At 68.0% G+C, this 55,500-nt stretch carries 51 protein-coding genes and 2 pseudogenes (1 of these 53 only partly in view); 26 read left to right on the forward strand and 27 right to left on the reverse strand.

Features of this window, described 5'->3' with window-relative positions:
* Nucleotides 1-741: 741 nt before the first annotated feature.
* Nucleotides 742-1,008: a DUF3040 domain-containing protein gene (locus tag ACWCO2_RS27995; protein ID WP_450130766.1), complete on the reverse strand. Its 267-nt coding sequence runs from the start codon at nucleotides 1,006-1,008 to the stop codon at nucleotides 742-744.
* 164 nt (nucleotides 1,009-1,172) lie between these two features.
* Here ACWCO2_RS27995 and ACWCO2_RS28000 point away from each other — a divergent pair, with 164 nt between their 5' ends.
* Nucleotides 1,173-1,529 carry an arsenate reductase family protein gene (locus ACWCO2_RS28000; RefSeq protein WP_450130767.1) on the forward strand — a complete coding sequence of 119 codons (357 nt, stop codon included), beginning with the start codon at nucleotides 1,173-1,175 and terminating at the stop codon, nucleotides 1,527-1,529.
* Between the two features lie 81 nt (nucleotides 1,530-1,610).
* On the opposite strand, the gene ACWCO2_RS28005 is transcribed toward ACWCO2_RS28000, so the two are convergent.
* A complete protein-coding gene (locus ACWCO2_RS28005; protein ID WP_450130768.1) occupies nucleotides 1,611-4,094 on the reverse strand; it encodes an ATP-dependent Clp protease ATP-binding subunit in 2,484 nt (827 codons plus the stop codon).
* A 213-nt stretch (nucleotides 4,095-4,307) separates the two neighbouring features.
* On the opposite strand from ACWCO2_RS28005, the gene ACWCO2_RS28010 reads away from it, so the two are divergent.
* The 3 genes from ACWCO2_RS28010 to ACWCO2_RS28020 all read left to right on the forward strand — a co-directional run bounded on the left by ACWCO2_RS28010 (nucleotide 4,308) and on the right by ACWCO2_RS28020 (nucleotide 6,346).
* Entirely contained in the window at nucleotides 4,308-4,937 is a 630-nt protein-coding gene (locus ACWCO2_RS28010) for a class I SAM-dependent methyltransferase (protein WP_450130769.1), read from the forward strand.
* A gap of 58 nt (nucleotides 4,938-4,995) precedes the next feature.
* A complete protein-coding gene (locus tag ACWCO2_RS28015; protein ID WP_450130770.1) occupies nucleotides 4,996-5,499 on the forward strand; it encodes an XdhC family protein in 504 nt (167 codons plus the stop codon).
* A gap of 160 nt (nucleotides 5,500-5,659) precedes the next feature.
* Nucleotides 5,660-6,346: a DUF445 domain-containing protein gene (locus tag ACWCO2_RS28020; RefSeq protein ID WP_450130771.1), complete on the forward strand. Its 687-nt coding sequence runs from the start codon at nucleotides 5,660-5,662 to the stop codon at nucleotides 6,344-6,346.
* Here ACWCO2_RS28020 and recQ read toward each other — a convergent pair whose 3' ends face one another.
* Nucleotides 6,347-8,188 (reverse strand): DNA helicase RecQ, encoded by a 1,842-nt coding sequence (gene recQ, locus ACWCO2_RS28025; protein ID WP_450130772.1) that lies wholly within the window; start codon nucleotides 8,186-8,188, stop codon nucleotides 6,347-6,349.
* A 199-nt stretch (nucleotides 8,189-8,387) separates the two neighbouring features.
* Here recQ and ACWCO2_RS28030 point away from each other — a divergent pair, with 199 nt between their 5' ends.
* From ACWCO2_RS28030 to ACWCO2_RS28045, 4 genes are all read left to right on the forward strand, one after another.
* Nucleotides 8,388-9,485, forward strand: coding sequence for an LLM class flavin-dependent oxidoreductase (locus ACWCO2_RS28030; protein WP_450130773.1), 1,098 nt, complete (start codon nucleotides 8,388-8,390; stop codon nucleotides 9,483-9,485).
* Nucleotides 9,482-10,087: an FMN reductase gene (locus ACWCO2_RS28035; RefSeq protein WP_450130774.1), complete on the forward strand. Its 606-nt coding sequence runs from the start codon at nucleotides 9,482-9,484 to the stop codon at nucleotides 10,085-10,087. The genes ACWCO2_RS28030 and ACWCO2_RS28035 overlap by 4 nt, the downstream gene beginning before the upstream one ends.
* 359 nt (nucleotides 10,088-10,446) lie before the next feature.
* Nucleotides 10,447-10,995, forward strand: coding sequence for a hypothetical protein (locus tag ACWCO2_RS28040; RefSeq protein WP_450130775.1), 549 nt, complete (start codon nucleotides 10,447-10,449; stop codon nucleotides 10,993-10,995).
* 2 nt (nucleotides 10,996-10,997) lie between these two features.
* Nucleotides 10,998-12,656, forward strand: a complete 1,659-nt coding sequence (locus tag ACWCO2_RS28045; protein WP_450130776.1) for a helix-turn-helix domain-containing protein — start codon at nucleotides 10,998-11,000, stop codon at nucleotides 12,654-12,656.
* A gap of 4 nt (nucleotides 12,657-12,660) precedes the next feature.
* Here ACWCO2_RS28045 and ACWCO2_RS28050 read toward each other — a convergent pair whose 3' ends face one another.
* A complete protein-coding gene (locus tag ACWCO2_RS28050; protein WP_450130777.1) occupies nucleotides 12,661-14,070 on the reverse strand; it encodes an amidase in 1,410 nt (469 codons plus the stop codon).
* Between the two features lie 163 nt (nucleotides 14,071-14,233).
* Here ACWCO2_RS28050 and ACWCO2_RS28055 point away from each other — a divergent pair, with 163 nt between their 5' ends.
* The 6 genes from ACWCO2_RS28055 to ACWCO2_RS28080 all read left to right on the forward strand — a co-directional run bounded on the left by ACWCO2_RS28055 (nucleotide 14,234) and on the right by ACWCO2_RS28080 (nucleotide 21,650).
* Nucleotides 14,234-14,836 carry an RNA-guided endonuclease TnpB family protein gene (locus ACWCO2_RS28055; protein ID WP_450130778.1) on the forward strand — a complete coding sequence of 201 codons (603 nt, stop codon included), beginning with the start codon at nucleotides 14,234-14,236 and terminating at the stop codon, nucleotides 14,834-14,836.
* Entirely contained in the window at nucleotides 14,824-16,002 is a 1,179-nt protein-coding gene (locus ACWCO2_RS28060; protein ID WP_450130779.1) for a TetR/AcrR family transcriptional regulator, read from the forward strand. Before ACWCO2_RS28055 ends, ACWCO2_RS28060 begins: the two co-directional genes overlap by 13 nt.
* 209 nt (nucleotides 16,003-16,211) lie before the next feature.
* Nucleotides 16,212-17,849 carry an acyl-CoA carboxylase subunit beta gene (locus ACWCO2_RS28065; protein ID WP_450130780.1) on the forward strand — a complete coding sequence of 546 codons (1,638 nt, stop codon included), beginning with the start codon at nucleotides 16,212-16,214 and terminating at the stop codon, nucleotides 17,847-17,849.
* A gap of 22 nt (nucleotides 17,850-17,871) precedes the next feature.
* The gene (locus ACWCO2_RS28070; RefSeq protein ID WP_450130781.1) at nucleotides 17,872-18,126 is read left to right on the forward strand and encodes an acyl-CoA carboxylase epsilon subunit; all 255 of its coding nucleotides are present in this window, start codon (nucleotides 17,872-17,874) and stop codon (nucleotides 18,124-18,126) included.
* A 284-nt stretch (nucleotides 18,127-18,410) separates the two neighbouring features.
* Nucleotides 18,411-20,174, forward strand: a complete 1,764-nt coding sequence (locus tag ACWCO2_RS28075; protein WP_450130814.1) for an acetyl/propionyl/methylcrotonyl-CoA carboxylase subunit alpha — start codon at nucleotides 18,411-18,413, stop codon at nucleotides 20,172-20,174.
* A gap of 168 nt (nucleotides 20,175-20,342) precedes the next feature.
* Nucleotides 20,343-21,650 carry a family 43 glycosylhydrolase gene (locus ACWCO2_RS28080; RefSeq protein ID WP_450130782.1) on the forward strand — a complete coding sequence of 436 codons (1,308 nt, stop codon included), beginning with the start codon at nucleotides 20,343-20,345 and terminating at the stop codon, nucleotides 21,648-21,650.
* Between the two features lie 24 nt (nucleotides 21,651-21,674).
* On the opposite strand, the gene ACWCO2_RS28085 is transcribed toward ACWCO2_RS28080, so the two are convergent.
* The 4 genes from ACWCO2_RS28085 to ACWCO2_RS28100 are packed head-to-tail and all read right to left on the reverse strand — an operon-like array spanning nucleotide 21,675 to nucleotide 25,630.
* Entirely contained in the window at nucleotides 21,675-22,568 is an 894-nt protein-coding gene (locus tag ACWCO2_RS28085) for a nucleoside hydrolase (RefSeq protein WP_450130783.1), read from the reverse strand.
* A gap of 37 nt (nucleotides 22,569-22,605) precedes the next feature.
* Nucleotides 22,606-23,457 (reverse strand): carbohydrate ABC transporter permease, encoded by an 852-nt coding sequence (locus ACWCO2_RS28090; RefSeq protein WP_450130784.1) that lies wholly within the window; start codon nucleotides 23,455-23,457, stop codon nucleotides 22,606-22,608.
* Nucleotides 23,454-24,341 carry a carbohydrate ABC transporter permease gene (locus ACWCO2_RS28095; RefSeq protein ID WP_450130785.1) on the reverse strand — a complete coding sequence of 296 codons (888 nt, stop codon included), beginning with the start codon at nucleotides 24,339-24,341 and terminating at the stop codon, nucleotides 23,454-23,456. The genes ACWCO2_RS28090 and ACWCO2_RS28095 overlap by 4 nt, the downstream gene beginning before the upstream one ends.
* Nucleotides 24,338-25,630 carry an ABC transporter substrate-binding protein gene (locus tag ACWCO2_RS28100; RefSeq protein WP_450130786.1) on the reverse strand — a complete coding sequence of 431 codons (1,293 nt, stop codon included), beginning with the start codon at nucleotides 25,628-25,630 and terminating at the stop codon, nucleotides 24,338-24,340. Before ACWCO2_RS28100 ends, ACWCO2_RS28095 begins: the two co-directional genes overlap by 4 nt.
* A 140-nt stretch (nucleotides 25,631-25,770) precedes the next feature.
* Here ACWCO2_RS28100 and ACWCO2_RS28105 point away from each other — a divergent pair, with 140 nt between their 5' ends.
* The gene (locus tag ACWCO2_RS28105) at nucleotides 25,771-26,796 is read left to right on the forward strand and encodes a LacI family DNA-binding transcriptional regulator (protein ID WP_450130787.1); all 1,026 of its coding nucleotides are present in this window, start codon (nucleotides 25,771-25,773) and stop codon (nucleotides 26,794-26,796) included.
* A 36-nt stretch (nucleotides 26,797-26,832) separates the two neighbouring features.
* Here ACWCO2_RS28105 and ACWCO2_RS28110 read toward each other — a convergent pair whose 3' ends face one another.
* Nucleotides 26,833-27,480 (reverse strand): TetR/AcrR family transcriptional regulator C-terminal domain-containing protein, encoded by a 648-nt coding sequence (locus tag ACWCO2_RS28110; RefSeq protein WP_450130788.1) that lies wholly within the window; start codon nucleotides 27,478-27,480, stop codon nucleotides 26,833-26,835.
* A gap of 61 nt (nucleotides 27,481-27,541) precedes the next feature.
* Between ACWCO2_RS28110 and ACWCO2_RS28115 the strand changes: the two genes are divergently transcribed.
* Complete coding sequence (locus tag ACWCO2_RS28115; protein WP_450130789.1) at nucleotides 27,542-28,237, forward strand: DUF998 domain-containing protein; 696 nt, start codon at nucleotides 27,542-27,544, stop codon at nucleotides 28,235-28,237.
* 23 nt (nucleotides 28,238-28,260) lie between these two features.
* Here the strand turns inward: ACWCO2_RS28115 and ACWCO2_RS28120 are convergent, their stop codons facing one another.
* Nucleotides 28,261-28,695, reverse strand: a complete 435-nt coding sequence (locus ACWCO2_RS28120; protein ID WP_450130790.1) for an ArsI/CadI family heavy metal resistance metalloenzyme — start codon at nucleotides 28,693-28,695, stop codon at nucleotides 28,261-28,263.
* Between the two features lie 116 nt (nucleotides 28,696-28,811).
* On the opposite strand from ACWCO2_RS28120, the gene ACWCO2_RS28125 reads away from it, so the two are divergent.
* From ACWCO2_RS28125 to ACWCO2_RS28135, 3 genes are read left to right on the forward strand one after another with little or no spacing between them, the layout of a single operon-like run.
* Entirely contained in the window at nucleotides 28,812-29,120 is a 309-nt protein-coding gene (locus ACWCO2_RS28125; protein ID WP_450130791.1) for an ArsR/SmtB family transcription factor, read from the forward strand.
* Nucleotides 29,117-30,181, forward strand: coding sequence for an ACR3 family arsenite efflux transporter (gene arsB / locus ACWCO2_RS28130; protein ID WP_450130792.1), 1,065 nt, complete (start codon nucleotides 29,117-29,119; stop codon nucleotides 30,179-30,181). Before ACWCO2_RS28125 ends, arsB begins: the two co-directional genes overlap by 4 nt.
* Nucleotides 30,182-30,194: 13 nt before the next feature.
* Nucleotides 30,195-30,602, forward strand: a complete 408-nt coding sequence (locus ACWCO2_RS28135) for an arsenate reductase ArsC (RefSeq protein WP_450130793.1) — start codon at nucleotides 30,195-30,197, stop codon at nucleotides 30,600-30,602.
* Nucleotides 30,603-30,619: 17 nt separating this feature from the next.
* On the opposite strand, the gene ACWCO2_RS28140 is transcribed toward ACWCO2_RS28135, so the two are convergent.
* From ACWCO2_RS28140 to ACWCO2_RS28150, 3 genes are all read right to left on the reverse strand, one after another.
* On the reverse strand, nucleotides 30,620-32,413 hold the full coding sequence (locus ACWCO2_RS28140; RefSeq protein WP_450130794.1) for a CocE/NonD family hydrolase: 1,794 nt from the start codon (nucleotides 32,411-32,413) through the stop codon (nucleotides 30,620-30,622).
* Nucleotides 32,414-32,565: 152 nt separating this feature from the next.
* A complete protein-coding gene (locus tag ACWCO2_RS28145; protein ID WP_450130795.1) occupies nucleotides 32,566-32,742 on the reverse strand; it encodes a DUF397 domain-containing protein in 177 nt (58 codons plus the stop codon).
* Nucleotides 32,739-33,575: a helix-turn-helix domain-containing protein gene (locus ACWCO2_RS28150; RefSeq protein ID WP_450130796.1), complete on the reverse strand. Its 837-nt coding sequence runs from the start codon at nucleotides 33,573-33,575 to the stop codon at nucleotides 32,739-32,741. The genes ACWCO2_RS28145 and ACWCO2_RS28150 overlap by 4 nt, the downstream gene beginning before the upstream one ends.
* Before the next feature lie 427 nt (nucleotides 33,576-34,002).
* On the opposite strand from ACWCO2_RS28150, the gene ACWCO2_RS28155 reads away from it, so the two are divergent.
* Nucleotides 34,003-34,197, forward strand: coding sequence for a hypothetical protein (locus ACWCO2_RS28155; RefSeq protein WP_450130816.1), 195 nt, complete (start codon nucleotides 34,003-34,005; stop codon nucleotides 34,195-34,197).
* Between the two features lie 53 nt (nucleotides 34,198-34,250).
* Here the strand turns inward: ACWCO2_RS28155 and ACWCO2_RS28160 are convergent.
* Together ACWCO2_RS28160 and ACWCO2_RS28165 are read right to left on the reverse strand one after the other, a co-directional pair.
* Nucleotides 34,251-34,481 (reverse strand): annotated as a pseudogene (locus tag ACWCO2_RS28160) (class I SAM-dependent methyltransferase); the annotation flags it as partial.
* An 18-nt stretch (nucleotides 34,482-34,499) separates the two neighbouring features.
* On the reverse strand, nucleotides 34,500-35,699 hold the full coding sequence (locus tag ACWCO2_RS28165; RefSeq protein WP_450130797.1) for a hypothetical protein: 1,200 nt from the start codon (nucleotides 35,697-35,699) through the stop codon (nucleotides 34,500-34,502).
* 99 nt (nucleotides 35,700-35,798) lie between these two features.
* Between ACWCO2_RS28165 and ACWCO2_RS28170 the strand changes: the two genes are divergently transcribed.
* Nucleotides 35,799-36,065 (forward strand): hypothetical protein, encoded by a 267-nt coding sequence (locus ACWCO2_RS28170; RefSeq protein WP_450130798.1) that lies wholly within the window; start codon nucleotides 35,799-35,801, stop codon nucleotides 36,063-36,065.
* Nucleotides 36,066-36,131: 66 nt separating this feature from the next.
* Here ACWCO2_RS28170 and ACWCO2_RS28175 read toward each other — a convergent pair whose 3' ends face one another.
* A complete protein-coding gene (locus ACWCO2_RS28175; RefSeq protein WP_450130799.1) occupies nucleotides 36,132-37,385 on the reverse strand; it encodes an amidohydrolase in 1,254 nt (417 codons plus the stop codon).
* A gap of 20 nt (nucleotides 37,386-37,405) precedes the next feature.
* Nucleotides 37,406-38,929, reverse strand: a complete 1,524-nt coding sequence (locus ACWCO2_RS28180) for an AbgT family transporter (RefSeq protein ID WP_450130800.1) — start codon at nucleotides 38,927-38,929, stop codon at nucleotides 37,406-37,408.
* Between the two features lie 113 nt (nucleotides 38,930-39,042).
* Here ACWCO2_RS28180 and ACWCO2_RS28185 point away from each other — a divergent pair, with 113 nt between their 5' ends.
* A complete protein-coding gene (locus tag ACWCO2_RS28185; RefSeq protein WP_450130801.1) occupies nucleotides 39,043-40,074 on the forward strand; it encodes an Lrp/AsnC family transcriptional regulator in 1,032 nt (343 codons plus the stop codon).
* A 34-nt stretch (nucleotides 40,075-40,108) separates the two neighbouring features.
* Here ACWCO2_RS28185 and ACWCO2_RS28190 read toward each other — a convergent pair whose 3' ends face one another.
* Entirely contained in the window at nucleotides 40,109-41,074 is a 966-nt protein-coding gene (locus tag ACWCO2_RS28190; RefSeq protein WP_450130802.1) for a phosphotriesterase family protein, read from the reverse strand.
* Nucleotides 41,075-41,096: 22 nt separating this feature from the next.
* The gene (locus ACWCO2_RS28195; RefSeq protein ID WP_450130803.1) at nucleotides 41,097-42,380 is read right to left on the reverse strand and encodes an MFS transporter; all 1,284 of its coding nucleotides are present in this window, start codon (nucleotides 42,378-42,380) and stop codon (nucleotides 41,097-41,099) included.
* A gap of 247 nt (nucleotides 42,381-42,627) precedes the next feature.
* Between ACWCO2_RS28195 and ACWCO2_RS28200 the strand changes: the two genes are divergently transcribed.
* Complete coding sequence (locus tag ACWCO2_RS28200; RefSeq protein ID WP_450130804.1) at nucleotides 42,628-42,768, forward strand: hypothetical protein; 141 nt, start codon at nucleotides 42,628-42,630, stop codon at nucleotides 42,766-42,768.
* Between the two features lie 6 nt (nucleotides 42,769-42,774).
* On the opposite strand, the gene ACWCO2_RS28205 is transcribed toward ACWCO2_RS28200, so the two are convergent.
* From ACWCO2_RS28205 to ACWCO2_RS28215, 3 genes and pseudogenes are all read right to left on the reverse strand, one after another.
* Nucleotides 42,775-43,899 carry an amidohydrolase family protein gene (locus ACWCO2_RS28205; protein ID WP_450130805.1) on the reverse strand — a complete coding sequence of 375 codons (1,125 nt, stop codon included), beginning with the start codon at nucleotides 43,897-43,899 and terminating at the stop codon, nucleotides 42,775-42,777.
* 71 nt (nucleotides 43,900-43,970) lie between these two features.
* Nucleotides 43,971-44,993, reverse strand: a pseudogene (locus tag ACWCO2_RS28210) (MBL fold metallo-hydrolase).
* Nucleotides 44,994-45,110: 117 nt separating this feature from the next.
* Entirely contained in the window at nucleotides 45,111-46,067 is a 957-nt protein-coding gene (locus tag ACWCO2_RS28215; protein ID WP_450130806.1) for a LysR family transcriptional regulator, read from the reverse strand.
* Between the two features lie 338 nt (nucleotides 46,068-46,405).
* Between ACWCO2_RS28215 and ACWCO2_RS28220 the strand changes: the two genes are divergently transcribed.
* Nucleotides 46,406-48,058, forward strand: coding sequence for a collagenase (locus tag ACWCO2_RS28220; RefSeq protein ID WP_450130807.1), 1,653 nt, complete (start codon nucleotides 46,406-46,408; stop codon nucleotides 48,056-48,058).
* Nucleotides 48,059-48,290: 232 nt separating this feature from the next.
* Nucleotides 48,291-48,569: a DUF3040 domain-containing protein gene (locus ACWCO2_RS28225; RefSeq protein ID WP_450130808.1), complete on the forward strand. Its 279-nt coding sequence runs from the start codon at nucleotides 48,291-48,293 to the stop codon at nucleotides 48,567-48,569.
* 23 nt (nucleotides 48,570-48,592) lie between these two features.
* Here the strand turns inward: ACWCO2_RS28225 and ACWCO2_RS28230 are convergent, their stop codons facing one another.
* The 4 genes from ACWCO2_RS28230 to ACWCO2_RS28245 all read right to left on the reverse strand — a co-directional run bounded on the left by ACWCO2_RS28230 (nucleotide 48,593) and on the right by ACWCO2_RS28245 (nucleotide 53,327).
* Nucleotides 48,593-48,787: a DUF2795 domain-containing protein gene (locus tag ACWCO2_RS28230; protein WP_450130809.1), complete on the reverse strand. Its 195-nt coding sequence runs from the start codon at nucleotides 48,785-48,787 to the stop codon at nucleotides 48,593-48,595.
* A 61-nt stretch (nucleotides 48,788-48,848) separates the two neighbouring features.
* Nucleotides 48,849-50,678, reverse strand: coding sequence for a transketolase (locus ACWCO2_RS28235; RefSeq protein ID WP_450130815.1), 1,830 nt, complete (start codon nucleotides 50,676-50,678; stop codon nucleotides 48,849-48,851).
* Nucleotides 50,679-51,044: 366 nt separating this feature from the next.
* On the reverse strand, nucleotides 51,045-51,557 hold the full coding sequence (locus ACWCO2_RS28240) for an ATP-binding protein (protein ID WP_450130810.1): 513 nt from the start codon (nucleotides 51,555-51,557) through the stop codon (nucleotides 51,045-51,047).
* 507 nt (nucleotides 51,558-52,064) lie between these two features.
* On the reverse strand, nucleotides 52,065-53,327 hold the full coding sequence (locus ACWCO2_RS28245) for an aminotransferase family protein (protein ID WP_450130811.1): 1,263 nt from the start codon (nucleotides 53,325-53,327) through the stop codon (nucleotides 52,065-52,067).
* A 363-nt stretch (nucleotides 53,328-53,690) separates the two neighbouring features.
* Between ACWCO2_RS28245 and ACWCO2_RS28250 the strand changes: the two genes are divergently transcribed.
* The gene (locus ACWCO2_RS28250) at nucleotides 53,691-53,993 is read left to right on the forward strand and encodes an NAD(P)H-dependent oxidoreductase (RefSeq protein WP_450130812.1); all 303 of its coding nucleotides are present in this window, start codon (nucleotides 53,691-53,693) and stop codon (nucleotides 53,991-53,993) included.
* A gap of 113 nt (nucleotides 53,994-54,106) precedes the next feature.
* Here the strand turns inward: ACWCO2_RS28250 and ACWCO2_RS28255 are convergent, their stop codons facing one another.
* A protein-coding gene (locus tag ACWCO2_RS28255; protein ID WP_450130813.1) for an NACHT domain-containing protein crosses the window boundary here: on the reverse strand, nucleotides 54,107-55,500 show its 3' portion. The gene runs 355 nt beyond the window's last position; the window shows 1,394 of its 1,749 coding nt (coding positions 356-1,749); its start codon lies beyond the right edge, outside the window; it ends in the stop codon at nucleotides 54,107-54,109.

A 55,500-nucleotide genomic window follows, 5' to 3' on the forward strand; every position in this document is an offset into this window, starting at 1 on the left:
TTGCACCACAACGACTTCGGCGTGTCATCGTCACCCGCGCCAGCCACAGCAACGACGACTACCCAGAGCCACGGATGCTTACCCGGAAAGGCTCACTCAGCAAGCCCGCTGCCCCGCCCACTGCGAAAGGAACCCGTCGGTGACACTCAACAACCCTCAACCCAACGTCCATCAGTCCCATCCGCCCCGTGTTCGGTCAGCCGAGATTCTCTACTGGCGGTTGTTCCATACCGGGTCATCCCCGTGACATAAAGCCAAAACGGGGCTGGGGTCCGGATGTCAAGCCTGCAAACCCCGAAGGGGCGGCCGCCAGGCCGGGCTTGACCTCCGGACACCGGCCCCCACAATCCACTAACCACGGGGATGACCCCCACCCCGCAGCCCAACGGACACAAGTATCAAGCACCTTGAAAACTCAACAGCGGAAACAAAAACAAGCCAGGAACCACCAAGACCATCCCCAAAAGGTGCTGGCAGATTCGAATAGCCGCGAGTTCCCAAGCAACCAGTGTGCTGGCGAACTCAAAACCTCACGAGATCACCGTCGCTGCTGTGAACCCGTTGGCAAGTTCGGATCCCCTAGGTCTCCAACGAGCCTGGAAGGTCAGATCCGGTTTCGGTGGCGCGGCGCATGGTTGGTGAACCGGACGTTCGACTCGATCTGGAGTTCGACGTCGTCGGGGTGTGCTGTTACGCAACGTGAACCGGATGTCAGGCCTTCCCGGAGATCGGGAACGTCTTTCATTCCACCCGGATCTGCCAGTTCCGGGAGACGAATGCGACCAAGGCCAGTGCTGCGGACAGGAACATGCCGCCGCCCTCGCCGAGGAACAGGCACATGACCGCCAGGGTCGCCGCCACCAGAACCAGCAGCATTCGCGGCGACAACTGGAGCCACAACCGGCGCAGTGCGCTGGTTTCGGTCAGCCTGCGAGCCAGCTTCGGGTCGTCGCCCATGAGCTGGTTCTCGATCTCCTTCAGGCGGCGACGTTCGTCCCTGGGTAGCATGGCGCGCCTCCACGGGTATCCGCCTCCTTGAACAAGTATTGCAACGATCGTGGCGACTGTGAAGGGTCCATCGGCCCGCCCAGTTTTGTGCCTCGTGCGGTAGTCGGGGTTTGCTGCGAGCCTGGCAAGATCGGTGCGTTGGCTTCCGTGTGTGGGGAGTGGGAATGGAGATCTGGGTCAACCCGGCGTGTTCGAAGTGCCGGTCGGCTGTGTCGTTGCTGGACGAGGCAGGGGCGGAGTACACCGTGCGCCGCTACCTGGACGAACCGCCCACCGCAGCGGAGCTGGGTGAGGTGCTCGACCGGCTCGGGTTGGAGCCCTGGGACGTCGTCCGAACGAACGAGGCGGTGGCCAAGGAACTCGAGATGAAGACCTGGCCGAAGGATCCGGAGAACCGGGACCGGTGGATCGAAGCGATGGTCGAGCACCCCAAGCTCATCCAACGTCCGATCATCACCGCCGACGACGGGACCACGGTGGTGGCTCGCACGCCCGAGGCCGTGCGTTCCGTTCTGCCCTGATGGGCCGGTCCGGGTGAGTCTGCCCGGATGAGCAAGAACGGGGCGGGCACGTCACGCGCGCCCGCCCCGCTCGGCTGGTTGTCAGGCAGTGACCGGCTGGTCGACCTGCAGGGTCAGCTCGCCGTCGGCCGCGTAGACCCGCAGCCTGGCACCCTCGGCGAGTTCGCCGTCCAGGATCAGGTCGCTGATCCGGTCGTCGACCTCGCGCTCGATCGCTCGCCGCAGCGGTCGGGCACCGAACTCCGGCTGGTAGCCGCGCTCGGAGATCCAGGCCACCGCCGCCTGGTCGAACTCGACGTCGATGCCCAGCTCGCCCAATCTCCGCACGGTGTGCCCCAGCAGCATCTGGGTGATCGTGTTCAGCTGCTCGCCGTCGAGCCGCTTGAACACGACGATCTCGTTGATGCGGTTGAGGAATTCCGGCCGGAACGCCTCGCGCAGCCGTGGCATGATCCGCTCGTCCAGCGCCGGGGCGGCGTCGGTCGCGGTGAAGCCGATCTTGCCGCCGGGGCTGGAGATGACCTCCGAACCCAGGTTGCTGGTCATGATCAGCACCGTGTTGCTGAAGTCCACGGTGCGTCCCTGGCCGTCGGTCAGCCGACCGTCGTCGAGCACCTGCAACAGCGTGTTGAACACGTCCGGGTGTGCCTTCTCGACCTCGTCGAGCAGCACCACCGAGTACGGGTGCCGCCGCACGGCCTCGGTCAGCTCACCGGCCTCGCCGTGGCCGACATATCCGGGAGGGGCGCCGACCAGCCGGCTAGCGGTGTGCCGTTCCTGGAACTCGCTCATGTCCAGCCGGATCAGCCGTTGCTCGTCGCCGAACAGCGATTCGGCCAGCGCCTTGGCCAGCTCGGTCTTGCCGACCCCGGTCGGTCCGAGAAACAGGAAGCTGCCCACCGGGCGGTTCGGGGCGCCGAGCCCGCTGCGCGAGCGCCGCACCGCGCGGGCCAGCGCCCGCACCGCGTCGTCCTGTCCGACCACACGTTCGTGCAGCTCCTGCTCGAGGCGCTGCAGTCGCTCCTTCTCCGCGGCGGTCAACCGGCTGACCGGAACCCCGGTCGCCCGCGCCACGATCTCGGCGATGTCCTCGGCAGTGACCTCCAGCTCTCCGGTGGTCCCGGCATCGCCGAGTCCGGACCGGGCCTGGTTGATCTCGTCGCGCAGTGCCGATGCTCGCTCGTAGTCCTCCGCGGCGACCGCGTCGTCCTTCTCCTGCTCCAGCCGTTCGATGCGGCTGCGCAGCTCGGCGTCGTCCGGTGCCAGTGCGGCCAGCCGCTTGCGCGCCCCAGCCTGATCGATCAGGTCGATCGCCTTGTCCGGCAGGAACCGGTCGTTGATGTACTGGTCGGACAGCCGGGCCGCGGCCTGCATCGCTTCCTCGGTGAAACGGACCTGGTGGTGAGCCTCGTAGTTCTCGCGCAGGCCCTGCAGGATCAGCACGGTGTCGGACACGCTCGGCTCGGGCACCTGCACCGGCTGGAACCGGCGCTCCAGCGCGGGGTCCTTCTCGATGTGCTTGCGGTACTCGTCCAGCGTGGTCGCACCGATCACGTGCAGTTCGCCGCGAGCCAGACGGGGCTTGAGCATGTTGCCCGCGTCCATCGCGCCCTCTGCGCCACCGGCACCGACCACGGTGTGCAGCTCGTCGACGAAGACGATCACCTCGTCGCGGTGCTCGGAGATCTCGTCGATGACCTTGGTCATCCGTTCCTCGAAGTCACCGCGGTAGCGGGTGCCGGCCAGCATGCCCGACAGGTCCAGTTGCACCACTCGCTTGCCGCTGAGCACCTGCGGCACCTGGTCGGCGACGATGCGCTGGGCCAGGCCTTCGGCGATCGCGGTCTTGCCGACACCGGCCTCGCCGACCAGCACCGGGTTGTTCTTGGTGCGCAGGGACAGGATCTCCACGGTCTGCTCGATCTCGTCGGCGCGGCCGATTACCGGGTCCAGCTCGCCGTCGCGGGCCCGCGCGGTCAGGTCGCGGCCGTACTGGTCGAGGGTGGGAGTGTTGCTGTCCGTGCTCGGCTGTTCCTGCTCGACCTGCGGACGCTGGGCCGCGGCGCGCAGCGCTTCGGGGCCGGCACCTGCAGCGCCGAGAAGCCGCCCGGTCTCCGAGTCGGGGCTCGCCGACATCGCCAGCAGCACGTGCAGCGGGCCGATGTAGGTGGAGCCGAGCGCGCGGGCGACCCGGTGGGCGTCGGCGAGCACCGTGCGCGCCGCCAGGGTCAGCGTCACCGGGCGGTCGCCGACGACATCATCGGCTGCGGGCAGGTGCTCCTCGACCTCCGCCGCGAACGCGTCGGGATCGACGCCGACCTGCTTCAGCTGCGCGCGGGTGGGTTCCTCCTGCGTGGCCGACCACAGCAGGTGCAGCGCGTCCAGGTCGGTCTGCCCGCGGTCCCGCGCGAAGCGGGCGCCGCCGCTGACCAGTTGCTGGGCCTGCTCGGTCATCAGCTGGGTTATGTCGATCCGCCGGGAGCCGGACGAGGCGTCGTCGGCTCCGAAGAAGCGCGCGAAGTACTCGTCGAACGGGCCACCAGCCGGTCCGAAGAACGTCGCCATGCCTAACCTCCTCGCGACGGTGTTGCTGGCTTCCGCCGCCATCTACTTGAGTCGTCTCGTATCAACCAACATAAGCCCCCTCTGGGTAATTCCCACCAGTCACAGGAGTGGCCTGAGTCACTCGGCTCGCTGGCGGGGTGAGAGGTGTTGACTTCGAGCGAAGTGGAAGTTGCACGGTGTGAACAGCAGATGGTTCGTGGAGAGGTTGTGGGCATGGGGACTTCGCTGGGACGTACGGTGTTCGACACCACTTACGAGGAGAACGCGGCTCCCTGGGTGATCGGCGAGCCGCAGCCGGCGATCGTCGAGCTGGAGCGCGTTGGTGGCATCAGCGGGAAGGTGCTCGATCCGGGCTGCGGTGCTGGTGAGCACACGATCCTGCTGACCAAGCTGGGCTACGACGTGCTGGGCGTGGACTTCTCCCGTCCGGCGATCGAGCGGGCTCGGGCCAACGCCGCCGAGCAGCAGGCTGAGGCCCGGTTCGAGATCGCCGATGCGCTGGCGCTGGATGGCGGCCCGTACGACACCGTCGTGGACAGCGCGCTGTTCCACGTCTTCGGGCCGGAGAATCGGGAGAAGTACATGCGCAGCCTGCACGCCGTGTGCCGACCGGGCGCAACCGTCCACGTCTTGGCGCTGGCCGATACGGGACCCGGCTTCGGTCCCCAGATTCCGGAGTTGGTGGTGCGCGAGGCGTTCGGTGCGCCGGGATGGCGGCTGGAGGGGATCAAGGAACGCCGCTACCGAGGCGTTGCGGTGGGGGAGCGCGCCGCTGCGTTGGGCGTTGAGAAGAATGCGCTGGTCGATCTGCCCGCCTGGTTGGCCACCGCCACCCGGCTCTGATGTCCACAGTGGAGTCTGGGGGTGGTTCCGGCCGGTCGCGGCTGGCACACTCGGCGCCATGACCGAGGATGCTGCGTGCGCGGTGGCGCACGGCGAAGTGCCGGTGGATGCGGGTGATCGCGCGCTCGTCGCGGTGTTCGCGTCACCGGTGGCGGAGCACCTGCTGCAATACGGCCGGGACCTCGGCTTCCGGGTCTCGCTGGTCGAACCGGACCCGGAGCGGGCAGCGGCGGCCGGGGGCGAAGCGGTTACCGAGGTGCCGGAGCTGGGGCCGGGCTCGGACGTCGTGGTGACCGACCACCACCGCGAGGAACTCGGGCCGGTGTTGCGGGACGTGCTCAAGCGCGATGTCCGGTGGATCGGTGTCATGGGCAACCCGCGCCACGCAGGCCCGCACGTCGCGGCGCTGCGGGAACTCGGCGTGCCGGATGCTGAGATCGCGCGGGTGCACCGGCCGATCGGCCTGAACATCGGCTCCCGGACCCCGCCTGAGATCGCCATCGCGACGCTCGCCGGGCTGCTGGCCGACCGCAACGGGAAGCCCGGCGGTTTCGAGTTCTGACCCCGTCCGCCAGCGTCAGGATCTGCGAGAGCGGATGGGCGAGCTGCTGTACCGCTCGGCCGAACGGATCGTCGCCGAGGTCGAGGAGCCGCTGCAGCAGACCATCGAGGAGATCGTCCGCGAGGTCGCCTCGTCCTACTAGCCGGGGCTGTGGGACTCGATGCCGCGCGACGTGCAGCGCGCGATGATCAGCAGGGTGCAGGCCGACGCGCCCCGGCTGCTGTCCGAGGTGCTCAACGAGATCAAGTCCGATGTGGACAACATCTTCGACCTCAAGGACATGGTGGTCACCAGCCTGGTCTGGGACAAGGAGCTGCTGAACCGGATCTTCCTGCAGGCCGGCGGCAAGGAGTTCCAGTTCATCCGCCGTTCCGGCGCGGTGCAGATGTCGGCCTGGGTGGTGTTCAAGGTGCCGCTCATCATGCCGCTGTTCGGCCTGTTCACCGGCTGGCTAGCGCTCAAGACGATCTTCCGGTCGCAGCAGCCGAAGCGCTTCGAGTGGCAGGGGCTGTTCCACAAGCGCCGCGACGAGGTGGCAGAGGCCTATTGCGAGCTGATCGCCGCCGAGATCATCACCCCGCGCAACGTCATCGAGGCGGGGATCTCCGAGCTGCTGATGGCCAAGCTGCCGGAAACGATGGGGTACGTCGAGGACTACGCGGCCGACGCGATGGACATCCGCAACACCTTGGTCGGCAAGATGAAGGAGCTCGACGCCTCGGAGTTCGAGGAGCTGCTGCGCCCCGCCTCCCGCGAGGAGGAGCGCACCCTCATCGCCACCGGCGCCGCACTGGGCTTCGTCGTCAGCGAGGCCCAGGTGCTGGTCCTGGAGCACGTCGCCCCGTGATCATTCCTCTGCGACGAGGGCGTCGAGCACGGCTTGGCCGTATTTGTTGAGCTTCTGCTCGCCGATCCCGCTGATGCTGCCGAGCTCGTTCAGGGTGGACGGCTGAGCTGCGGCGATCTGACGCAGCGTCGAGTCGTGGAAGATGATGAACGGGGCCTTGCCCTCCTCGCGCGCGGTGGCCAGGCGCCAGGCACGCAGCTTCTGGAAAACCGGTTCGGCCTCGGCCGGCATCTCCTGCGTGGGTTGCTTCGCCGCCTTCGCCCTGGTCGTCGACGCGACGCGTTTGGCTTCGGTGCGCAGCAGGACCTGGCGGGGGTCTTCCCGACGCAGCACTTCACCGCTGGTCTCGGTGAGAACCAGCGTGCCGTAGTCGCCCTCGACGGAGATCAGGCGTTGAGCCAGCAGCTGGCGGATCACGCCGCGCCACTCGTTGTCGCTCAGGTCGGAGCCGACGCCGAACACGCTCAGCGAGTCGTGCCGGAACTGCTCGACCTTCGGCGTCTTCTTGCCGCGCAGGATGTCGATGATCTGCCCGGCGCCGAACCGCTGGTTGCGCTCGCGATCGAGCCGCACCACGGTCGACAGCAGCTTCTGCGCGGCGACCGTGCCGTCCCAGGACTCCGGAGGGGTCAGGCAGGTGTCGCAGTTCTGGCAGTCCTCCGGATGGTCCTGCCCGAAGTAGGCGAGCAGCTGCGTGCGGCGGCAGCTCACGGTCTCGCACAGCGCCAGCATCGAGTCCAGGTGCCGGGACTGCATGCGGCGGTGCGCCTCGTCGCCGTCGGAGAGGTCGATCAGCTTGCGCTGCTGGACCACGTCCTGCAGGCCGTAGGCCATCCAAGCGGTGGAGGGCAGCCCGTCGCGGCCAGCGCGGCCGGTCTCCTGGTAGTAGCCCTCGACGGATTTGGGCAGGTCGAGGTGTGCGACGAAGCGTACGTCGGGCTTGTCGATGCCCATGCCAAAGGCGATGGTGGCGACCATGACCAGGCCTTCTTCACGCAGGAACCGCGCCTGGTGCTTGGCGCGGACCTGCTTGTCCAGCCCGGCGTGGTAGGGCAGCGCGTCGATGCCGTTGGCGACCAGGAACTCCGCGGTCCGCTCCACCTCGGCGCGGGACAGCCGGTAGATGATCCCGGCGTCCCCTGCGTGTTCGGTGCGCAGGAACTGCAGCAGCTGCTTGCGCGGATCGTTCTTGGGCACGATCCGGTACTGGATGTTGGGCCGGTCGAAGTCGGCGACGAAGTGCCGGGCCTCGGTCAGCTCCAGCCGGGTGGCGATCTCGCTGCGGGTCGCCGGGGTAGCGGTGGCGGTCAGTGCGATGCGCGGCACCGAGGGCCAGCGCTGGTGCAGCACCGACAGGTTCAGGTAGTCGGGGCGGAAGTCGTGGCCCCACTGCGCCACGCAGTGCGCCTCGTCGATGGCGAACAGCGAGACCTCGCCGCGGTCGAGCAGCTCCAGCGTCGAGTCCAGGTTCAGCCGCTCCGGCGCCAGGTAGAGCAGGTCGAGCTCACCGGCGACGAACGCCTGCTCGGTGTCGCGGCGCTGCTCGTAGCTCTGGGTGGAGTTGAGGAACCCGGCTCGCACACCGAGCTCCTTGAGCGCGTCCACCTGGTCCTGCATCAGCGCGATCAGCGGCGAGACGACGATCCCGACACCAGGGCGCACCAGGGCCGGGATCTGGTAGCACAGCGATTTGCCCCCACCGGTGGGCATCAGGACGAGCGCGTCGCCGCCCTCGACCACATGCTCGACGATCTCCTGCTGCTCGCCGCGGAAGGAGTCGTAGCCGAACACCCGCTGCAAGACTTGCTGCGCATCGCTGATCGCCAGGTCCGGGGAAGCCACGGCGCGCATCTTACGCAGCCCCCACGACCGCGAGCCGTTCCGCGGGTGCCGACATGCCCAGGCGCGTCGGGGCATCAGTTGTGACGCGCGTCCTGCCGGTACCGGCTGGCACCGGGAATACCTCTTGGGGAAGAATCGTTCCTGGAAGTAGTTGCATCTCGTACTAAATGAGCGGGATCGGGCCAACGAAGGAGCTGACATGCAGTTCGGGATCTTCACGGTCGGCGACGTCACCGCGGACCCGACCACCGGCCGCACGCCCACCGAGGCGGAGCGGATCAAGGCGATGGTGCGGTTCGCGCTGAAGGCCGAGGAGGTGGGGCTGGACGTCTTCGCCACCGGTGAGCACCACAACCCGCCGTTCGTGCCGTCCTCGCCGACCACCATGCTCGGCTACGTGGCGGCCCGCACCGAGCGGCTGGTCCTGTCCACCTCCACCACGCTGATCACCACGAACGACCCGGTGAAGATCGCCGAGGACTTCGCGATGCTGCAGCACCTGGCCGACGGCCGGATGGACCTGATGATGGGTCGCGGCAACACCGGCCCGGTGTACCCGTGGTTCGGCCAGGACATCCGCCAGGGCATCCCGCTGGCGATCGAGAACTACCACCTGCTGCACCGGTTGTGGCGCGAGGACGTGGTGGACTGGGAGGGCAAGTTCCGCACCCCGCTGCAGGGCTTCACCTCCACGCCGCGCCCGTTGGACGGCGTCGCGCCGTTCGTCTGGCACGGCTCCATCCGCAGCCCGGAGATCGCCGAGCAGGCCGCCTACTACGGCGACGGCTTCTTCCACAACAACATCTTCTGGCCTCAGGAGCACACCCGGCGGATGGTCGATCTGTACCGGCGCCGGTTCGAGCACTACGGCCACGGTTCGGCGGACCAGGCGATCGTCGGTCTGGGCGGCCAGGTGTTCATGCGCAAGAACTCCCAGGACGCGGTGCGCGAGTTCCGGCCGTACTTCGACCACGCGCCGGTTTACGGCGGCGGGCCGTCGCTGGAGGAGTTCAGCACGGAGACGCCGCTGACCGTGGGCAGCCCGCAGGAGGTCATCGACCGGACGCTGAGCTTCCGCGACAACGTCGGCGACTACCAGCGCCAGCTGTTCCTGATGGACCACGCCGGGCTGCCGCTCAAGACCGTGCTCGAGCAGCTGGACCTGCTCGGTGAGGAGGTCGTCCCGGTGCTGCGCAAGGAGTTCGAATCGATGCGGCCCAGCCACGTCCCGGAGGCGCCGACGCACGCCTCGCTGCTGGCCGCGAAGGACGCGAAGAAGACGGAGGCCGCGAAGTGACGGAGCGGAACCTGGTAGTCATCTCGGCGGGCCTGAGCCAGCCGTCGTCGACCCGGCTGCTGGCCGACCGGCTGGCAGCCGCCACCGGGCGGGAACTGCCGGTGCGCACCCGCGTGGTCGAGCTGCGCGATCACGCCAAGGACATCGCGAACAACCTGGTCACCGGATTCCCCGGTACCGAGCTGCGCGAGGTGCTCGACGAGGTTGCTGCGGCCGACGGGCTGATCGCGGTGACACCGATCTTCCAGGCCTCCTACAGCGGCATGTTCAAGTCGTTCTTCGACGTGGTGGACAACGAGGCGCTGGTGGGCAAGCCGGTGCTGATGGGTGCCACCGGCGGTTCCCCGCGCCACTCGCTGGCGCTGGAGCACGCGATGCGCCCGATGTTCAGCTACCTGCGCGCAACGGTGGTGCCGACGGCGGTCTACGCGGCGTCGGAGGACTGGGGCAACGGCGGCGACGGCACGGCCCTGGCCGACCGCATCGACCGCGCGGCGGCCGAGTTCGCGGCCCTGATCGACCGCCGCCCGGCGCCGCGCCGGCCCGATGCCCTCGACGAGCCGGTCCCATTCGAACAACTCCTCGCGCAAACCCAGAACTGAGCCGAGCCGGGCGGGATGGGGTGAATCTGGAGCGAGGGCGCCCTCGGTCGTCAAGGATCTGACTATCCTGCCGACGGCTGAGTGATCTAGCTCGGGAAGTTCTCAGTTCAGAGCGCATTGAGCTGGGGAAGAGCCGATGCGGCGCTGGGGGCGACGCGTGACGAAGGTTGGAGCGCAGCAGCAGCCTGGCGGTCTGGACGGGTTGCTGCATGAAGTGAGACGTCAAGCCTCAGGTGGGGGCGAACCGGACGTCCGGAAGATTCTCGACTGGCTGTGCCGGCAGATCGGCGCCCACGTTGCTGCGCCGCGCGGAGGACGGTAGCCGGGCTTGGCGTGGTTACCAGCGCAAGGCGCGCCAGGTGCGGTTGAGCGTGCTTCATGCGCTGCTGGCGGGTGCGCCGGTGCTGGCCCGCCGGATGACCAGTGGTGCTGTTCCACCGCTGCTGGACGCCGAGCGGTTGCGCGTATACCTGCTGAGCTGCCCATCGGCCGACCGTGACCGGATTCCCCAGATCTACCAGGATCCTTCGGGCTTCCACGGCAGGGATCTGATGGTGCACTGCCCTGTCATCAAGGAAAGTTTGATCTGTCTCGTTGCCGCTGGAGAGGAAGACGGCGACTCGGGCGGGGTGGTGGAGATCTTGCGCCGTCTGGTTCGCGACAATCCTCGCTATGCGCTGGGGGTGAGCGGCGCACACCTGCTCAGCGCGACGGCCGAAGCCTTCGCTCAGGCCACCCACGCTCTGGCCGCCGCCCGCACCGCCCCTGCTCGTTCGGTCTTCTACCACGGCCGGTCCCAGCTGGAAGGAGTCCTTCCCCGCAAGCCAGCTCTGGCCTGGGCACGTGCATTTTGCGGCCGCTGGGTTCGCTCCCGAAGCCCAGCGTCGACATCACTCGTATGTCGATGAACATGCCTCGCTCAGCTGTGGCCCGGATGCTCGGACTCAGCCGCAATACGGTCACCGCGCACATGAGGCGTGCGGAACGGGCTTTCAGCTTGGATCTCACGGATGTCCGTTCCCGCGCCGCCGTGCATCTGGCGCTCGTCCTGACCCGTTCCTGCGACGGCGCTGAAGGAAGCGATCTCCAGCCGCTGCCGACGCTGGAGGAGTTGATCGAATCCGGGCGCCTGGAGCTGAGAACGCGAGAGGTGCTGCCATCGCCCCGGGATCCCGATACCGTCACGGCCATGGGTGCGGAGCGGATTCCCGGGGCTGAGCAGGACGGCTTGGTCGGTACCGTCGCGCGGCTGTGCGGCGAAGGCGTCGAAATGGTCGAGTTGTCCTTTGTGGACAATGCGGGGAACGTGCGGGTCAAGACCGTGCCGCTGGAGCGGTTGGCCGTGGCGGCGCGGTTCGGGGTCGGCGCCTCGCCGTGCTTCGAGACCTTCACCTTCGACGACGTGATGGTGCCCGGCCGCTACTTGGGCGGCCCGGACGGCGACCTGCGGTTGGTGCCGGACGTGGACCGGTTGGTCCGGTTGGCCGCGCTGCCGGGCTGGGCCTGGGCGCCCGCCGACAAGTTCACCCAGGACGGAGACCGGTTCGTCGGATGCCAGCGCGCGTTCGCCGCCCGGCAGGTCCGGGCCGCCGCTGACGTCGGACTGACGGTCTCCGCGGCTTTCGAGCACGAGTGGGCGTTGGGCCGGGACGACACCGAGGACTTCGTCCCGGCCTTCGACGGACCTGCCTACGGCCAGATCCGGCTGGAGGCCACCGCCGACTACGCCCGCGAGCTGGTCGCCGCCCTGCGCGAGCAGGGGCTGGAGGTCCAGCAGTTCCACCCGGAGTACGCGCTCGGCCAGGTCGAGCTCTCGGTGGCAGCGTCCGACCCGGTCGCTGCCGCCGACGACGCGGTGCTGGTCCGGCACACCGTGCGCGCGGTGTCGAGACGGCACGGTTGGCGGGCGAGTTTCGCGCCTTGCCTGGTGCCCGGCGGCGCCGGTTCCGGCGGTCACCTGCACCTGTCTGCGCACGACGAGGACGGCAATCTGTTCGCTGGCGGTTCCGGTCCGCACGGGCTGCGCCCGGCGGGGGAGGCGTTCCTGGCCGGTGTGCTGCGGGAGCTCCCCGCCTTGTTGGCCGTCGGTGCCGGCAACCCGGCGAGCTTCCTGCGGCTGAAGCCGTCCAGCTGGGCCGGGGTGTGGCAGGTGTGGGGCCGCGAGGCGCGCGAGGCGGCTCTGCGACTGATCACCGGCACGATCGGCACCGAGCAGTGGGCCGCGAACGTCGAGGTGAAGTGCTTCGACGCCACCGCGAACCCCTACCTCGCGGTCGGCGCGGTGCTCGCCGCAGGGCTGGCCGGTGTGCGCGAGGAACTGCAGCTTCCCGACGAAGTCACCGGCGACCCAGCGGCGCTCGACGAGCTCGCCCGGGAGTCGGCCGGAATCCGCCGCCTGCCCACGAACTCAGCTGAAGCTGCCGATGCACTGGCGGCGTCAGCACTGCTGGCCGATGCGATGGGCCCTGAAATGCACGACGCGATGCTCACCGTCCGTCGCGCCGAAGCCGAGCACTTCGCCGACACCGACCCGGCCGAAATCGCCGCCGCCACCCGCTGGCGCTGGTGACCGGTCAGTCCGAGGTGTGCTCGAAGGCCCGGGCCAGGCGCAACAGCATTGATTCGGTGTGGTGGGCGCCGACGAGCTGCACGCCCACCGGAAGACCGTCGCTCGTGGTCCCGGCCGGAACGGAGATCGCCGGCAGGCCGATCACGCTGAGTCCGAAGGTGTAGCGGACGAAGGTCGGGAACGGATCGACCGACCGCCCGTTGTGCTGCATCAGACTGGTCTCCGCCAACGGAACCGCCGGAGTCGGCGCAGTGGGCGTGAGCAGAACATCCACATCGGACAGCGCGTTCAGGTATCCACGGCGGATGGCGGGCACGGTCTCGCTGATCGCGTCCAGGTATTCGTGCGCGGGAATGGGCGAGGCGTCCGCTCCGATCTGACTGCGGAACAGGGCCGCGACGTCGGCGCCGAAACCGTCCAGGTGCTCCTCGATCGAACCGAGCCCGCACTCGCAGAACAACTCCGCCACCAGCGCGACTGCTTCCGGAGTAGCGATCAAGAACCCGGTCTCACTGCCGATCTCGGAGCGCTCGACGGTGACCTCGCGCAGTTCGGCTCCCGCGTCGACGCACCGCTGCGCCGCCTCTCGGTACACCTGCTCGACCTCCGGGTGGTTGTCCGCCCAGTAGTCGCCCACCGGAATGCCGATGCGAACACCGCGCAGAGCCGTGGGATTGGTCGGCAACGCCGAAGGAGCCACCGTCTCGCCGCCGGTGAGCACGTGCATCAGCAGCGCGGAGTCCGTGACGTCTTGAGTGATCGGCCCGGGGACGTCGAAGCTGTAGGACACCCGCAGCACACCGTCCAGCGGCAACCGGTCGCGGGTCGGCTTCAGCCCGACCGCGCCGCACACCGCCGCCGGAATGCGGACGGAACCACCGGTGTCGGTGCCCATCGCGGCAGGCACGATGCGCGCAGCGACCGCCGCGCCGGATCCGCCGCTGGAACCGCCTGCGCTGCGCGTCGGGTCGATCGGGTTGCGCACCGGGCCGAAGTGCGGGTTGTCCGAGGTGATGCCGAAGCTGTACTCGTGCATGTTGGTCTTGCCGACGATGACCGCACCAGCATCGGTCAAGCGCTGCACCACCGCGGCGTCGGTGTCCGGAGTCCAGTCCTGCAGCACGCCCATGCCACCGGTGGTCCTGATGCCCGCGGTCCGGTAGTTGTCCTTGACGCTGATGGGAATCCCGTGCAGCGGTCCAACTGGTCCGCGCTCGTCGAGCTGCTGATCGAGCGAGTCGGCGCGTTTGACGGCGTCCTCGGCGAGGGTGATGTGAGCGTTCAGCTCCTCCAGCGCCGCGGCCCGTTCCAGACTGGCCGACACCAGATCGCGGCTGGACAGCGCTCCGCCGCGGAGCCGTGCCGCGAGGCCGGTGAGCCCGGTTCCGATCAGGTCGGCGTTCTCTGGTGACATGCGGCGGCTCCCGGTCATGCGGTGGTGATGCCGAAGTATTACGTGCGACGGACGCGATCGAAAGGTCTGTCGGGTAAGGGGCGTTGACTGTTCCTGATTTTGTGTGTCCGGGGAAATCCAGCGAGAAGCCCCTCCGCCCACGTGCCCAGACTCGCGTGTGGGTATGGACCTCGGAGTGAAATCCCTTGCGGTGCTATCCACAGGTGAGGTGATCGCCAACGCGCGTCGCGATGGTTCGCACAAGCTGTCCACCCGCCTGGTGGGTGAGCATGGTGTGATCGTGATCGAGGACCTTAATGTGTCCGGGATGATGCGAAACCGGTCGTTGGCGCGGCACGTGGCGGGGGTGGGTATGGCCGAGTTGCGTCCTGAGGTCGAGTGCAAAGCCACCTGGTCCGGCGTGCAGGTGCATATCGCTGACCGTTGGTTTCCGAGTTCTAAGACGTGTTCGGGTTGTGGTGTGGTGAAAGCCAAACTGCGCCTGTCCGAGCGCGCCTTCCACTGCCACGCGTGTGGCCTGGTCCTTGACCGGGACCTCAACGCCGCACGCAACCTCGCTGCTCTTGTTGAGCGCGAGACCTCCTCCCCGAGTTGCGGGGCGAGGCTAAACGAGCCCGATGGAAACCTGCGCAAGACGGCCCCATGGGGTGCAGCGGGTACCGCCACGAGAAGATCCGAATCGCAACGTCAGCGCGGCAACGCGCTGACTGGGAGTACAAACATGTACGTTCTCCCAGCGGAAGGAAGGACGCGATGCCCGAGGTGACCAACACGCCCGCCCGCAACACGCGTCCGCGCAACCGGCGCGCGCTGATCATCGCCGCTGCTGCGGACCTGTTCTACCGCCAGGGCTATGCGCGGGTGGGCATGAGCGACATCGCCGAAGCCGTCGGGGTCGGTTCCTCGGCGCTGTACCGGCACTTCGCCGGCAAGCAGCAGCTGCTGACCCGGGTCGTGCTCGACGAGCTGCGGCCGTTCAGCGAGATCACCGCCGAGGTCACCGACCTGGACCAGGTGGTGGACCGGCTCGCCGCGGTCGCGCTGGAGCACCGCCAGCTGGGCGTGCTCTGGCAGCGAGAGGCCCGGCAGCTTCCCGATGAGCAGCGCGACGCGTTGCGTGACGAGCTGCGCGAGGTTGCCAGCGGCCTGGCCGAGGTGGCCCGCGCCTTCCGGCCGGAGCTGACCGGCCAGGACGCCAGGTTCCGCGCCTGGTGCACGTTCAGCGTGCTGACCAGCCCTTCCTATCACCAGGTCGATCTGCCGAGGCGGGAGTTCGAGCAGCTGCTGCGGGCGATGGTGGTGGTCATCGGCAACCAAACCCCGCACCAGTTCGCCGAGCGCCGCGCCGACTTCGATCAGCGGTCGGCGCTGTTCGCCAGCCGCGCCTCCCGGCGCCGACTGCTGCTGGCGGCGGCGACCCGGCTGTTCTCCGATGCCGGCTACACCAAGGTGACCACCGAGGACGTCGGTGCGGCTGCCGGGATCGCCGGGCCCAGCCTCTACAACTACTTCGCCAGCAAGCAGGAGCTGCTCGGCACGGTGATCACCCGCGGCAACGCGTGGCTGGAGGTCGAGCTCGAACGCACCCTGGCCAGCACCCCGGCCGCCGACGACGCGCTGCGCGAGCTGCTGCGCTCCTACATCGCCTTCGCCTTCGACCACGGGCGCTTCATCGACATCCTGGTCAGTGAGGTCAACCACCTGCCGGACGCCGAACGGCACCGGGCGCGGCAGACCCAGCACGCCTACGTCGCCGAGTGGGTCGGGCTGCTGTGCGAGGCGCGGCCGGAGCTGGACCAGGTGCGTTCCCGGATCCTGGTGCAGGCGGCGCTGACTGTGGCCAACGACATGGCGCGCACCGGCGCGGTCCGCGACGTCGAGGCGTTGCTGCGGGTCGGCGCGGCGCTGATGCTGGACACGCCCATCGACTGATCAAGGCCTATCGGGCGGCTATCGGCCATTCACTTAACCGTCAAATTGGCAGCTAGATGGAGGCGGGTGCTACTAGGCGCGGGTCACTTCTGGATTGACTTCGGCGTGTCCGTCCCACTAATCTTCGCGATGACCAGTGCAGCGTGCGCCGAGATCGCGGTCGTGCGCGGATACTGGGGTCGAGCAGGTAACGAGGACGGGTTGGTTGCATGAGCAGCGCGACGGAGCCGGTCGGTCAGCCGCCGGTGGACGTGCCGGACATCCACACGACCGCGGGCAAGCTGGCGGATCTGTACCGGCGGAATGACGAGGCGGTGCACGCCGGCTCGGAACGCGCGGTGGCCAAGCAGCACGACAAGGGCAAGTACACCGCCCGCGAGCGCATCGACCTGCTGATGGACCCGGGTTCGTTCGTGGAGCTCGACGAGCACGCGCGGCACCGCTCCACCAACTTCGGCCTGGACGCCAACCGCCCCTACGGCGACGGCGTGGTGACCGGTTACGGCACCGTTGACGGCCGCAAGGTGTGCGTGTTCTCCCAGGACTTCACCGTCTTCGGCGGTTCGCTGGGCGAGGTTTTCGGCGAGAAGATCGTCAAGGTCATGGACCTGGCGCTCAAGACCGGCTGCCCGCTGATCGGCATCAACGACTCCGGCGGCGCGCGGATCCAGGAAGGCGTCGCGGCGCTGGGTCTCTACGCCGAGATCTTCAAGCGCAACACCCACGCCTCCGGGGTGATCCCGCAGATCTCGCTGATCATGGGCCCGTGCGCGGGCGGCGCGGTGTACTCCCCGGCGATCACTGACTTCACCGTGATGGTTGACCAGACCTCGCACATGTTCATCACCGGCCCGGACGTGATCAAGACGGTCACCGGTGAGGACGTCACCATGGAGGAGCTCGGCGGCGCCCGCACGCACAACTCCCGCTCGGGCAACGCGCACTACCTGGCCGCCGACGAGGACGACGCGATCGGCTACGTCAAGGAGCTGCTGTCGTTCCTGCCCAGCAACAACCTCGCCGAGGCGCCGGTCTTCGACGCCGAGATCACCGACGGCGCGATCGCGGACTCGATCAGCGACATCGACCTCGAGCTGGACACCCTGGTCCCGGACTCGCCGAACCAGCCCTACGACATGCTCGAGGTCATCTCGCGCGTCGTGGACGACGAGGACTTCCTGGAGGTCGGGTCGCTGTTCGCGCCGAACATCGTCACCGGCTTCGGTCGCGTCGAGGGCCACCCGGTGGGCGTGGTGGCCAACCAGCCCACCCAGTTCGCCGGCACCCTGGACATCGACGCCAGCGAGAAGGCCGCGCGGTTCGTGCGGACCTGCGACGCGTTCAACATCCCGGTGCTGACCTTCGTGGACGTGCCGGGCTTCCTGCCGGGCACCGACCAGGAGTGGAACGGCATCATCCGCCGCGGCGCGAAGCTGCTCTACGCCTACGCCGAGGCGACCGTCCCGCTGGTCACCGTGATCACCCGCAAGGCCTACGGCGGCGCCTACGACGTGATGGGCTCCAAGCACCTGGGCGCGGACGTCAACCTGGCCTGGCCGACGGCGCAGATCGCGGTGATGGGCGCGCAGGGCGCGGTCAACATCCTCTACCGGCGCCAACTGGCCGAGGCCGTGGACAACGGCGAGGACGTCGAAGCGGTGCGCGCGCAGTTGCAGCAGGAGTACGAGGACACCCTGTGCAACCCGTACGTCGCCGCCGAGCGCGGCTATGTCGACTCGGTGATCCCGCCGTCGTTCACCCGCGGTTACGTGGCGCGGTCGCTGCGGATGCTGCGCGACAAGCGCGAGAGCCTGCCCGCCAAGAAGCACGGCAACATCCCGCTGTGACGCCTGCCCGAGGAGGTGCGCAATGAGCCACGACGAGGACGCGGCACCGGAGCGGCCGGTGCTGCGCATCGTGCGCGGCGATCCCGACGAGGTCGAGCTCGCCGCGCTGACCGCAGCGCTGACCGGGCTGGCCGCGGCCAAGGCAGCTTCGGCCGAACCGGAGCGCGAGCCGATGTCGCTGTGGGGCGACCCGGCCGCGGCGGTCCGCAACCCAGCGGGGCGGCGACCGTTGCGCCCCGGCCCGCACGCTTGGCGCGCTTCGGCGCTGCCGGGCTGAGGTGTTCAGAAAGCTCTGTCGGCGTATGCCGTCCACGCTTGTGGAAGCGGCGTCAGCCGCTTGGAGCACCTGTGCAGGTGACCACCGGCGGGTTCTGAGCGGTTTTCTGGAGAGGACGGCCCCTCCGCCGTGTATTGGTCGTACACCAGGAGGGGCACCCGCAGTCCGGGGAAGCGCTCAGGTTCCGCTGAGCGACCACCTGAGCAAGGCAACCACCAACAGACTCCAAGACAAGTTTTTGCCAGCCGTCCGGCGTCGCGCCGGGAAATGAGGGGTTGACCACTGTGGACGTGACGCCGATCAGCAAGGTTCTGATCGCCAACCGCGGTGAGATCGCGGTGCGGGTGATCCGCGCCTGCAAGGACGAGGACATCGCCTCCGTCGCCGTGTACGCCGAGCCGGACGCCGACGCGCAGTTCGTGCGCATGGCCGACGAGGCCTTCGCGCTGGGCGGTTCCACGCCCGGCGAGTCGTACCTGAACATCGACAAGATCATCGACGCGGCCAAGCGCGCGGAAGCCAACGCGGTGCACCCGGGGTACGGGTTCCTGTCGGAGAACGCCGAGTTCGCGCAGGCGGTGCTGGACGCGGGCCTGATCTGGATCGGCCCGTCGCCGCAGGCGATCCGCGATCTCGGCGACAAGGTCACCGCCCGGCACATCGCCACCCGCGCCGGCGCGCCGCTGGTGCCCGGCACCAAGGACCCGGTGTCCGGTGCCGACGAGGTGGTCGCCTTCGCCGAGGAGCACGGGCTGCCGGTGGCCATCAAGGCCGCCTTCGGCGGTGGTGGCCGCGGTCTGAAGGTCGCCCGGACGATCGAGGAGATCCCCGAGCTCTACGCCTCGGCGGTGCGCGAGGCTGAGACCGCATTCGGGCGCGGCGAGTGCTTCGTGGAGCGCTACCTGGACCGGCCGCGCCACGTTGAGGCGCAGGTGCTGGCCGACCAGCACGGCAACGTGGTCGTCGTCGGCACCCGCGACTGCTCGCTGCAGCGCCGCCACCAGAAGCTGGTCGAGGAAGCCCCGGCGCCGTTCCTCAGCGACGAGCAGCGCCGCACCATCCACGAGGCGGCCCGCGCGATCTGCGCCGAGGCCGGCTACTACGGCGCGGGCACCGTGGAGTTCCTGGTCGGGCTGGACGGGACGATCTCGTTCCTGGAGGTCAACACCCGGCTGCAGGTGGAGCACCCGGTCTCGGAGGAGACCACCGGCATCGACTTGGTCCGCGGGCAGTTCCGCATCGCGGCGGGGGAGAAGCTGGAGTTCGACGAGGACCCGGCGCCGCGCGGCCACTCCTTCGAGTTCCGCATCAACGGTGAGGACGCGGGCCGCGGCTTCCTGCCCGCCCCCGGCACCGTGACCCGCTTCGTCGCGCCGCAGGGCCCGGGCGTGCGGGTGGACGCCGGTGTGGAGTCGGGCAGCGTCATCGGCGGGCAGTTCGACTCGCTGCTGGCCAAGGTGATCGTGACCGGCGCGGACCGCCAGCAGGCGCTGGAGCGCTCGCGCCGCGTCCTGGACGAGATGATCGTCGAGGGCATGGCCACGGTGCTGCCGTTCCACCGCGTGATCGTGCGCGACCCGGCGTTCACCGGCACCGACGGTTTCTCCGTGCACACCCGCTGGATCGAGACCGAGTTCGACAACACCATCGAGCCGTTCACCGGCGGCGCCGAGGCAGAGGAGCCGGAAGCCCGGCAGAGCATCACCGTCGAGGTCGGCGGCCGCCGCCTCGAGGTCACGCTGCCCGCCGAGCTGGCGGTGTCCGGCGCGGCCCCGGCCGGAAAGGCTAAGCCGCGCAAGCGTTCCGCGGGCAAGGCCGGCGCGGCCGTGTCCGGTGACGCGGTGACGGCGCCGATGCAGGGCACCATCGTCAAGGTCGCGGTCACCGACGGCCAGCAGGTCGAGGCCGGCGAGCAGATCGCGGTCCTGGAAGCGATGAAGATGGAGAACCCGGTGACGGCCCACAAGGCGGGCACGGTCACGGGCATGTCTGCCCAACCGGGCGACTCGGTCTCCCAGGGCACCACCCTCTGCGAGATCAAGGACTAACACCTCCGACGCAGCTCGGCCCCGCCTGGAATTCCGGGCGGGGCCGTTTTGCGCTTCACCGATGTCAGACGAGCGACGCCCGGAATCTGTGTAGTGTCGATCAAGGGGACTGATGCAGCACGTCAGCCTCGATTCGTGATTTGGCGCAATACAGCGAGGAGAATGTCGATGCCCGGCTCGCACCTGAACCGACGGTCCCTGCTGTTGGGTACTGCGGGCACCTTGGGACTGGCATCCGTCCTGCCCGCCGCCACCTGGGCGAACGGGCTTCCGCCGCAACAGGAATACCCGCCGAACTGGCCGGGCATGAAGCCCTATGGCACCGCGGACACCCGAAAGGACCTGTGGCCGCGGGATGACAACTCCCGCGTTCTCGAACTCGAACTCCGCCCCCGGGACGAGGAGCTCGGCAGGATCTGGATCCGGGACACCTACGTCAACTGCTTCGTCGTCGACGGGAAGCCGCTCTATGTCGCCACGGGCACCACCCGCGCTCCCGGTCTCAAGGGCGCGGCGCCCTGGAACGACGGCATCTTCGTCTGGGTCGCCGCTTCCCTGGATGGGCCGTGGAAATTGGTGGACACGACCGGCGTCCGGCCCGATGCGGAGAAGGGCAAGGTGTGGTCACCGGAATTCGCCGGTGAGAACAAACCAGGACGCACCGTCGTCGCACCGTGGCAGGAGTACTGGCACGACGAGGAGTACGGCAAGCGCGGCAACGTGTGGGCGCCGGAGGTGCACTACTTCCGCGACACCTGGTACATCGTCGCGTGCATGGGCGATCACTCCAGCAAGGTCGGCTCGTTCATGCTCAAGAGCGAGGGCGGAGTCGAGGGCCCGTACCGGATCGTCGAGGGCAACTTTGAAAAGCCGTTCGGCGAATTGGCGCCAGGCGGACCGGAATGGATCGACCCGGAGGTCTACTACCACATCGACGGTGGCCTCTACACCGAAGGCGACAAGGCGTGGCTCGTGCTGCACAACCACCTGTACGCGGAATTTCGGGACGACATGGAGGACATCGTTCAGAGAACGAACCTCCCGAAGTTCGAGCAGGCGCCCTACTCGCCAGAGCCGTATCTCGAAGGTGCGCACGTCCTCAAGTACGAAGGCAAGTACTACCTGATGCACGCTGCCTGGAATCGGACGTCCGAGAATCCCGACGGCAGCACGCGATACGCCTACAACGTGCCCGAGACCGAGAGCGAGCGGTACCAGTACGACGCGATCATCGCGGTCGCGGACAAGTTCGAAGGGCCGTATTCGAAGCGCTGGACGGCCGGCGTCGGCGCTGGGCACAACAATCTCTTCGTGGACGCCGACGGTCAGCTGTGGGCGACGTTCTTCCGGAACCCGGTCGCCGGCTACTGGGCCGACCCATCGCGGAAGGCGGACGCCGCCGTGGCCGGTGTGGTGCGGATGGAGTGGACCGGCCCGGACGGCAAGCGGATCTACGTCCGACGCGAAGGGGGATGACCTTCGAAGCTCTGATCGAGACGATCACTTGGAGGCTTTCCGGGAAGCGCGGATGATCCGGGTGACGATCTCGTCGGCGATGGTCGTCAGGTCGGCGTCGACCACGAGGTGCACCGGGCCGTCCGGATCCGGGTGGAAGGTGGTTCGCCCGTCGTCCGCGACGGTGATGGTGCCCGGCTCGGTCGTGTAGAGGTCGGGGCGCAGCGCGGAGAGAACGGTGATCGGATCGTGGGGGACGCTCCAGCCCTCGCCCGTGAAGCCGGTCCATGCGTCGATCTCGCGTGCGATCGCGGCACCGAAGGGGCCGGCTGCGCGGATGGCGTCGATGCCGTCGCGTTCGATGCGCACCCGCGTGGTGATCTCGAGACCGGTGACGACCGTGCGGATGCCGGAGGCGAAGACCGTACGGGCGGCGGTGACGTCGCTGACGATGTTGTGCTCGGTCTTGCCCGTGTCGCGGAAATCGCCGCCCATGACGTACAGCGTGCGCACGGCGCCAGCGAATTCACCTTCGCGCGCAAGGGATTCTGCGATGTTGGTGAGCGGCCCGATCGCGACCACGCTGATGTTCCCGGAGTGCTCGACTGCGGTGTCGGTGAGGAACCGGGTCGCATCGACGGTGTCGTGCACGGGCTCGGCGTCGAGGTCGTCGAAGGCATCGCCCTCGTGCCCGGCCCACCACACTTCCTTACCGGACAGCGGCTCGGCGGAACCGGGAACGACGACCAGTTCCCGATCTGCCAGCCGGGCCAAGCGGTGCGCGAGCCGGGCGCGCAGCAGGGTGTCGCCGTAGACCGTCGTCGCACCGAGCAGGTGCGCTTCGGGCGAGCCGAGGAGGACGCCGAGGGCGAGGGCGTCGTCCACATCGCTGCCGATGTCGGTGTCGAGCAGGATCGCCTGCGGTCGGGGTTCGTTCATGCCGTACCTTCCATGGCTCGGTTCGTGGCGGTGCCGGTTACTTGATGCCGCTGCCGACGATGGACCGGGTGAAGTGGCGCTGCAGTCTCAGCAGGACCAGCAGCGGGATCGCGGTGAGCACGACCGCGCCGGCGAACACCTGCCCGTAGTCGACGACCATCTGCCCTTGGAGGGTTCCCAGGGCGATCGGGCCGAGCTGCTTGGCCGGCTCGGTGCCGATGAGCAGCGGCCACATGTACGACTGCCACTGGAAGGTGAACAGGGTGAGGCCCGCGCCGATCAGGGCGGGTTTCGACAGCGGCAGGTAGATCCGCTGGAAAATGCCCCACCAGCCGAGGCCGTCGATGCGAGCGGCTTCGACGAGTTCCCGCGGCACGGCGAGGAAGAACTGGCGCAGCAGGAAGATCGCCAGACCGTTGCCGATGCCGGGGAGGATCAGGCCGGCGTAGGTGTTCTGCAGGTCCCAGGTGCGGAAGACCGACGAGAGCGGGATGGCGATCGCGTCGAACGGGATCATGAAGCTCAGCAGGATCACGCCGAACACCAGACCCCGCCCGCGGAAGTCGAAGACGGCGAGGGCGAAGGCGGCGGTGGCCGACAGCAGCAGCCCGAGACCGACCGTCGCGGCGGCCACGCCCGCGGAGTTGAGCACGGCCCGCCCGAAATCGCCCTGGAACAGGGCGACGTAGTTGTCGAAGGTGGCATCGACGGGGATGACGCTGCGCCAGGACAGCCCGTCGAGGTCCGCGAGCACCTCGTCACCGGGGCGCAGCGAACCGGCGAGCACCCACAGCAGCGGCAGCGTGAACAGCAGGCCGATGACGACGGCGCTGATCAGGGGCATGTGCCGGCTCGAGGAGATCCGGCGTCGGCGCGGGTCGGTGGTCATCGCTGCTCCTCGCCGCGGCCCTGCATCAACCGGTACTGGACGGCCACGACGGCGAGCGTGATGGCGATGAGCACCACCACCTCGGCCTGGGCGTAGTGGATGTCCCCGACGCTGTAGGCGCGGCGGAAGACGTCGTACATCAAGAGGTTGGTCGATCCGTCTGGGCCGCCGCCGGTCAGCAGCTGAACGGGGGCGAACACCAGGAAGTTGGAGACGGTGTCGGCGACGAGGACGAACGCGAGCGGGCGGCGCAGCAGCGGCAGGGTGATGCGCGTGAAGCGCTGCCAGGAGTTGGCGCCGTCCATCGAGGCTGCGTCGTAGGTGTCCTGGGGGATGTCCTGGAGACCGGCGATCAGGAAGGTCATCCAGTAACCGACGCCGACCCACGACAACAGCACGATGAGCGCGCCGAGAGCCTGATCGGGGCTGGTGAGCAACGGTTGCGCGGGCAGCCCGAGCGTGCCGAGCAGCGCGTTCAGCGGTCCTTCGGGGCGGTAGAGGATGCCCCAGATCACTGCGGACACGGCGGGCGGGACGGCGATGGGTGCGAAGACCAGCGAGCGCCAGAACCGGACACCCGCGAACCGGCGGTTGAACAGGACCGCGAGGCCGAGCGCGAGCAGCACTTGGAGCGGGTTGACGATCAGGCTGAACAGCAGCGTCACGCGGACGCTCTGCCAGAACTGCGGATCGCTCCACAGATCGCCGTAGTTGGCGAGTCCGACGAAGCGGGTGACGCCGTCGATCAGGCTGTGGTGCTGCAGGCTGCTGCCGAACGCCATCAGCGCGGGCAGCACGCGGAGCAGGAACAGCGCGAGCAGCGCAGGCGCGAGGAAGTACAGGGCGAGCCGCGCCTTCGAAGGGCTGTGCTTCCGGGGCGTCATCGCAATCGCTCCCAGGTGCGGACCAGTTCGTCCGATGCTGCGGCCAGCCGCTCGGGAGCAGGAGAACCGTTGCGAATGTCGGAGAAAGCCGTTCCCATCACGGTTTCGAACTGGGTGTAGCCGATGCTTCGCGGTCGGCTGACGGCTGTCGTCAAGAGTTCGTGGCGCATGATCGCGGCCACTCCTTCGGTGCTCCGAGTGGCGTTGCGCTCGAGGTCGTTCTGATACCGGGCGAACGCTTCCTGGTTGGACGGGATCAACGGCGATACCTTGACGGAGGCCAGGTTGCCCTCGGCTGTGAGCGATGCGTACTCCATGAAGCGCAGCCTTTCGCGCGCCCGGTCGCTGTACGGATTGATGCCCCAGGACCACGATCCGGTGGGAGTCACCGCCCGTCCTCCGGCGAACTGCGGCTGGGGTGCGGTTCCCCAGTCGAACTGCAGGGATTCGAACGCGCTGAGGTTCCACGGACCGCCGACGAAGAACGGCGCGCGGCCGGCGGTGAACAGCGAGGACATCTGGTACGACGAGACGCCGCGCGGGGAGAGGCCGTCGGAGAAGAGCCGGCCGTACCAGGTCAGGGCGGCCAGCCAACCGGGGGTGGTGACGGCCGGGGTGAGCATTTCCTCGCCGGTGATGCCGGATCCGCCGTTCAGCGACTCGATCAGCGGTTGGAGACCGTAGTAGGCATCCGTCTGCTCGATCAGCAGCGCGTAGTCGGCGCCGGAGCGCTCCACGGCGAGCCGTCCGGTTTCGAGGATCTGCTCCCAGGACCAGCGTTCGGACGGGTCTCTGCCCGGAACCGCGACACCGGCGTTCTTCAGCAGATCGGCGTTGTAGAAGAGGTATTGGGTCGACGTCCAAACCGGCAGGCAGCGCAACCGATCCGCCCAGGAACTCACCTCGTACTGCTCCTCGGTCACGGTTGCGCGAGCACGGGGAGCGATCTCGCTGAGGTCGGTGAGGAACCCGCGGGCGGTGAGCGCGGGGACGCGCGGTTGGTCGACGCAGTAGACGTCGATTGCGCTGTCCTTCGCGGAGAGGCGGAGCTGCAGCACGTCGTTGAGCTGGTCAGGCGGGACCGGGGTGTACTCCACCCGCAGGTCCGGATTGGCTCGCTGGAAGCCGTTGATGACGGGCTGGAAGGTTTCCGCCTCCTCGGGGCCGAGGAAGCGGATCGCGGTCCGGCCGTCGGTGGAGCTGCCGCGAGAGCAGCTGGAGAGCGCGATGCCGGACGCAGCGGCGACCGTGGCCTCGATCAGCTGACGACGGCTGAGGCGGCCGGTCATGGGATCTGCTCCGGATCTGCGGCCATGACATCTCCAAATCGTTTTGCGCAAAAATTCGCCGATGGAGTTGAAAGAAGCTGGGTGAGTGCGAGGAAGAGTACAAAACCTTTTGCGTTTTGGGTAGGGTGCTGGGGAGATCGATGAACGAGGAGGCTCGGGTGCGCGGCGGAGGACGGGCGAAGATCACGGACGTGGCCGCCGAGGCCGGCGTCAGCCTCACGACCGTGTCGCACGTCATCAGCGGCCGGCGACCGGTGTCGGCAGCGACCCGCGCGCGGGTCGAGGATGTGATCCGGCGCCTCGGCTACCAGGCCAATCCCTCAGCGCGGGGCCTGCGGACGCAGCGGACGAACACCTTGGGGCTGGTCGTTCCGGACCTCGCGAACCCCTTCAACGCGGAGCTCGCCGTCGGCATGCAGGAAGTGACGCTGGGGCGGGAGTACCTCACCGTCGTCTGCGAGGCGCCGCTGGGCGGCCCGCACCTCCCGGCAGTCCTGCGGCAGCTGACCAACCGCCACCTGGACGGCATCGTCCTCGGTCGCTACGGCGCCACCGCTGAGGACCTGGACCTGATCATCGGCTCCGGCGCCCAGTTGGTCCGGCTCGGTGGCCCACTTGGTGCAGGCCCCGGCGACGTGGTGCGGGCTGCCGAGACCGAAGGGATGCGCGATCTCGTGCGGCACCTCGTCCAACGCGGCTACCGCCGGATCGGATTCATCGGCGGCGAACCGGACGTCCAGCCGGGCGGGGAGCGCTTCGAGGGATATCGGCAGGCGCTGGCCGAAGCGAGGATGAGCGTTCCCGACGACCTCGTGTGCTGGACGAACTTCACCCGCGAGGGAGGCCAGACCGGTGCGGCCCGGCTGCTGGACGCTGCGACCCCGCCGGACGTCATCGCCTGCGCCAACGACCTCATCGCGATCGGCGCTCTGGACGTCGCCCGGGACCGAGGCTTGGAAGTGCCCGCGCAGCTGGCGATCGCCGGCTACGACGACATCGAGGCGGCGTCGATGGTCTCACCGGCGTTGACGACCGTGCTCAACCCAGCCCGCGAGATCGGCCGCACCGCAGCCCGGATGTTGCTGGACCGCTTGGACGAAGAGGAGACCGGCCCGGCCCGCGAGGTGGTGCTCGCACACCAGCTGATCTCCCGGGAATCCGCCTGAATCCCTTGTGCGCGGGCGTGGCCTCAGCTCAGAAGGTCACTGCTCTTTCGGCAGCGCACGCATTCCGTCGATGAGCATGCCCAAGCCCTGTTCGAAGGCTTCGGGACCTTCCGGCGGTCCGCCTTCCTGGATGGCCGCTTCCAGGAAGGGCAACCGTTCTCGCGGGGCGGTTTGTTCCTGGGAACGCCCCTGCTCGCGGCTTTCGGTGCGCGCGGCTTGTTCTTCCAGGACGAAGCCCGTGATGTAGTGCCCGATGGCGATGACCGCGCGCATCGCCTGGACCGGGCTGAACCCGTACTCCGAGAGAACGCGCAGGTCGTCGTTGAACCTCCGCGCTACGTCGGGGCCGGGGCTGCTGCCGGAAACCAAACGGGCGCCGTCGCGGCGGGAGAGCAGGAGGGCGCGGCGTTCGTGGGCCAGCCGGGCGATCCACTCCGGCCAGGGTTCGCCTTCGCGCGGCTGCGTCCCGCCCTCCGCGGTCTGGAGTTGCTGGGACATCAGGTCCAGCAACTCCTGCTTGTCGCGGAAGTGCCAGTACAGCGCGGGTGACTTGACGCCGAGTTCGGTCGCCAGCCGCCGCACCGTCAAGCCGTCCAGGCCGACCTCGTCGAGCAGATCCAGGGCCGTTGCGACCACGGAATTGCGGTCGAGCCCGTTGCGCTTGGCGTCCTCCACGGTTGACACCTTAACAGTGCTAAAGCTAGCTTAGCGCTGTTAAGGATTTAACAATGCTAAGGAGACGAACATGATCGCGCGCAAGGGCCGGGCCACCCACGCTCTGCTCGCCTGTGGGATGGCTCCGCTGCTGTTCATCGTCGTCATCCTGATCCAGGGCGAGCTGCGCTCCGGCTACGATCCGCTGCACCACTGGGGGAGTGAGCTCAGCCTGGGCGACCAGGGCTGGATCCAGATCGTCAACTTCATCGCGACCGGAGCGCTGACGATCGCCTTCGCCGTGGGCTTGCGATGTGTGCTCCCCGGTGGTCGCGCGATCCCGTTGCTCACCGGGGCTTTCGGCCTGGGGCTGATCATCCAGGGGATCTTCACCGCCGACCCGTACGTGGGTTATCCGGTCGGGAGTCGGGGGACTACCGACTACTCCCTGTCCGGTTGGGTGCACAACCTGAACATGTTCCCGACCTTCGGTGCGCTGACGGCCGCCGTCCTCGCTGTCGCGTACCGCTCAGCGCGGAACCGCGAACTGGCCTGGGCGGCCCTCAGCGTCATCGTCGCGATCCTGATCCCCGCAGCCATCGTGGTCGCTGCCAACAGCTTCGACATGGACACCCAGGTGGGGCGCTACCACGGCCTGTGGCAACGAATCGGCTTGGGAATCACCGGAATCTGGTACGCGCTTTACACTGTCCGCCTGCTCCGCCGAACTCCGAGCGTCTCGCCCCAAGACGTCGGCCAGGAGGCCAGGGGTTTGACGGTGCGGTGATCCTCTGCTAATGCGCGACGGCCTCAGCTGCAGCACTTGCCTCGCGTCTCGCTGGGCTCGGCCAGGAGGTTCGGGGATTCTCCCGCGGTCTCGGAGTCGGCCTTGACCACGTAGACCTCCCAGGGTTCGCGGCCGGGGCCGTGCACCCAGACCTTGTCCTGGCGGGCGTAGCAGCAGGTGGTGTCGTTCTCGACATGGGTGAACAGGCCCAGGGAGGCCAGTCGCTCGGTGGCGTCCTGGACGGTTCCAGTGTCATCCACCTCGACGCCGAGGTGGTCCATCACCGTGGTCTGGCCAGGCTCGCCTTCCAGTAGGACGAGCTTGAGCGGTGGGTCGGCGATGGCGAAGTTGGCGTAGCCGGGGCGGCGCTTGGCCGGTTCCGCGCCGAAGAGTTTCGAGTAGAAGGAGATCGAGCCTTCCAGGTCGCCGACCCGGAGGGCGAGTTGGATACGCGACATCACAACTCCTATCTAGATGGATATCGAATCAACGGGGACAGTTTGCTCCCTGATTCGAGGTGTGTCAAATTAGAGGGGTGTCGAAACAAGGATCGGAGCTGTGCTGCTCACCGTTGATGGGGGAGCCGCTGACAGCTGAGCAGTCGGTTGAGCTGGCGCGCGTGTTCAAGGCGATCGGCGAGCCGGTGCGCTTGCGGTTGCTGTCGTTGATCGCCTCGCACGCGGGCGGCGAGGCGTGCGTGTGCGACCTGACCGGGGCTTTCGAGCTGTCCGGACCGACGATCTCGCACCACCTCAAGGTGCTGCGCGAGGCTGGCGTGATCGAGGGCGAACGCCGCGGCACGTGGATCTACTACCGGGTGCGCCCCGAGGTCTTGGGTTCGCTGTCCAGCGTGCTCGCTCCGGCCGATGGGGTGACTGCATGAGTCGGGACGCGACAATGGCACGTCTGTCCACGTTGGACCGATTGCTGCCGGTGTGGATCGGTGCCGCGATGCTGGTCGGACTCCTCGCCGGGCGCTGGATCCCCGGCCTCGGTCCGGCGCTCGACGCGGTGCAGGTCGACGGGATCTCGCTGCCGATCGCACTGGGCCTGCTGGTGATGATGTATCCGGTGCTGGCCAAGGTCCGCTACGACCGGCTGGACACCGTCACCGGCGACCGGCGGCTCCTGATCTCCTCGCTGGTGCTCAACTGGATCCTCGGCCCGGCGGTGATGTTCGCGCTGGCGTGGGTGTTCCTTCCCGACCTGCCCGAGTACCGCACCGGTCTGATCATTGTGGGCCTGGCCCGCTGCATCGCCATGGTGATCATCTGGAACGACCTGGCCTGCGGTGATCGCGAGGCCGCCGCGGTGCTGGTGGCGCTGAACTCGGTGTTCCAGGTCGTCGCGTTCGCCGCTCTCGGCTGGTTCTACCTCTCGGTGCTGCCCGGCTGGCTCGGCCTGCCCCAGGTCGGTCTGGACTTCTCGGCGTGGCAGATCGCCAAGTCCGTGCTCATCTTCCTCGGCATCCCGCTGGTCGCCGGATACCTGACGCGCAAGCTCGGCGAACGAGCCAAGGGCCGGGACTGGTACGAAACCCGGTTCCTGCCCAAGATCGGCCCGGTCGCCCTCTACGGCCTGCTGTTCACCATCGTGATCCTCTTCGCCCTGCAAGGCGACCAGATCACCAGCCGGCCCGTGGACGTCGCTCGCATCGCTGTGCCGCTGCTGGCCTACTTCGCGATCATGTGGGCCGGTTCTTTCGCGTTGGGCAAGGCCATCGGGCTGAACTACGAGCGGTCGGCGACGCTGTCGTTCACGGCCGCGGGCAACAACTTCGAGCTCGCGATCGCGGTGGCCATCGGCACGTTCGGCGTCACCAGCGGACAAGCCCTGGCCGGCGTCGTCGGCCCGCTCATCGAGGTGCCGGTGCTGGTCGGCCTGGTCTACGTCTCCCTGGCCGCCCGCCGCTGGTTCACCGAACCCGCCCGCACCACCGTCTGAACCTGGAGCGATCGTGCCCCGCACCCCTGAAGTCTTGTTCGTCTGCGTCCACAACGCGGGCCGGTCGCAGATGGCCGCGGCTCTGCTGCAGCACCACGCCGGAGGCCGGGTGACCGTGTGCTCGGCCGGATCCGCTCCAGCCGAGACCGTCAACCCCGCTGTTGTGACCGCCATGAGTGAACTGGGCATCGACCTGTCGCGCGAGGTTCCCAAGAAACTCACCACCGACGCCGTCGAAGCGGCTGACGTGGTGATCACCATGGGTTGCGGCGACGCCTGCCCGGTCTTCCCGGGCAAGCGCTACCTGGACTGGCAGCTGTCCGACCCAGCGGGGAAGGGCGTCGCGGACGTCCGCGAGATCCGCGACGAGATCGAGCGCCGGGTCCAGGCCCTGCTGGCCGAATTGGTTCCCACTAGTTGACGGCGGAAGACGGCAGCTCACCTGTCTGCGGGGATCGTGGGCAGGGTGAGCTGGGACGAGTGTTCCGGTGAGGTGTGGATGGTCAGCGGGGACAGGGCCGCCGGGAGGTCGCGCAGCGTGGGGAGCAGGTGCGGGACGTCGTAGGCCTGCACCGCGATCCGCAGCTTGTGGCCGGGCGGGATGACCGCGCCGGTGGGGAAGACCTCCACGTCGACCGGCGCGATTTCGCCTGGCTGCAACAGGTTCTGGGCTTCCTTGGTGAACGGGTGGTACGGCTGGATCAGCTGTCCGTCGAGGTAGCGCGAGCGGGACTCGTCCAGCGCCCGGTGGGACAGGACCTGCCAGCCGCCGGTCAGCCGGTTGACCTCACCTGTCGGCGACACCGACGACACCGAGACCGACAGCATGCCGTTCCCGGTCGGCGTCGACATGTTCAGCCGCGCGTTGATCGGACCGCGCATCCGCAGTGGCTCAACCACCGGATCGGTCTCGAAAACCGCGCCGGACAGGTCGTTCCACCGGTTGTCCTCGCACAGCTTGCCGAGCCCGGCGGTGTTGGGCAGGCCTGCGGTCCACTGGTTGGCCGAACGGGTGCACAGCCCGGAGACGGGGACCGGTGCGACGGTGGTCTGCCCCGATTCGGCGTTGTCGGTGACCAGTTTCCCCGGTGAACCGGGGAGCGAGGTGCCGGAGAGCTGGAACGTGGTGGCGCGCTGCTCGTCGATCCAGTCCTGCGCCTGGTACCACTGGCCGGAGCCGATCTCGTGCCAGGTCAGCGGTGGGATGTCGGCGTCCAGCGCCGGATCGGCCAGGCCTCGCACGTAGTGGTCGAACCAGCGCAGCTGGAGCTCCTGCAACGTGCCGTACCCGGCGTCCTCGACTCCGGCGCCGCTGCTGCCCTGCAGGTGATCCCACGGGCCGAAGAGCATCTTGGTCGGAACGCCGCGTTCCCGGAGCCGGTCGAACACAATCGGCGTCCCGCGCTGGAACAGGTCGTACTCGCCGCCGACGAGGAAGGTGGGCACGTCGATGCGGTCGACCACGTTGATCGGCGAGCGCTCGGCGTAGAACGGCCCGTCGAAGGCCGAATCCAACCCGAGCGTCGCGGAAAGCAGCATCGGCGCGGTGAACCCGGTGGCTCCCTGGATCCGCGACAGGTACATCTGCAACGCGTTGTCGGGTTCGCCGGCGCCGTACGCCGGCGGGATGAGCCCGGTGCTGGTGACCAGCCCCAACCACAGCGGGATGAACCCGACGTCGATCGCACCACCGGAAGCGACCACATCGCGGTAGGTGTCGGCGGCCGGGACCTGCGGGAAGATGGCCTTGAGCCCAGCTGGCCGGTTGGCGGCGGCGAACAGCTGGCTGATCCCCATGTACGAAGGACCGTGCATGCCAACGGAACCGTTGCTCCACGACCGTTCGGCGGAGGCGGCCCACTCGACGATCTCACCGGCGTCGGTGTTCTCCCGCTCGCTGAACGCCGACCAAGCACCACCTGAGCTGCCGGTACCGCGCGCATCGACGGTGACCTGCACGTACCCGCGCTTGACGAAGTAGCCCGGATCGCCCATCGCAGCGGCCCCGGGCCCGTTCAGCACGGTCTTGTTGTACGCGGTGATGGTCAACAGCACGGGAAACCGCCCGTCGAGCGGATTCCCATCAGCATCAGCAGGCCGCTGCACATCACCGCGCAGAACGGTGCCGTCGGACATCGGAATCGCAACGTCGGTTTCGGTGGCGGTCGAGGGGTACTCCTCCCCACGAGCCGACCAACCAGCCTGCGCGGAACCGGTATTCGCAGTGGTCAACCCAGCGAAAACCGTAACCAGAGCAAGAAGCAGGGCCAGCGAACAGCGCCGCATGATGACCTCCCAGCACGTCAGGGAGATCAACGACGAACCCCGCCCAGGGTTACGCGAACCGCCCGAGACCAACGATCACGGACGGCTCGCGCAACTCGTCAGCGGTCGAACCGCCCGTCCTTGACGGCCTGCACGAAGCTGGTTGCGTCAACCCGTAACGTCGGGCCGGACGGGTTCTTGGAGTCGCGAATCTCGTCGAGGTCGGTCGTCATCTCAACGCAAGTTGATGTGCTCTGGCTGCGGGACGATTTGATCCATGTCTTCGAGGTGGTCATGTCTTTCGCTCCATCCTGCCAACCAAGTCCGCGATGAGCTTCACTGAGTCTTCCGGGCTCAGCGTGGCCGTTCGTACCATCTCGATCGCCTGCCTGTACATGCGAATGTCTGCTTCTTCATGGAGGAAGAGCCCCGACTTGCGGTTCTCGAGATGCACGGCCACGCCAGACGGTCCTTCGATCAGCATGAACGGCCCGTCCAGCGCGGGGTTCCAGCCAGAATCGGACCGGATGATCCGCAGTTCGATGTTCGGGCACCGCCCGATTTCCAGGAGGTGCTTGAGCTGCTCGGTGAGGACGTCGGGGGATCCGACGACCTGTGTCAGTGCTGATTTGCCGATCATGCCGATGAACTGCGTGGGGTTGTGGCCGGTGAGTACCTCTCGGCGCCCGATCCGGATCGAAACGCGGGTAGCGAGCTCTCCAGCAGGTAGCCCGGTACCCATGATGCCCCGGATGTAGTCGGTCGTCTGCAGCAAACCGGGGACGAGCAACGGCGATACCTCGGTGATTTTGGTGGCGCCCTGCTCCAGATCGAGCAGGGCGGCGAGCTGTTGCCGGTTCTCGGGGAGCGTTGTCGCCACCCAGCTCGAATCGCTCGCACCGTACGCGAGGTCTATGACTTCCTCGAAGCGCTGCCCGTTGACGCCCAGCGCGGTCAAGATCTGAGCGACCTGTTCCGGCTTGGGTATCCGGTCGCCCGTTTCCCATCTCGACAAGACACCAGGATCTCGTCCAAGCTGAGTGGCAAAGCCCCGGACGGTCAGTCCGTGCTCCTGGCGTGCCTCGCGAAGCGCATTTCCCAGTGCTCGTCCCCTTGGGGTTCTGGCCACGATCTACTCCGTTCCAAACGCTGGTCACCTGTTGCGCACATGGTCACGGCGTTGTCGATGATGGCACGTTGCAACAAGATTCAGTAATTACCACAACGGGTGGTAAGGGCAGGGATTGGCGGGGTAGGGGGCTATTAACATGAAACCGGAGCTAGATTCATCTCTTTCGGAGACCGACCAGATCCAACACTTCCAATACCGCAAGGGAGTCGTCCCGGAATGGTGCAGGTTTGCTCATATTCGTTGCAGCACAACGGATTCCTCGGTCAGGTCCTGGTGTCGGCGGCTGTTCCAAACCGACGAGGTGGAATTGTGTTCACGTCCAGGGGAGCGGTGCACAGGCCTGTCGCCGGGAGTGCTGGAGTGCACGGACTGCGTTGTGGCTGCGGCATTTCCAGTCCTCGGCGACCGGCCGAACCTGAACGAGATGATCCCCGCGCGGATCGACACACCGCCGGAGATGGCGTCCGCAATGTTGGTGCTGCATCAGGACTTGGCGGACGAGGAGAGTCGAATCCGCGCGGGTGAGATCGATACTGGCAGTCTGGGGCGTCTGGCCGCCGAAACCGAGCGCTTCGCTACCGCGCTGCGCCGCTTCGGCTGGTTGGCAGCGAGGAGGTGATCGCCACCTGGCCGTGAGGCCTCAACGTGCGGCAGTGACCAGCCGCCATCCGGGAATGGATGCACCTGGGTATCGCCCTGCTCGAACGAGACATTGTCGATGCCCTCCTGCGCTGCCGTGCGCCGTGCTCGGTGCAGCATCGGAGCCGACAGGTCCAAGCCGACGGCTTGCGCCGCCCGGGCGGCGGCCAACCGGGTCGTTTGCCCGTTGCCGCGAGTGCGATGTGCAAATTGTCGTCCCGAGCTGTTCGGCGGCGAGGATGGTGGGGCCTCGCCGATCGGCACACGTCAGAGCGGAAAGACTCAGTCCTGCCAGTGGAAGAGGAGGTCGTGCACTTGGAGCGGTTCGCGGGAGCCGAAGAAGTAGACGCAGAGCCCGGTGACGGTCGTCGAGCGGAGGGTTTCGTCGATCCAGCGGAATCCGGCCGCCTCAAGCGCACTCCGCGCTGCGGGGTTCTCCGCGTAGCTCGTGACGAATCGGCCGAGAGTGCTGACGCAGACCGTGCCGCCCTCGTGCTTGATCTCGTTGTACGTGTTTTCTCCTTCGGAGGCGCCGCCCGAGGTTGGGAACCCCGGTGAGAGGTTCGCCGCAGCGAGTACCGCTCTCGCGAATGTGACCTGGTCGTGCTCGTCAGGTGCCGGAACCGGTAAGGCGCAGATCGCTTCGACCCGCCAGCGAGGATCGGTCCGCGGTTGGCAGGAGGGCACGTACTCACGCCGGATCGCAGCGCGGATCTCCGCATCGAGACCGTCGACCTCGACGCGAGGCCGCCCGAGCGAGTTGTAGATCGCCAGGATCTCAAGGAGGTCCCTATTGAGGCGGTACAGCGCGCACGCAGCCCACAGCTTCGCGTCGACCGTCGGTGCTTCTTCGAGATACGCGCGCAACCTTTCCGCATCGTCGACGAGGGTGTGGGCAAGATGTGCTACGCCGATGTCGGGATCGGCGAGAGCGTCGGTCACGTCCTCTCCCGCGCGACGCCGCATGCGCACGTGGAATGCGCGGTCTTCGGGACGCTCGTCCCCAAGATCAGCGACGATCGCATCGGTTCCGTACCTGGCGACGAGTGCGTCCAGCCCGGCCTCGCCCAGCACGCGGCGGTGCGTCCACGGATCGTTCGCAAGCGTCGACAGCTCATGCGCGGCCGTACGATCGCCTGCCATGCCACGTGCTTTCAGGATGGCCTCGGGCATCCCGTACGAGTTGTCGTTCTTCCGGTCCTCGTGCCGCAGCCACGGCAGGAGTTCTTCCCGGTACCAGAAGACGTCGAGCAGCGCGATGCGCACCTCGGCGGTGTCGCTGCAGTCGCGGATGCGGTCCAGCAGCTCGGGCACGTGTGCTTCCGGAACACGCCCGGCGAGCGCGGTTGCGCACAGCTTGCGACGCCACCACGGATGTGCGACTTCGGCCGCGTAGCGAGCGAGTTCGTCGGCGTCGACCTCCAGCAGGGCAGCGGTGTCGCCCTGCCGCACATCCGGGGCCAGCGCTTCGATGGTGTCCACCCGGCAGATGCTAGAGCGGTGGGTGGGGCGGTTTCTCGATTTTCGCTTGACTTGCGGCTGTGGGCGACAAGACAGTTGCCCGCTGGCTTGATCGCGGGGGTGGGTGGGCCGAAGGTGGTCACCCCGAAGGCAGTCACCTCGCAGTTCCACCGGATGCACGGCACGGACCAGCTGGCGGGCGCCAGCGGCTTCCTGTTCTTCGACTGCGTCGGCCACCCGGAGGACAAACCGATCTCGGTGTTCAGCCTCAAGGCGGACCAGCGCCCCACGTCGGAGATCCGGCCCGAGGTGGTCTCCGCATCGGGACGGATCCGCACCGCCCCGACCGGCTCCGAGTCCTACGTCCCGACCGAACGCTGCCGCTGATCAGGTGAGGGGTGCAGGGCACCCTTTGACCGGCTAGTCGGTCAAAGGTGCCCTGCACCGGGTCCGTCAGCGGCGGATGAGGTGTTCCAGGACGTCGAGGGCGACTGGGATGGCGCGTTCGTCGATGTCGAACAGCGGGTTGTGGTGGGGGGCCTCGTTGCCTCCGCCGACCGTCATGTAGGTGGCGATTCCGCCGTTTCGCTGGACTTCTCGGGCGAAGAGGCTGGCGTCGTCGCTGCCGCCCATTAGCTTGAGGCCCTCGGTGGTTGTGGCATCGGCGAGGTCGGCGGCGATTGCGTTGATCGTGTCGACCAGCTCGGTGTCGCAGTCCATAGTGGCCGACCCGCCGGTTTCCACGACGTCGACCGCCACTCCGTGCATTTCGCCGGAGCCTCGCAGGGTGGTCTTGATGCGTTCGGTCAGGGAGGCGCTGACATCGGAGTCCGTTGAGCGGGCTTCGAGGGTCATCTGGGCCCAGGACGGGACGATGTTGACGTTGTCACCGCCCTGCAGGGTGCCCACGTTGATGCGGGTGTCCGCCGACGAGTAGCGCGGCAGTGCCATGACGTTCAGGAGTGCGCTTGCTGCTGTGACCAGTGCGTTCGCGCCCTGCTCGGGGGCTCCGGCGGCGTGTGCTGCGGTGCCGGTGAAGGTGGCGCGCATCTTGGTCGTGGCCAGCAGGCCCTGGATTCCGCCGCTGACCTTGCCGGCCGGGTCGTCCAAGCCGAGGTGCACGGCGACGAAGCGGTCGACGCCTTCGACCGCGTTGGCGGCGAGCATCGACGCGGCGCCGCGCCCGCCTTCTTCTGCGGGTTGGAACAGGAAGCGCACGGTGCCCGCGAAGTCGTTGTCAGCGACCAGGCGGCTCGCCAGGCCGAGGCCGATGGCGGTGTGGCCGTCGTGGGCGCAGGCGTGCATCGCGCCGTAGTCGCAGTGGAATCCGTGAGCCGCCGGGGTGTGCTCGGTGCTGTCTGACTCGGCCAGCGGCAGGGCGTCCATGTCGAAGCGCAGCGCCCAGGTCGGGCCGGGCCGGTTGCCGCGGACATCGACGATCACCGCGGTGCCGAACTCCGCGGCGTGCCCGACGTTCTCCGCGTCCGCGCCGGTGCGGATCGCACGCTCGGCGAACAGTTCGCGCTGCTCGGTGGTGGGGTAGTCCACCACGGTTTCGGCGCGCATCGCGGCTTGGCCGGTCAGCGGTTCCAGGCCCAGTTCGCGCAGGCGGGACACGACGATGCTGGACGTGCGGATTTCCAGGAACGCCGGTTCGGCGTGCTTGTGGAAGTCGCGCCGCAACGCTACGAGCTCGTCGAACTTCATCATCTCTCCTCTGTGGACGGTTACAGCCGGATGCCCGAACCCGGGCCGATGGGCAGGTCGAAGAAGTAGAACGCGGCGAGGATCAGCAGCCACATCGCGAAGAACGGCAGCACGAAGAAGCTCAACCGCGCCAGCAGGGTGCCCAGCTGCGTCTCCGGCTGGTACTTCCGGTTGACGCTGAGCAGGATGTAGACGTAGGCGTTGAGCGGGCTGACCGCCTGCGTCGTCGAGTCGCCGATCCGGTACGCGGCCTGGATGAACGCCGGGTCGTAGCCGAGGATGGAGAACGCCGGGATCATCACCGGGGCCAGCAGCGACCACAGCGCCGAGCCGGACGTGATGAACAGGTTCGCCACCGTCGTCAGCAGCACCATCACCAGGATGGCCGGGAATCCGGTCAGGTGCGCGGCGCGCAGCCCGTCGGCCGCGCTGATGGCGATCAGGGTGCCCAGGTTCGACCAGGTGAACAGCGCGATGAACTGGGCGGCGACGAAGATGAAGACGATGTAGCCCGCCATGTCCTTGACGGTTTCGGTCATCATCCGCGGCACGTCGGCGCGCTGGGCGACGGTGCCCGCAGTCAGGCCGTAGGCGAGTCCGGCCAGCAGGAACGCGATGATGATCAGCGGCACGATGCTGTCCAGGAACGGCGACGGCACCAGCGCTCCGTCGTCCCCGCGCAGGAAGCTGCCGGGAATCAGCCAGGCGCCGAAAGCCACCACCGCGTAGACGGCGAGCAGTGCGAACGCCCGCCACACACCCTTGCGCTGCTGCGGGGTGAGCTCAGCGGTCTGCTCGCCGTCGGGGTCGGTCCACGGGCCCAGTCGCGGTTCCAATACCCGGTCGATCAGGAACCCGCCGACAAGCGGCAGCAGCAGTCCCGCGGTGGCCGCGAAGAAGTAGTTCATCGCGATGTGCGTATGCACCTCGACGCCGAGCGGGGCGATCTGGACCGCCTTCTCGGTGATGCCCACCAGCAGCCCGTCCAGCGATCCGACCAGGATTCCGCCGCCGTAACCCGTTGCGCCGCAGGCGAAAGCGCCGATCAGACCGGCCACCGGGTGTCGTCCGGCCGCTTTGAACATCAGCGCGGCCAGCGGCGGGATGACGATCAGCGACGGGTCGGACATGACGTGCGCCTGGCACGCCACGAACGCCACCACGTACGGGAGCAGCCAGCGCGGCGCGCGGCCGAACACGAGCGTCACTGCGGAGGACAGGAAACCGGTCCGTTCGGCGAACCCGACCACCAGCATCATCGCCAGCACGGTGCCCAGCGGCGGGAATCCGATGAAGTTGTCCACGAAGTTGGTCAGGAACCAGACCAGGCCGTCGGTGCTGAGCACCGCCCGCACCGGGACCGGTTCGGCCTTGCCGGGAACGTCGACGGTGACGCCGAAAGCGGCCACCGCGGTGGAGATCACCGCTAGCGCCGCGAGCAGGTAGACGAACAGGAAGAACGGTTCGGGCAGCTTGCTGCCGATCCGCTCGATGCCGGCGAACACCCGGTCCAACCGGGTCGGCCGGGTACGCGCTGTGTCCATGAGGTCTCCGGGCGAAGTCGAGCGCGGGCAGCCGCCCGCAGTTCACGACAGGGTGGACAACGCACCAGAAGCGCTGCTTGGATTGCTGGAAATCGTCATGTGAAGGTCCGTGCATGCAAGATTCGTCCAGCCTCGACGAGGTCGATCTGTCGCTCGTCAACGCCGTGCAGATCGCCCCGCGTGGTTCCTGGCAGGTCATCGGTTCGGTGCTGGGGGTGGATCCGAGCACGGCCGCCCGCCGGTGGCAGCGCATCACCGAGCAGGGCCTGGTGTGGATGACCGCTTACGCGCGGCTGATCGCGCCGACGGCGTTCGTGCTGGGATGCGTGGAGATCGACTGCCGGCCGAGCGAGCGGGACCGGCTCGCGGTCCTGCTTGCCCGGCTGCCGCAAGTCGTTTCGGTGCACCACGTGGGCAGCGGTCGCGACCTGCTGGTGCTGATCAACGCGCGGAGTCTGCCCGCGCTGTCGCGATTCGTGCTCGACGAGCTCAGCCACCATCCGGGAGTGCGGCGGACGAGTGTGCACACCGCGACGACGGTTTTCAGCGAAGGCGTGCAGTGGCGGCTCAACGCGCTGTCCCCAGCGCAGCGCGCGCAGCTGGCCGCGCACGCGCCTCCGCGCGCGAAACAGGGCGTGCTGACCGAGAAGGACCGCGATCTGATCGTCGCGCTGAGCACCGATGGGCGGCGGAGCGTGGCCGAGCTCGCCGAACTGACCGGGACCAGCGTGTCGACCGCGCGGCGGCGGTTGGCGAAGCTGGTCGACCAAGGGCTGGTGTCGATCCGCTGCGAAGTCGCGCAGAGTCTCACGGGCTGGCCTGTGTCGGCGATCTTCTGGGCGAACGCGCCCGCCGAGGAGCTGTCGGAAGTGGGCCGGGCACTGGCCAAGCTCCCGGAGATCCGGTTCTGCGCTGCGGTGACCGGTGAGCACAACCTGGTCATGATCGTCTGGTTGCGCGCACCGGAGGACTGCCACCGACTGGAGGAGCGGTTGGTCGCTCAGCTGCCGTCGTTGTCGTTGGCGGAACGCGCGATCACCCTGCGTCAACCGAAGCGGCAGTCCCGGATCCTGGACGACCTGGGGCGCAGCACGGAAACCGTCCCCACCGATCCCTGGGCCGAACTCCACCTCCCGAGCGTGTGAATCGCGCTCTCGTTGAACTCGGTTTCGATTCTGGTCATCCGCAGAGCAGCTGAGCTGGGTTGGCGACGGTGATGTGCTCGAACTCGCCGTCGTCGATCCCGGCCTCGCGCAGGGCCTTCCGGAAGACCGTCTGCACGAAGGCGTAGCCGGTGCCGCCGTAGGCGCTGAGCTGCGACTTCACGCACACGTCGTGGGACAGCAGGATCTGGTCGAGATGACCGGCCCGTGCGAGCTCGACCACCATCGCCACCCGCCGACTCACCTCGTGCGGGTTCGCCGTGAACATGGTGTCGATCCCGACGTAGGCCCCGCGGCGTGCGATCTCCAGCGCGTAGCCGGGCTTTTCGACCAGGTCGCAGTGGCCGATCGCGATCCGCTCCGGCGCCACGTCCTCCTCGGCGAGCAGGTCGAGCTGCGGCAGGCCGACCGGCCAGCGCGCCGCATGCGTGTAGATCGCGGCCCCGGTGGCGCGATGGGCGCGGGCGGCAGCGCGGAACGACCGCTCCTCGGCCGCCGAGATGTACCACTTGTCGGCGCCGATCTCGCCGATGATGCCCGCCGAGATGTCGGTTCCGGGGAAGCCTTCGGTCAGGTCCCGGACCATGTGCTCGGCGATCTGGTCCGGGTCGTGCCGGTCGAACCAGTCCTGCTCCAGGAACGGGTCCCGGTAGTGCCCGGTGCCCAGCACCACGTTGAGCCCGCTGGCCTTCGCGACGCGCCCGATGGCCAGGACGTTCTGCGGGTCGCGGGTGCTGCCGGTGGCGTCGTTGCTGGGAACCGGCGCGGCACCGATGGTCAGTTCGGCGGAGGTCAGGTCCACGATCGTGCCGCCACCGAGCTCGGCGAACGCGCCGACCTCCTCGGTGACCAGCTGCTCGTCGACGATCAGGCCATCCCCGCGGCGTTCTCGGAGCAGGTTGATGAACAGGTGCTCGTGGGGCAGGGTCGGGCCGAGGCGATCCCGGTCGACCGAACCTGATGCGGTCATCACGCTGGGCATGCTGGGTTTCCTCTCGTCGCGGTCAGGCCGCTGGTTCGGGTTGCCGTGCTTCGGTTCCCGCGCGCGTCCGGCGCTGGGCGGCGAGACTGCCGAGCAGGCTCCACACCGAGATCGTGAGCAGCAGCGTCGCTGCGGGCCAAGAAGCGTTGCCGGACACCACGAGCAGCTGGGTGGCGAAGTAGGGCAGCAGCCCGCCGACCACCCCGGCGAGGTTGACGCCCATCGCGACGCCCGTGTAGCGCAGCGGAGGCGGGAAGATCGACGCGAGCAGGGTGCCCAGCGCGGCGTAGGTGACGGTGAGCATGCTGATCCCGATGACGGCCCCCAGCACCACTAACGCCGGGGATCGCGTGTCGACCAGCAGGAACACCGGGAAAGCGGTGACCGTGGAGAGCAGCGAACCGAAGACGCAGATGCGGGCCGGGCCGAACCGGTCCGTCAGCCGAGCGCTGAACACCATCACCGCGAACTCCAGCGCCGCCGGGATCAGCGTCGCCGCGAGCATCACCTGCCTGGACAGCCCCAAGGTGGTCGTGCCGTAGCCGACGAGGAACGTCGTCAGCAGGTAGAGGCCCCCGGTGTTGGCGATGGTCGCCGACAACGCGATCAGGACCTCCCGCCAGTGGCCCCGCAGCACCGCCAGGACCGGCACCTTCTCCCGGGATTCCCGTTCGAACAGCGGCGATTCCTCGACCCGGCGCCGAACCTGGAAGGCGACCACCAGCAGCACGAACGAAACCAGGAACGGAACCCGCCAACCCCACGACAAGAACTGCTCGTCGGGCAGCAGGGTCGCCAGCGCCATCGCGCCGCTGGACAGCAGGGTGCCCGCTGGCGCTCCGTACTGCGGCATCGCGCCGTACCAGCCGCGTCGTCCTTCGGGCGCGTGCTCGACCGCCATGAGCGTCGCGCCGGACCATTCGCCGGCCGCGGACATCCCTTGCAGGCAGCGCAGGAAGGCGAGCAGGAGCGGGGCCGCGAATCCGATCTGCTGGTAGCCGGGCAGCAGTCCGATCGCACCGGTGGACAGCCCCATGATCAGCAGGGTGGCGGTCAGTGCCCGGCGTCTGCCGAAGCGGTCACCGATGTGCCCGAACAGGATTCCGCCCAGCGGCCGGACGACGAAGCCGACCGCGAAGGTGAGGAAGGAGGCGATCAGGCCGGTGCTCGGATCGAGATCCGGGAAGAACACGCGGTCGAAGACCAGCGCGGCCGCGGCGCCGAAGAGGAAGTAGTCGTACCACTCCAGCGCCGTGCCGACGAACGCGGCGGAAGCCACCCGACGCAGTTCCTTGGTGCCTTGCATCCCATCACTCCCGCCGCGAGCCGATTCGATCAGCTCTCCGCAAACCACTCGATCGATCGATCGAGTTTCAGGGATCGTAGGGCGGCCGATCGAGGGCCGCAAGACCTCGGGATCTGCCGTCCACAACGGATTTCGACATCGGTGCGTCGTTCCGGGCCGCGCCGAACCGACCAGCTCGACGAGCAGATAAGCCTGTTGGGCGCGCTGAGACAACGCCACGCACTGGGTGCTCACCGACTACGGAAGCATGGTGCCGCAGCTACAGGACGCCGGGCTGATGAGCGCCGAGGACCGGGCGAAGCTGGTCGGCGCGATCGACCCGGCCGAATCGGTACCCGCGATCCGGAACCACGTGGTCGGGTTCTTCTCCGCGCACCTGTCCCGGTGATCGCAGTCATGCGTCCAGGCGGTAGAGGCGGCGGGCGTTGTCCCACCCGATCATTCGCGCTACCCGGATCGCGTCCGATGTGGACCAATCGCCTGCGGTCACCCATTCACCGAGTGCGGTGCGCATGCCGCGTCGCCAGAGGAGCGCGCCGAGGTGGTGGAGCTCCGGTGGGCCCCAGGCGTCGGAGGAGAACAGGACCTTCGCGAACGGTGCGAGTTCCAGGGATTCGGCGATCACTGCGGAGGAGCGCGCGCCGGTGTGGTTCACCGCGAGGCCGACGTCGAAGTGGACGTGGGGGAACGCCTGCGCCAGGTATCCGGCGTTGCGGTGGTACGGGTAGCAGTGCAGCAGCACGAGGTCCACGCCGTGCGGTTCGACGAGTTCGATGAACCGGGTCAGCAGCAGCGGATCGCAGCGGTGCAGGTCGATGTCGGGGTCGCCGTACCCGGCGTGCAGTTGCAGCGGCAGGCCGCGGTCGACACCGGACCAGAGCAGGAATCGCAGCAGCACCGGATCGTCGACCCCGCCACCTGAGCGCAGCCACCGGTCTGCCGCGGCGACGACTTCGGCATTCGACGGGCGCTGCGGGTCGAAGTCGAAACCGAAGCGATAGGCCACGATGCTCTTGAGTCCCACCGCGCCGACCGTGCGCTCCGCCAGCACTTCCGGAAAGTGCGCCGGCAGTTCCGCTGCACCGACATCGTGCGCGATGTCCTCCAGCGCCGTCTCCAGACGCACGATTTCGTCCGCCCGCGCACCGGAAGCCGACGCCATCTCAGCGGGGGAGAGGATCGTGTCGCCCTTGTACCCGGTCTCCACCAAGAAGTGCTCGACACCGCTGGCCGTCAGCAGCCGGCGTGTGACCTCGCGGACGCCCAGTTCTTCGCGCCGTGCCACGTAATCCGCCGCATCGACGTGCGGCGGCAGACCGAGCACCGGCGCGCACCAGCGGCGGACGGCGAAGCCCAGCTGTGAGTCGAACTGCGTCATCCACGGCGGAACCGGCCGGTCGGACTCGGTCAGCAGCATCTCCAACTCGGCCCGGTCGACCTCACCGCTGAGCGCGCCGTGCACGTGGTGGTCCACCAGCGGCAGCTCGTCGACGGCCGCGCCCAGCTCATCGGTCGACATCGGTCCTCCGCATCCGCCCGGCTCCCCGACGAGGAACTACAGTTTCAATTGAAACTGTGGACCACACCGGGTCAAGCCGGGGCGTAGTGCTTGACGCCGTCGATGGTCTCGGTGCGGAGTCTGGTCTGCAGCACCAGGACGTCGAGGTGGGCCGAGGTTTCGAGGACCGCCAGCATCTGGTTGAACGGGTCCAGGTCGTCCAGGGCGTGTTCGCGGCGGGTCCAGGTCAACGCGCGTGCTGCTTCGTAGGCGGTCATGGCACCGCGCGCGACGACCTCGGCCGTGGTTGCCAGCCGTCGGTCGTGGTGGTCCAGCAGCTCGTCGACCCGCTGGTGCACACTGTCGGTCACCGGGCCGTGCGCGGGGAGCAGCTGCATGTCCGGCAGCGCGCGGACCAGCCGCAACGAGGTCATGTAGTCGCGCAGCGGCGATTCGCTGGGCGCCTGCTCGAAGCCGATGGACGGGGTGATGTGCGGCAGCACGTGGTCGCCGGCGAACAGCAGCTCGCTCGAGTCGTCGACGAACACCACGTGGCCGCGGGTGTGGCCGGGAGTGGGCAGGGCGCGCAGCGGTCGGTCGGCCAGGCTGACGTCGGTGGACTCGATGATCCACTCGTCGGGTTCTTCCCAGTCGGTCGACCGGTACTTCGTGCCGCGGGCGGCGATCACCGCGTCCCGCACCGGTTTCGCGCCGCACGCGTTGAGCAGCTCGACCTGCTTGTCCAGCGGCGTGTGCTCGGGACCCATCAACTTCCGGATCGTGTCCTGCTCGCCTTCGCCCAGCAGCACCCGCGATCCGTACTCGCGCCGGACGGCCACGGCTTGCGTGTAATGGTCGCGATGCGCGTGCGTGACCAGGAATTGCCGGATGTCGCCGAGTCCAGCGCCGATCTGCCGCAACCCGGCGGTGAGCTGCTCGCGCGCCTCGTCCAGCGCTCAGCCGCCGTCGACCAGGGTGAGTCCATCGCCGTCGGTGATCGCGTAGACGTTGACCGCCCGCAGGCCGTCGTTGGGAAGGGGGAGCGGGATCCGGTGCACACCGGGCGCGACCTCGTACGCACCGGGCCGCATCCACTCGTGCCGCGCGTCGCCCATGACCACACCTCCGAGCCCGCCGCCTGTTCAGGGGCGTCCAAGTAGACCTACCACAGACATACCGACCGGTCAGTGTGCCCTGTGCCACGTCGTGCCGGTGCGGACTCGGGCCGCGGCTCAGGGGACCGGGTGGACCTCGGGGTGGGCGTTCCACCAGCGGTGGAAGACGGGGTTGTCCGGGACGTGCGCCAGGTAGGCCTGCGCGAGGTCCTGGTAGAGCACGTCCGCCTGCGTTCTGGTCAGGCGGTCCGGGCGCCACGCCACCGCCAGCCGGGCGACCAGCGGATCACCCGCTAGCGGTAGCACGGCGGTGCCCTCCGGGACGGCGAAGGTGGGCTCCACCAACCGGATTCCGTAGCCGCGCGCGACGAGTTCCCGCGCTCCGCCGCTGGGTGCCTCGAACTGGATCCGCGGTTCGAACCCGGCGTCCAGGCAGGCGGCGCGGAACACGGCCAGCGAACCGTCGTCGGCACCGGGCGGTCCGATCCACGATTCGTCGCCCAGATCGGCCAGCCGGACCTCGTCGCGGTCGGCGGCCCAGTGGTCAGCGGCGACCGCGACGAACCACGGGTAGCGGGGGACGAGCATGCGGCTGATCACCGGTCGTTCCAACGCAAGGGAGAAACCCTCAGCGTTGGCAACCAATCCCGCGTCGTACCGCCCCTGGGACAGCGAATCCGCCAGCACTACAGCGGAAGATTCGACGTGCAGCATCACCGACTGCCCCAGCCGGCCGTCCTGCATCCGGTCCACGACGCTGGGCACGCACGCCAGGTGCGCGCATCCGAGGTGCAGCGGATCGGTCGACGGCGACGGTCTGCCCGCCGCGCCGAAGAGGGAATCGACTTCCGACAGCACGATCCGGGCGCGATCGACGGTCCGGCGGCCGAAATCCGTCGGCACCACACCGGTTCTGCTGCGCACGAACAGCGGATCGCCGAGCATCTTCTCGATCGCCTGCAGCTGGTTGCTCAGCGCAGGTTGGGTGAGCTCCAGCCGGGCCGCGGCGCGCGTGATGCTGCCGGTTTCCGCGATCGCGCAGATCATCCGCAGCTGGCGGATCTCGATCGTCATAGCGGAACTCTATATCGCGGCTTATGACGCCAGATCACTGCTGGCTGCAAGAATTCCCCTTGCGTGCACGCGTTCTCCCACCCCGAGCCCCAACCAGGAGGTCGAACGTGCCGATCAGACCACCACGTGCAGCCGGTCGGCGGAGTTCTGCAGTGCTGCTCGCCCTAGCTCTGAGCCTGATCTCCCCCGCTGCACCCGCGCTGGCCGAAAACCCAGCCGCAACAAGCAAAACCGTCGATCCCCGAGTGTTGGACGCCTCCGAACGCCCACCACTACCGGCCGACAACCCCCGTGAGCACTCCGAACCGCAGGAATTTCCTTTCCGGCCGCGTCCTTCGATGCTGTCGGCGCAGGCGGACTGCGACACGTCGCGGTTCGCCGGCACCACCGGCGCCGAACTCGTCGGCGAAATCAAGGCCGCGGCCACCGATTGCATCAACACGCTGTTCAGCCTCTCCGGCGCGGACGCGCACGGCGCGTTCCGGGAAGAGCAGATGGTCACCGTCGCCAACGCCTACCGGGACAACGCCGTTGCCTATCCCGGTGACAACAGCACGAGCACCGCGCAACTCGTGCTGTTCCTGCGCGCCGGTTACTACGTCCAGTACGGCGATCCGGAAAGCGTTGGCGACTACGGCCCGGAGCTGAAGGCAGCGATCCAGGGCGCGCTGGACGCGTTCTTCGCCAACGAGAAGTCCGGGACGGTCAGCGACGAGAGCGGCGAGGTGCTCGCCGAATCCGTGACGCTCATCGACAGTTCCGCGGAGAACGGCCGGTACCTGGCGGTCGTCAAGCGGCTGCTCACCGCCTACGACTCGTCCTACGACCAGTACTGGTGGATGCTCAACGCGGTCAACAACGTCTACACGGTGCTGTTCCGCGGGCACCAGTTCCCGGACTTCGTCGACGCCGTGCACGCCGACCCCAGCGTCCTGGAAACCCTGCACACCTTCGCCGCAGAGCACCTCGACCTGCTCGGCACCGACAGCGGCTTCCTGGCCGCCAACGCGGGCCGCGAACTCGCCCGCTTCACCCAGCACGAGGACTTGCGTGACCAGGTGCGGCCGATGCTCAAGGACCTGCTCGGCAAGAGCGAGCTGACCGGCCCGACGGCGCCGCTGTGGGTGGGCATCGCCGAGATGGTCGACTTCTACGACGGCCAGAACTGCGCCGAGTACGGCACCTGCGATCTGCAGCAGCGGCTGATCGACGCGGTCCTGACCGTCCAGCACACCTGCGGTCCGAGCATCGACATCCGCGCCCAGCAGATGTCCGCCGAAGAACTGGACGCCACCTGCACCAGCCTCACTGGCCAAGACGCGTTCTTCCACGACAAGGTCCAGTCCGGCGGCCAGCCGGTCGCCGACGACAACAACACCAACATCGAGGTGGTCGTCTTCGACTCCGGCGACGACTACCAGACCTACGCGGGCGCGATCTACGGCATCGACACCAACAACGGCGGCATGTACCTGGAGGGCGACCCGGCCCAGCCCGGCAACCAGGCCCGGTTCATCGCCCACGAAGCCGACTGGGAGCGGCCGGACTTCGAGATCTGGAACCTCAACCACGAGTACACCCACTACCTCGACGGGCGCTTCAACATGCACGGTGACTTCGCGGAGTCGACCAGCACGCCCACGGTGTGGTGGCTGGAGGGGATCGGCGAGTACATCTCCTACAGCTACCGCCAGCAGGCCTACCCGGAGGCGATCGAGGAGGCCGGCAAGCAGACCTACCGGCTCAGCGAGCTGTGGGACACCACCTACGACAACGCTGATACCAACCGCGTTTACCGGTGGGGCTACCTGGCGGTGCGGTACATGTTCGAGCGGCACCCGGACGAGTTCGGCAACGCGCTCGCGACGTACCGCGAGGGCGACTGGGCCGGTGCCCGCGAGTTCCTCACCGGCACCATCGGCACGAGCTACGACCAGGACTGGACGAACTGGCTGACCGAGTGCTCCGCGGGGGCTTGCTCGACGCCGTGACCGGTCGGAGCGAACGGACCGTTCGTCGAGACGAGCAGTCCGTTCGCTCCCGACCCCGGTCGATGACGAAGCGTAGTCGTCGATGATCACGCTCTGTGACGGAAAATCACCCGGTCGCCGCGTGGGACGGCGAACTCCGCCGTGCCAATCTGTATGGGCCCTTCCGGGGCTTCAGTCAGATGGGGGGCGGGTACCTCTTTGGGGTCGAAGGGAACGTCGCTAGGAGCTCGTCATGTTGAGCAGGCATGAGCGGGACAGGCTCGCCGAGATCGAATCGGCGCTGATGTCCGGCGATCCTCGGCTGGCGGAGAAGTTCGAGAGGTTCGATGGGCGCCGGAACTGGACCGGAGTTCGCCGGGTGCTGGTGTTCTTGGTGTTCGCGCTCCTCGTCTTGCTGGCCGCGCTGTGCTTGGCGAGCGGACTGATCCTGAGCTCGATCACGCTGTTCGCGGTCACCATCGCGAGCGCGGGTGCCCTCTGGTGGCGAGGCAGGCGAAAAGGACGAACCTGATCCAGGTGTCCGATATGGACGATTCACGGGTGCGGCAGGGCCTGCAGGACCGTGTCTGGCTCGACGTAGGTGCACTCGGGCAGCGTCCGCAGGCGGGCCAAGTGCGCGGCGGGAGCGCCCAGCGCCTCGCACTGCTGGTTGATCTCCTGCTTGGTCGCCGGAAATCGGACGTGGCAGAGGAACCGGAGCAGCTCTGCGCGATCGGGTACGGACACCATCACTCGCCTCCTGGCTGAGACGACATCCGGCTACCCGTCCGTCACGTGCTGGAACCGCGAATCAGCGGTGCGCTTTGAGCAGCTCCCTGGCCTCAGCGGCGATGGAGGCGGCGTCGATGCCGGCCTGCCCGAGCAGCTCCGCCGGCGTTCCCGAACCCGGCATGCTGCGCACCGCCAGCACGTGCACCGGAGCGCCGACCCCGGCCAGCGCGCTGAGCACGGTCTCGCCGAGCCCGCCTTCCGGCCAGTGGTCCTCCACCGTGACCAGCCCGCGGGTCTCGGTCGCAGCCCGGCGCAACGTCTCGGCGTCGACCGGCTTGATCGAGTACAGGTCGATCACCCGAGCCTGGATGCCCTCCGTGGCGAGGATCTCCGCCGCGTGCAGCGACTCGTGCAGGGTGATCCCGGCGCCGACCAGCGTGATGTCGTCGCCCTCGCGCACCACCCGGGAGCCGCCGACCGGGAACTCCTCGTCCGGCGCGTAGATCACCGGGGTGGCGCCGCGGCTGGTGCGCATGTAGTTGATCCCGGGGCGGTCGGCCATTTCCGCCGCCAGCCGCACGGTCTGGTTCGCATCGCACGGGTACAGCACGGTGCTGCCGTGCACCGCGCGCAACGCGGCCAAGTCCTCCAGCGCCATCTGCGACGGCCCGTCCTCGCCGATGGCGACCCCGGCGTGCGAGCCCATCAGGCACAGGTCGGCCCGGCTGATCGCGGCCATCCGGATGAAGTCGTAGGCGCGGGAGAGGAAGGCGGCGAAGGTCGAGGCGAACGGGCGCCACCCGCGGACCTGCATGCCCACCGCGGCGGCCATCATCTGCTGCTCGGCGATGTACATCTCGAAGTAGCGGTCCGGGTGGGCGTCGCGGAACATCTCGGCGAAGGTCGAGTTGCCCACCTCGCCGTCCAGCGCCACCACGTCCCCGCGGCGATAGCCGAGCGCGCGCAGCGCCTCGCCGTAGGCCTTGCGGGTGGCGACTTCGGTGCCCGGTTCGAAGGCGGGCAGTCCGCCGCCGCGCACCTCGAAGGCGTGCGGCTTCGCGGTGGTGGTGGGTTTGGCCGGGGTGACCTGCAGGTCGCGGAGCCCGCCGAGCTCCTGGATCGCTTCCTCCGGGTGCACCAGCGCCTTGCCGTGGAAGCCTGGTTTGTCCTCGACCTCGGCGACGCCCTTGCCCTTCTTGGTCGCCGCCAGCACCGCGACCGGACGGCCGTCGCCGTCCTCGGCGTCCTTCAGCGCGGTCTCGATCTGCTCCGGGTCATGGCCGTCGATCTCCAGCACTCGCCACCCGGCGGCCCGCGCGCGGTCGGCGTAGGCGTCGAGGTCCCAGCCGTGCATGGTCTGCCCGGTCTGGCCCAGCCGGTTGACGTCGACCAGCGCGATCAGGTTGTCCAGCTGCTCGAACCCGGCGTGCTCCAGTGCTTCCCAGACCGAGCCCTCGGCCATCTCGCTGTCCCCGCACAGCACCCACACCCGGTAGGGAAGCTGGTCCAGACGCTGCGCGGCCAACGCCACGCCCACCCCGATCGGCAGCCCTTGGCCGAGCGACCCGGTGGCCACGTCGACCCAGGGCAGGGCCGGCGTGGGATGCCCCTCCAACCGGCTGCCGAACTCGCGGAAGGTCATCAGCTCGGCGTCGTCGATCGCGCCGACCGCCTTGAAGCACGAGTACAGCAGGGGTGAGGCGTGCCCCTTGGAGAAGATCAGGTGATCGTTGCGGGGGTCTTCCGGGTGGTCGAAGTCCAGCCGCAGATGTCCGTCCAGCAGCCCGGCCAGCAAGTCGGCGGCCGACATGGAGGAGGTGGGATGGCCGGACCCGGCAGCACTGCTGCACCGCACGGAGTCCACCCGCAGTTGCTGCGCCAACTCGAAGCGGAAGCTCAGGTGGTCCATGCCACACCAAGTGCCCACCTGGCCCACCCCCGAAACGCGGCCACCTGCGCCAGTCTGAAGCACTCCTTTTGCGTGGCGGTGCGGGTGGCGGAATCTCAGCGCCCGCCTGGACTCCGGCGTGCCCAACTTGATGTATGCCAATACACGGCAGTGGGGCCGTCCTCGCCAGGACGAACGCTGAGAACCCGCGGCGGCGCAAGCTGCGAGGGTGGGCTAAACGCCTGGCGGCGCATCAAAGCAAAAGAACAAGAACCAGGGTCAAAGACAGGCCCTGAAGGCCGGCGAGCACGTCAGGCCGCTAAATGCACGTGAGCACTTTGGGTCGCCATAGCGATCCAAAGTGCTCACGTGCATGACCAGCTCTGATCAGTGCAGGTCGTTGTTGGAGAGGCCGGAGAGCAGGCGCTTGACGACCTCGGGGTCGATCTCGGCGGTTTCCTCGGTCGGGTGTTCGGCCATCGGGTTGCGCTTGGTCTTGGAACGGCGGGGGAGCGGGACCGCGTCCGCCGAGACCCCACCCGGGAGCGGCACCTCGCACCACACGACGCTGCCGCCGCCGCGAAGGGCGGTCGAACCGCAACGGCCACCGGCGAACCCGGGCGCCAGCGCCGGTGGGAGGGTGGCCTGCTCGTCCTCGACCTCGGCGAGGAGTCTGTCCCCGCTGAGCCGCAGGCGCACGGTGATGAAGCCCGCCGAGTCCTGGTTCGCGTTGTCCACGGCCGCGGTGACCAGGGCGGTCGTAAGCTGCGTGGTCTCGTCGACCAGATCGCGTAGAGCCCATTCGGCGAGGGTGAACCGGACGAACATCTCGGCGCAGCTGACCGCGCTGGGCAGTGCAATGAGTCGAAGGTCGTCGACTTGTGCGGTTTGGGTCTTCACCTGGCTGTCGTCCTCCATCCGCGTCCGCTGCGCGTCGTCACCCGGAAGCCTTATTTTGCCAACTCGTTCGGGCGGCGCGTACACAGGGGCGGTTGTTTTCAGTGACTGCTCACCGGGCCGGCTCCGGGGAATGTCGATTTCTCCGAGGCGTGCACCACGCGCTGCCCGGCGCCCCGGCCGGGTGTCGCGGTGCGAGCCTCACGTGACTCGGTGCATATCGACATCCCTCGATGGGTCTGCTGTGGACGTTTGACTGCCGATCGCGTTGCAGCGCAGCATCTTTCGATGCCGCGGCAGATGGTGTCGAAAAGGTGCGCCAACGGCCGCGACAACAGGCTGAACAAAAACGTACGTCACGGATCCGGTCTGGTACAGGCTGCCGCGTATCTTTTCTGCAACGGGAATATTCCAGGTAGATGAGTGCCCGATGTCCAGCCGCTGAATGGGCGGAGTGGAATCGCCCCGGCTCGGGGTGAATGCGAGCGCTTCGCATTCACCCCGACGAGGTCATCCGATGGTGTCAAGCCCTTCCTTGAGCGCTTTGCCGAGCAGTTCGATCTCGGACTCGGCGATGGTCAGCGGCGGCGACACCGCCAGTGCCTTGCCCAGCGGTCGCACGATGACGCCGAGCTCGCGGATCGCCTTCTGCGCGCGACCGACGGCGCCCGGGTCGGCGGCCAGCACCTCCGGCGCCAGCTCGACCGCGCCCAGCAGTCCTACGCCACCGCGCACCTCGCCCACGGCGGGGTGGTCGGCGAGCTGCAGCAGAGCGTCGTGCAGTGGACGCTCCAGCTCGTCAGCGCGCTGCAGCAGCTTCTCCCGCTCCAGGATGTCGAGGTTGGCCAGCGCCGCGGCCGCGACCGTGGGGTGCCCGGAGTAGGTCGCGCCGTGCCGGAACACGCGGCCGGGGTGCTCCCAGAACGGCTCGGCCACGCGATCGGACACGATCACACCGCCCAGCGGCAGGTATCCACTGGTCACGCCCTTGGCGAAGGTGATCATGTCCGGCCGCAGGCCCCAGCGCTCGACGCCGAACCAGCTGCCGACGCGGCCGAAGCCGCAGATCACCGAGTCGGCCACGAACAGGATCTCGTGCTCGGCGCACAGCTTGGCCACCGCTTCCAAGTAGCCCGGCTCTGGCGGGTAGAGGCCGCCCGCGCCGATCACCGGCTCAGCGAAGAACGCCGCGACCCGGTCGGCGCCGATGCTCTCGATGGCCTCCCGCAGGGCTTCGGCGTCGTCGTGCGCCACGCGGGTGGTCTCCGGGACCAGGTCACCGAACCCGGCCCGGTTGACATCGATGCCGCCGATGCTGGTGCCCATGCCGTTGGTGCCGTGGTAGGCGTTGCCACGGCTGATGATGTGCGTGCGCTGCGGCTGCCCGCGCTGCGCCCAGTACTGCCGGGCCAGCTTGGCGGCGGTGTCGATCGACTCGCCGCCACCGGTGGTGAGGAAGATCTTCGCGTCGTCCACCGGCGCGAGCTGTGCGAGCCGGTCGGCCAGCTCTTCGGACGGCGGGTTGGTGAAGTCGTTGAACACGAAGTAGGACTCGAGCGTGCGCATCTGCGCGGCCGCCGCCTCGGCGATCTCGGCGCGGCCGTGTCCCACGTTGGCATACCACAGGCTCGCGGTGCCGTCGAGGTACTGGCGTCCGTCCTGGTCGTAGACCCAGACGCCCTCGGCTCGGTTGACCGAGAACTGGCTGGACTTGACCTCGAACATGTCCGCGAACGGGTGCCACAGCGCAGTGCTGCGCGGTGCTGTCGACATGCGTTCCTCCTTCGGTGTCGCGCCCCCAGCTTTCCCCGCGACCCGCCGGTGCGCCAGTGCCAAAACGCCGAAGTCGAGCCCGCGGATTGGCCATATTCGACACCCCGTGCGATCACGCTCCGTGCTCGACCGGTGGTCCGTCCACTGTGGTCTTGGCGGGGCTGCTCCCGGCTGCTGGGAAACGTTGACACCCGAACGGTGCGAAGTCGACGATTGATCCGTGATGTTCCCGGTGCTCACCAGGCAGCGGCACGTCGAATTCCGGCGCGTCTGCGCCCAGGCATGTCGATCCGGAGTTCCGCGCATCTGAGCGGAAAGCGCGAATCAGTCCACAATGGAGGATTTCTAATCCGGAGAGCACGCGTGCCCAGAGTTCTAGTGATTTCCGGCAGTCTGTCGCGCACATCGAAGACCGAGCGGATTGGCGAGCACATCGCCCAGCGTCTGTCCGCCGCCGGCCGCAGCGTCGAGCACCTGCGCGTCCGAACCCTCCCGGCGGACGCTCTGTTCAGCGCCGACACCCGGGCCCCGGCCATCGCCGAAGCCACCGCCGCGGTCGCCGCGGCCGACGGGATCGTGCTGGCCACCCAGATCTACAAGGCGAGCTACTCCGGCCTGCTCAAGTCCTTCCTGGACCTGCTGCCGCCGATCCCGCGCTGTTGTTGATCGGTTCCCGTCTCCGAAGCTGGTGGTGGGACTTGGGAAGTGCTGAGTGATAGCCGCCGAGCGTGCATTCGAACCGCTCGATGCCCGGGTGCTGCTCTCCAGGGACTCTCCGGCTAGCTCCGGTCTTGTGTGGCGAGGTGGTCACGGAGCCGTGCATGGCGGAACTGGTAGACCGCACCTGTTCTCCGCAGTACGCCGCGGTCATGGGCGTCTTCGAGGAAACGCTTCGGGCGCCACGGCAATCGGCCGGTCAGCGGCAACCACAGGCGTACGAACAGCAGCCAGCTTCCCCACACCGAGAGCACCAGATGGACCACTCCGGCGAATAGCCCGAGCCCGAGCCCGAGCCCGAATACACCTTCGTCCCAGTCGGCCAGGAGTCCGACCGCGAACCAGATCACCATGCCGAACGTGAGTACAGACGCGGTCGTTCGGACCAGTGTGACCGTTCGGTCACGGGTCAGGAGTGTCCACGGGTCGGTGGCATGAGGGTCGTGATCGTCTCCGAGAGCGGATACACCGACGCTCACGAGCCCGTACAGCAGTCCGCCCAGGAGCCCTAACACGGAAAAGGACACGAGCTGGAGCACGAGCCCGAGCACGTGGTCTATGAACCCGATCGCGGCCCCCTCTTGGGGCGCAGTAGAGAGCCACATCGCGAGCCCATACGCGAGCCCGAACGCGACTCCGATAGTGACTCCGCTGATGAGTTCGGGCAGGGACTTCTTGATGTATGTCCACAGGGAGGACTTGTCACGGCCTCGCTTCCGCAAGGACAGGCGCAGCCGTTCTGGTTCTCGTCCGGTACGCCAGCGAGAGAATCCCACTTCTTTGATGATCCCAGCAGTGAGGCCGAGTCCAAGCCCGACCACGAGCCCTAGCCGGAACCCGTTCCAGAGAACGTATGCGAGCCACTCCGCGATCCCTTCTCTGAGCCAGAGGCCGGGCACGCTTGTGAGTGCGAGAGCGAGCCAGCCTAGGAGCCCGCCGGTGGCCGCGGTGGTGAGGATCCGGGTGTGGTGGTGGAGAGTGGCGGGGAGTTGCCACCAGGTGAGGTCGTGGGTCTTGAGTGTGACGAGGTGGTTGGCGAGGTAGCCGAGCCAGCGGTGGGCTTGTTCGGGATTCCAGTTCGGTCGTCGTGATATCTGAGGGCCGTTGCTGAGGGTGTAGACAGTGTCGACGTAGACGTCGAGGAGGTGGTCTTCGAGGTCCTCGGCTTCAGAAAAGCGTCCGGTGTCGAGGAGTTCGCCGGGGTGGCGGCCCGGGTTGTCGTTGTAGACGGTGCGGGCGAGCATGACCATCAGCGGACTGGTCAGCACGGTGGTGAGGTTCCGGCTCGCGCGAGCTTCAGGCGCGGTGCGCAGCTGCTCGAACACCCCGTCCCAGACGGGGCCGCGGGGTTTACCGGTGCTCTGCCGCAGATACTCGTGGGTTTCCTCGAGAGTGAGGTCTTCGAGCATGATGGCCGCGGCGCCGCCGACGGCTTTGATCTCATAGGCGGCGCGGG

This window comes from Saccharopolyspora sp. NPDC002376 (genome assembly GCF_053593195.1).

Excerpts from the sequence above, each read along its gene's own strand:
- ACWCO2_RS27995 (WP_450130766.1), bottom strand. The coding sequence starts at position 1,008 with ATGCTACCCAGGGACGAACGTCGCCGCCTGAAGGAGATCGAGAACCAG.
- ACWCO2_RS28000 (WP_450130767.1), top strand. The coding sequence starts at position 1,173 with ATGGAGATCTGGGTCAACCCGGCGTGTTCGAAGTGCCGGTCGGCTGTG.
- ACWCO2_RS28005 (WP_450130768.1), bottom strand. The coding sequence starts at position 4,094 with ATGGCGACGTTCTTCGGACCGGCTGGTGGCCCGTTCGACGAGTACTTC.
- ACWCO2_RS28010 (WP_450130769.1), top strand. The coding sequence starts at position 4,308 with ATGGGGACTTCGCTGGGACGTACGGTGTTCGACACCACTTACGAGGAG.
- ACWCO2_RS28015 (WP_450130770.1), top strand. The coding sequence starts at position 4,996 with ATGACCGAGGATGCTGCGTGCGCGGTGGCGCACGGCGAAGTGCCGGTG.
- ACWCO2_RS28020 (WP_450130771.1), top strand. The coding sequence starts at position 5,660 with ATGCCGCGCGACGTGCAGCGCGCGATGATCAGCAGGGTGCAGGCCGAC.
- ACWCO2_RS28030 (WP_450130773.1), top strand. The coding sequence starts at position 8,388 with ATGCAGTTCGGGATCTTCACGGTCGGCGACGTCACCGCGGACCCGACC.
- ACWCO2_RS28045 (WP_450130776.1), top strand. The coding sequence starts at position 10,998 with ATGCCTCGCTCAGCTGTGGCCCGGATGCTCGGACTCAGCCGCAATACG.
- ACWCO2_RS28050 (WP_450130777.1), bottom strand. The coding sequence starts at position 14,070 with ATGTCACCAGAGAACGCCGACCTGATCGGAACCGGGCTCACCGGCCTC.
- ACWCO2_RS28055 (WP_450130778.1), top strand. The coding sequence starts at position 14,234 with ATGGACCTCGGAGTGAAATCCCTTGCGGTGCTATCCACAGGTGAGGTG.
- ACWCO2_RS28060 (WP_450130779.1), top strand. The coding sequence starts at position 14,824 with ATGCCCGAGGTGACCAACACGCCCGCCCGCAACACGCGTCCGCGCAAC.
- ACWCO2_RS28065 (WP_450130780.1), top strand. The coding sequence starts at position 16,212 with ATGAGCAGCGCGACGGAGCCGGTCGGTCAGCCGCCGGTGGACGTGCCG.
- ACWCO2_RS28070 (WP_450130781.1), top strand. The coding sequence starts at position 17,872 with ATGAGCCACGACGAGGACGCGGCACCGGAGCGGCCGGTGCTGCGCATC.
- ACWCO2_RS28080 (WP_450130782.1), top strand. The coding sequence starts at position 20,343 with ATGCCCGGCTCGCACCTGAACCGACGGTCCCTGCTGTTGGGTACTGCG.
- ACWCO2_RS28085 (WP_450130783.1), bottom strand. The coding sequence starts at position 22,568 with ATGAACGAACCCCGACCGCAGGCGATCCTGCTCGACACCGACATCGGC.
- ACWCO2_RS28090 (WP_450130784.1), bottom strand. The coding sequence starts at position 23,457 with ATGACCACCGACCCGCGCCGACGCCGGATCTCCTCGAGCCGGCACATG.
- ACWCO2_RS28095 (WP_450130785.1), bottom strand. The coding sequence starts at position 24,341 with ATGACGCCCCGGAAGCACAGCCCTTCGAAGGCGCGGCTCGCCCTGTAC.
- ACWCO2_RS28100 (WP_450130786.1), bottom strand. The coding sequence starts at position 25,630 with ATGACCGGCCGCCTCAGCCGTCGTCAGCTGATCGAGGCCACGGTCGCC.
- ACWCO2_RS28105 (WP_450130787.1), top strand. The coding sequence starts at position 25,771 with ATGAACGAGGAGGCTCGGGTGCGCGGCGGAGGACGGGCGAAGATCACG.
- ACWCO2_RS28115 (WP_450130789.1), top strand. The coding sequence starts at position 27,542 with ATGATCGCGCGCAAGGGCCGGGCCACCCACGCTCTGCTCGCCTGTGGG.
- ACWCO2_RS28120 (WP_450130790.1), bottom strand. The coding sequence starts at position 28,695 with ATGTCGCGTATCCAACTCGCCCTCCGGGTCGGCGACCTGGAAGGCTCG.
- ACWCO2_RS28125 (WP_450130791.1), top strand. The coding sequence starts at position 28,812 with ATGGGGGAGCCGCTGACAGCTGAGCAGTCGGTTGAGCTGGCGCGCGTG.
- arsB (WP_450130792.1), top strand. The coding sequence starts at position 29,117 with ATGAGTCGGGACGCGACAATGGCACGTCTGTCCACGTTGGACCGATTG.
- ACWCO2_RS28145 (WP_450130795.1), bottom strand. The coding sequence starts at position 32,742 with ATGACCACCTCGAAGACATGGATCAAATCGTCCCGCAGCCAGAGCACA.
- ACWCO2_RS28155 (WP_450130816.1), top strand. The coding sequence starts at position 34,003 with ATGATCCCCGCGCGGATCGACACACCGCCGGAGATGGCGTCCGCAATG.
- ACWCO2_RS28175 (WP_450130799.1), bottom strand. The coding sequence starts at position 37,385 with ATGAAGTTCGACGAGCTCGTAGCGTTGCGGCGCGACTTCCACAAGCAC.
- ACWCO2_RS28180 (WP_450130800.1), bottom strand. The coding sequence starts at position 38,929 with ATGGACACAGCGCGTACCCGGCCGACCCGGTTGGACCGGGTGTTCGCC.
- ACWCO2_RS28185 (WP_450130801.1), top strand. The coding sequence starts at position 39,043 with ATGCAAGATTCGTCCAGCCTCGACGAGGTCGATCTGTCGCTCGTCAAC.
- ACWCO2_RS28190 (WP_450130802.1), bottom strand. The coding sequence starts at position 41,074 with ATGCCCAGCGTGATGACCGCATCAGGTTCGGTCGACCGGGATCGCCTC.
- ACWCO2_RS28195 (WP_450130803.1), bottom strand. The coding sequence starts at position 42,380 with ATGCAAGGCACCAAGGAACTGCGTCGGGTGGCTTCCGCCGCGTTCGTC.
- ACWCO2_RS28200 (WP_450130804.1), top strand. The coding sequence starts at position 42,628 with ATGGTGCCGCAGCTACAGGACGCCGGGCTGATGAGCGCCGAGGACCGG.
- ACWCO2_RS28205 (WP_450130805.1), bottom strand. The coding sequence starts at position 43,899 with ATGTCGACCGATGAGCTGGGCGCGGCCGTCGACGAGCTGCCGCTGGTG.
- ACWCO2_RS28215 (WP_450130806.1), bottom strand. The coding sequence starts at position 46,067 with ATGACGATCGAGATCCGCCAGCTGCGGATGATCTGCGCGATCGCGGAA.
- ACWCO2_RS28220 (WP_450130807.1), top strand. The coding sequence starts at position 46,406 with ATGCTGTCGGCGCAGGCGGACTGCGACACGTCGCGGTTCGCCGGCACC.
- ACWCO2_RS28225 (WP_450130808.1), top strand. The coding sequence starts at position 48,291 with ATGTTGAGCAGGCATGAGCGGGACAGGCTCGCCGAGATCGAATCGGCG.
- ACWCO2_RS28230 (WP_450130809.1), bottom strand. The coding sequence starts at position 48,787 with ATGGTGTCCGTACCCGATCGCGCAGAGCTGCTCCGGTTCCTCTGCCAC.
- ACWCO2_RS28235 (WP_450130815.1), bottom strand. The coding sequence starts at position 50,678 with ATGGACCACCTGAGCTTCCGCTTCGAGTTGGCGCAGCAACTGCGGGTG.
- ACWCO2_RS28245 (WP_450130811.1), bottom strand. The coding sequence starts at position 53,327 with ATGTCGACAGCACCGCGCAGCACTGCGCTGTGGCACCCGTTCGCGGAC.